Origin of the sequence: Dryocola sp. LX212 (assembly GCA_041504365.1) — a bacterium.
In the GTDB taxonomy this organism is placed as follows: Bacteria; Pseudomonadota; Gammaproteobacteria; order Enterobacterales; family Enterobacteriaceae; genus Dryocola.
Genome location: CP167917.1, coordinates 2,707,188 through 2,761,469, shown reverse-complemented (window position 1 = coordinate 2,761,469; position 54,282 = coordinate 2,707,188). Strand labels below are relative to the sequence as shown.

Annotated in this window: 70 protein-coding genes, 2 tRNA genes and 1 pseudogene (2 of these 73 running past the window's edge); 41 read left to right on the top strand and 32 right to left on the bottom strand. The window is 52.2% G+C overall.

Features of this window, described 5'->3' with window-relative positions:
• From ACA108_13305 to lpxA, 3 genes are all read left to right on the top strand, one after another.
• Nucleotides 1-281, top strand: the final stretch of a protein-coding gene (locus tag ACA108_13305; GenBank protein XEX94374.1) for an MFS transporter. Its footprint begins 1,315 nt before the window's first position; the window shows 281 of its 1,596 coding nt (coding positions 1,316-1,596); its start codon lies beyond the left edge, outside the window; it ends in the stop codon at nt 279-281.
• Nucleotides 281-1,420, top strand: coding sequence for a glycoside hydrolase family 105 protein (locus ACA108_13300; GenBank protein ID XEX94373.1), 1,140 nt, complete (start codon nt 281-283; stop codon nt 1,418-1,420). Before ACA108_13305 ends, ACA108_13300 begins: the two co-directional genes overlap by 1 nt.
• Before the next feature lie 278 nt (nt 1,421-1,698).
• Complete coding sequence (gene lpxA, locus ACA108_13295) at nt 1,699-2,490, top strand: acyl-ACP--UDP-N-acetylglucosamine O-acyltransferase (GenBank protein ID XEX94372.1); 792 nt, start codon at nt 1,699-1,701, stop codon at nt 2,488-2,490.
• A 55-nt stretch (nt 2,491-2,545) separates the two neighbouring features.
• On the opposite strand, the gene torA is transcribed toward lpxA, so the two are convergent.
• The 3 genes from torA to argS all read right to left on the bottom strand — a co-directional run bounded on the left by torA (nt 2,546) and on the right by argS (nt 8,143).
• Nucleotides 2,546-5,026, bottom strand: coding sequence for a trimethylamine-N-oxide reductase TorA (gene torA, locus ACA108_13290; protein XEX94371.1), 2,481 nt, complete (start codon nt 5,024-5,026; stop codon nt 2,546-2,548).
• Nucleotides 5,026-6,183, bottom strand: coding sequence for a NapC/NirT family cytochrome c (locus tag ACA108_13285; protein XEX94370.1), 1,158 nt, complete (start codon nt 6,181-6,183; stop codon nt 5,026-5,028). Before ACA108_13285 ends, torA begins: the two co-directional genes overlap by 1 nt.
• A 226-nt stretch (nt 6,184-6,409) precedes the next feature.
• Nucleotides 6,410-8,143, bottom strand: a complete 1,734-nt coding sequence (gene argS, locus ACA108_13280; protein ID XEX94369.1) for an arginine--tRNA ligase — start codon at nt 8,141-8,143, stop codon at nt 6,410-6,412.
• A 247-nt stretch (nt 8,144-8,390) separates the two neighbouring features.
• On the opposite strand from argS, the gene ACA108_13275 reads away from it, so the two are divergent.
• Complete coding sequence (locus tag ACA108_13275; GenBank protein XEX94368.1) at nt 8,391-8,960, top strand: VOC family protein; 570 nt, start codon at nt 8,391-8,393, stop codon at nt 8,958-8,960.
• Here the strand turns inward: ACA108_13275 and ACA108_13270 are convergent.
• The gene (locus ACA108_13270) at nt 8,955-10,094 is read right to left on the bottom strand and encodes a MalY/PatB family protein (GenBank protein ID XEX94367.1); all 1,140 of its coding nucleotides are present in this window, start codon (nt 10,092-10,094) and stop codon (nt 8,955-8,957) included. The genes ACA108_13275 and ACA108_13270 overlap by 6 nt on opposite strands.
• Nucleotides 10,095-10,184: 90 nt before the next feature.
• Here ACA108_13270 and cutC point away from each other — a divergent pair, with 90 nt between their 5' ends.
• On the top strand, nt 10,185-10,934 hold the full coding sequence (cutC, locus tag ACA108_13265; protein XEX94366.1) for a copper homeostasis protein CutC: 750 nt from the start codon (nt 10,185-10,187) through the stop codon (nt 10,932-10,934).
• Nucleotides 10,935-11,129: 195 nt separating this feature from the next.
• Here cutC and ACA108_13260 read toward each other — a convergent pair whose 3' ends face one another.
• A complete protein-coding gene (locus ACA108_13260; protein ID XEX94365.1) occupies nt 11,130-11,570 on the bottom strand; it encodes a pyocin activator PrtN family protein in 441 nt (146 codons plus the stop codon).
• A gap of 328 nt (nt 11,571-11,898) precedes the next feature.
• Between ACA108_13260 and ACA108_13255 the strand changes: the two genes are divergently transcribed.
• Both ACA108_13255 and ACA108_13250 read left to right on the top strand, forming a co-directional pair.
• Nucleotides 11,899-12,360: a hypothetical protein gene (locus ACA108_13255; GenBank protein XEX94364.1), complete on the top strand. Its 462-nt coding sequence runs from the start codon at nt 11,899-11,901 to the stop codon at nt 12,358-12,360.
• Between the two features lie 4 nt (nt 12,361-12,364).
• Nucleotides 12,365-12,505 carry a hypothetical protein gene (locus ACA108_13250; GenBank protein XEX94363.1) on the top strand — a complete coding sequence of 47 codons (141 nt, stop codon included), beginning with the start codon at nt 12,365-12,367 and terminating at the stop codon, nt 12,503-12,505.
• Nucleotides 12,506-13,048: 543 nt separating this feature from the next.
• On the opposite strand, the pseudogene ACA108_13245 reads toward ACA108_13250, so the two are convergent.
• From ACA108_13245 to ACA108_13145, 21 genes and pseudogenes are all read right to left on the bottom strand, one after another.
• A pseudogene (locus ACA108_13245) lies at nt 13,049-13,290 on the bottom strand (DinI-like family protein).
• Nucleotides 13,291-13,377: 87 nt separating this feature from the next.
• On the bottom strand, nt 13,378-13,647 hold the full coding sequence (locus ACA108_13240; GenBank protein XEX98104.1) for a tyrosine-type recombinase/integrase: 270 nt from the start codon (nt 13,645-13,647) through the stop codon (nt 13,378-13,380).
• Nucleotides 13,648-14,199: 552 nt separating this feature from the next.
• Complete coding sequence (gene cmoB, locus ACA108_13235; GenBank protein XEX94362.1) at nt 14,200-15,171, bottom strand: tRNA 5-methoxyuridine(34)/uridine 5-oxyacetic acid(34) synthase CmoB; 972 nt, start codon at nt 15,169-15,171, stop codon at nt 14,200-14,202.
• Nucleotides 15,168-15,911, bottom strand: coding sequence for a carboxy-S-adenosyl-L-methionine synthase CmoA (gene cmoA / locus ACA108_13230; GenBank protein ID XEX94361.1), 744 nt, complete (start codon nt 15,909-15,911; stop codon nt 15,168-15,170). The genes cmoB and cmoA overlap by 4 nt, the downstream gene beginning before the upstream one ends.
• 38 nt (nt 15,912-15,949) lie before the next feature.
• Nucleotides 15,950-16,345, bottom strand: coding sequence for an MAPEG family protein (locus ACA108_13225; protein XEX94360.1), 396 nt, complete (start codon nt 16,343-16,345; stop codon nt 15,950-15,952).
• A gap of 67 nt (nt 16,346-16,412) precedes the next feature.
• Nucleotides 16,413-17,186 (bottom strand): DUF72 domain-containing protein, encoded by a 774-nt coding sequence (locus tag ACA108_13220; GenBank protein ID XEX98103.1) that lies wholly within the window; start codon nt 17,184-17,186, stop codon nt 16,413-16,415.
• On the bottom strand, nt 17,165-18,478 hold the full coding sequence (locus tag ACA108_13215) for a tyrosine-type recombinase/integrase (GenBank protein XEX94359.1): 1,314 nt from the start codon (nt 18,476-18,478) through the stop codon (nt 17,165-17,167). The genes ACA108_13220 and ACA108_13215 overlap by 22 nt, the downstream gene beginning before the upstream one ends.
• Before the next feature lie 55 nt (nt 18,479-18,533).
• Entirely contained in the window at nt 18,534-18,770 is a 237-nt protein-coding gene (locus tag ACA108_13210; protein ID XEX94358.1) for an excisionase family protein, read from the bottom strand.
• Nucleotides 18,771-18,777: 7 nt separating this feature from the next.
• Nucleotides 18,778-19,014 (bottom strand): hypothetical protein, encoded by a 237-nt coding sequence (locus tag ACA108_13205; protein ID XEX94357.1) that lies wholly within the window; start codon nt 19,012-19,014, stop codon nt 18,778-18,780.
• Nucleotides 19,007-19,495, bottom strand: a complete 489-nt coding sequence (locus ACA108_13200) for a hypothetical protein (GenBank protein ID XEX94356.1) — start codon at nt 19,493-19,495, stop codon at nt 19,007-19,009. Before ACA108_13200 ends, ACA108_13205 begins: the two co-directional genes overlap by 8 nt.
• A complete protein-coding gene (locus ACA108_13195; protein XEX94355.1) occupies nt 19,482-19,844 on the bottom strand; it encodes a hypothetical protein in 363 nt (120 codons plus the stop codon). Before ACA108_13195 ends, ACA108_13200 begins: the two co-directional genes overlap by 14 nt.
• Nucleotides 19,841-20,065, bottom strand: coding sequence for a hypothetical protein (locus tag ACA108_13190; GenBank protein ID XEX94354.1), 225 nt, complete (start codon nt 20,063-20,065; stop codon nt 19,841-19,843). Before ACA108_13190 ends, ACA108_13195 begins: the two co-directional genes overlap by 4 nt.
• A 105-nt stretch (nt 20,066-20,170) precedes the next feature.
• The gene (locus ACA108_13185; GenBank protein ID XEX94353.1) at nt 20,171-20,752 is read right to left on the bottom strand and encodes a hypothetical protein; all 582 of its coding nucleotides are present in this window, start codon (nt 20,750-20,752) and stop codon (nt 20,171-20,173) included.
• On the bottom strand, nt 20,749-21,504 hold the full coding sequence (locus ACA108_13180; GenBank protein ID XEX94352.1) for an ORF6N domain-containing protein: 756 nt from the start codon (nt 21,502-21,504) through the stop codon (nt 20,749-20,751). The genes ACA108_13185 and ACA108_13180 overlap by 4 nt, the downstream gene beginning before the upstream one ends.
• Nucleotides 21,501-21,782 (bottom strand): hypothetical protein, encoded by a 282-nt coding sequence (locus tag ACA108_13175; protein XEX94351.1) that lies wholly within the window; start codon nt 21,780-21,782, stop codon nt 21,501-21,503. Before ACA108_13175 ends, ACA108_13180 begins: the two co-directional genes overlap by 4 nt.
• A 9-nt stretch (nt 21,783-21,791) precedes the next feature.
• Entirely contained in the window at nt 21,792-22,175 is a 384-nt protein-coding gene (locus ACA108_13170) for a hypothetical protein (GenBank protein ID XEX94350.1), read from the bottom strand.
• Nucleotides 22,176-22,178: 3 nt separating this feature from the next.
• Nucleotides 22,179-22,403 carry a hypothetical protein gene (locus tag ACA108_13165; GenBank protein XEX94349.1) on the bottom strand — a complete coding sequence of 75 codons (225 nt, stop codon included), beginning with the start codon at nt 22,401-22,403 and terminating at the stop codon, nt 22,179-22,181.
• A complete protein-coding gene (locus ACA108_13160; protein ID XEX94348.1) occupies nt 22,393-22,746 on the bottom strand; it encodes a hypothetical protein in 354 nt (117 codons plus the stop codon). The genes ACA108_13165 and ACA108_13160 overlap by 11 nt, the downstream gene beginning before the upstream one ends.
• Complete coding sequence (locus tag ACA108_13155) at nt 22,743-22,937, bottom strand: hypothetical protein (GenBank protein ID XEX94347.1); 195 nt, start codon at nt 22,935-22,937, stop codon at nt 22,743-22,745. The genes ACA108_13160 and ACA108_13155 overlap by 4 nt, the downstream gene beginning before the upstream one ends.
• Before the next feature lie 399 nt (nt 22,938-23,336).
• Nucleotides 23,337-23,549, bottom strand: coding sequence for a hypothetical protein (locus tag ACA108_13150; protein ID XEX94346.1), 213 nt, complete (start codon nt 23,547-23,549; stop codon nt 23,337-23,339).
• A gap of 173 nt (nt 23,550-23,722) precedes the next feature.
• Complete coding sequence (locus tag ACA108_13145; GenBank protein ID XEX94345.1) at nt 23,723-24,442, bottom strand: helix-turn-helix transcriptional regulator; 720 nt, start codon at nt 24,440-24,442, stop codon at nt 23,723-23,725.
• Nucleotides 24,443-24,561: 119 nt separating this feature from the next.
• Between ACA108_13145 and ACA108_13140 the strand changes: the two genes are divergently transcribed.
• The 5 genes from ACA108_13140 (at nt 24,562) to ACA108_13120 (ending at nt 28,465) form a co-directional block, all read left to right on the top strand.
• Nucleotides 24,562-24,807 carry a transcriptional regulator gene (locus ACA108_13140; GenBank protein XEX94344.1) on the top strand — a complete coding sequence of 82 codons (246 nt, stop codon included), beginning with the start codon at nt 24,562-24,564 and terminating at the stop codon, nt 24,805-24,807.
• A complete protein-coding gene (locus ACA108_13135) occupies nt 24,797-25,078 on the top strand; it encodes a hypothetical protein (GenBank protein XEX94343.1) in 282 nt (93 codons plus the stop codon). The genes ACA108_13140 and ACA108_13135 overlap by 11 nt, the downstream gene beginning before the upstream one ends.
• Before the next feature lie 415 nt (nt 25,079-25,493).
• Complete coding sequence (locus tag ACA108_13130) at nt 25,494-27,077, top strand: DEAD/DEAH box helicase (protein XEX98102.1); 1,584 nt, start codon at nt 25,494-25,496, stop codon at nt 27,075-27,077.
• Complete coding sequence (locus tag ACA108_13125) at nt 27,074-28,045, top strand: toprim domain-containing protein (GenBank protein ID XEX94342.1); 972 nt, start codon at nt 27,074-27,076, stop codon at nt 28,043-28,045. The genes ACA108_13130 and ACA108_13125 overlap by 4 nt, the downstream gene beginning before the upstream one ends.
• A gap of 72 nt (nt 28,046-28,117) precedes the next feature.
• Complete coding sequence (locus tag ACA108_13120) at nt 28,118-28,465, top strand: antiterminator Q family protein (protein XEX94341.1); 348 nt, start codon at nt 28,118-28,120, stop codon at nt 28,463-28,465.
• On the opposite strand, the gene ACA108_13115 is transcribed toward ACA108_13120, so the two are convergent.
• From ACA108_13115 to ACA108_13105, 3 genes are read right to left on the bottom strand one after another with little or no spacing between them, the layout of a single operon-like run.
• A complete protein-coding gene (locus ACA108_13115; protein XEX94340.1) occupies nt 28,454-29,092 on the bottom strand; it encodes a hypothetical protein in 639 nt (212 codons plus the stop codon). The genes ACA108_13120 and ACA108_13115 overlap by 12 nt on opposite strands.
• Nucleotides 29,085-29,513 (bottom strand): hypothetical protein, encoded by a 429-nt coding sequence (locus ACA108_13110; protein ID XEX94339.1) that lies wholly within the window; start codon nt 29,511-29,513, stop codon nt 29,085-29,087. Before ACA108_13110 ends, ACA108_13115 begins: the two co-directional genes overlap by 8 nt.
• Entirely contained in the window at nt 29,510-30,598 is a 1,089-nt protein-coding gene (locus tag ACA108_13105) for a hypothetical protein (GenBank protein XEX94338.1), read from the bottom strand. Before ACA108_13105 ends, ACA108_13110 begins: the two co-directional genes overlap by 4 nt.
• Nucleotides 30,599-30,802: 204 nt before the next feature.
• Between ACA108_13105 and ACA108_13100 the strand changes: the two genes are divergently transcribed.
• From ACA108_13100 to ACA108_13090, 3 genes are all read left to right on the top strand, one after another.
• Nucleotides 30,803-31,048 carry a DUF333 domain-containing protein gene (locus tag ACA108_13100; GenBank protein XEX94337.1) on the top strand — a complete coding sequence of 82 codons (246 nt, stop codon included), beginning with the start codon at nt 30,803-30,805 and terminating at the stop codon, nt 31,046-31,048.
• Between the two features lie 171 nt (nt 31,049-31,219).
• Nucleotides 31,220-31,296 (top strand) — tRNA-Ile (locus ACA108_13095).
• A 3-nt stretch (nt 31,297-31,299) separates the two neighbouring features.
• Nucleotides 31,300-31,374, top strand: a tRNA-Gly gene (locus tag ACA108_13090).
• Nucleotides 31,375-31,553: 179 nt separating this feature from the next.
• Here the strand turns inward: ACA108_13090 and ACA108_13085 are convergent.
• Both ACA108_13085 and ACA108_13080 read right to left on the bottom strand, forming a co-directional pair.
• Complete coding sequence (locus tag ACA108_13085; GenBank protein ID XEX94336.1) at nt 31,554-31,967, bottom strand: type II toxin-antitoxin system HicB family antitoxin; 414 nt, start codon at nt 31,965-31,967, stop codon at nt 31,554-31,556.
• A 56-nt stretch (nt 31,968-32,023) separates the two neighbouring features.
• Nucleotides 32,024-32,206, bottom strand: a complete 183-nt coding sequence (locus ACA108_13080; protein XEX94335.1) for a type II toxin-antitoxin system HicA family toxin — start codon at nt 32,204-32,206, stop codon at nt 32,024-32,026.
• Nucleotides 32,207-32,388: 182 nt separating this feature from the next.
• Between ACA108_13080 and ACA108_13075 the strand changes: the two genes are divergently transcribed.
• The 8 genes from ACA108_13075 (at nt 32,389) to ACA108_13040 (ending at nt 37,011) form a co-directional block, all read left to right on the top strand.
• A complete protein-coding gene (locus ACA108_13075) occupies nt 32,389-32,715 on the top strand; it encodes a hypothetical protein (protein XEX94334.1) in 327 nt (108 codons plus the stop codon).
• Nucleotides 32,699-33,124, top strand: coding sequence for a lysozyme (locus tag ACA108_13070; protein ID XEX94333.1), 426 nt, complete (start codon nt 32,699-32,701; stop codon nt 33,122-33,124). The genes ACA108_13075 and ACA108_13070 overlap by 17 nt, the downstream gene beginning before the upstream one ends.
• A 77-nt stretch (nt 33,125-33,201) precedes the next feature.
• On the top strand, nt 33,202-33,390 hold the full coding sequence (locus tag ACA108_13065) for a hypothetical protein (protein ID XEX94332.1): 189 nt from the start codon (nt 33,202-33,204) through the stop codon (nt 33,388-33,390).
• A 42-nt stretch (nt 33,391-33,432) separates the two neighbouring features.
• Nucleotides 33,433-33,921: a DUF2829 domain-containing protein gene (locus ACA108_13060; GenBank protein XEX94331.1), complete on the top strand. Its 489-nt coding sequence runs from the start codon at nt 33,433-33,435 to the stop codon at nt 33,919-33,921.
• Nucleotides 33,922-33,989: 68 nt separating this feature from the next.
• Nucleotides 33,990-35,450 (top strand): glycosyltransferase family 2 protein, encoded by a 1,461-nt coding sequence (locus tag ACA108_13055; protein XEX94330.1) that lies wholly within the window; start codon nt 33,990-33,992, stop codon nt 35,448-35,450.
• Nucleotides 35,447-36,031: a hypothetical protein gene (locus ACA108_13050; protein ID XEX94329.1), complete on the top strand. Its 585-nt coding sequence runs from the start codon at nt 35,447-35,449 to the stop codon at nt 36,029-36,031. Before ACA108_13055 ends, ACA108_13050 begins: the two co-directional genes overlap by 4 nt.
• 12 nt (nt 36,032-36,043) lie before the next feature.
• Nucleotides 36,044-36,364: an HNH endonuclease gene (locus ACA108_13045; protein XEX94328.1), complete on the top strand. Its 321-nt coding sequence runs from the start codon at nt 36,044-36,046 to the stop codon at nt 36,362-36,364.
• A 188-nt stretch (nt 36,365-36,552) separates the two neighbouring features.
• A complete protein-coding gene (locus tag ACA108_13040; protein ID XEX94327.1) occupies nt 36,553-37,011 on the top strand; it encodes a terminase small subunit in 459 nt (152 codons plus the stop codon).
• A 122-nt stretch (nt 37,012-37,133) separates the two neighbouring features.
• Here ACA108_13040 and ACA108_13035 read toward each other — a convergent pair whose 3' ends face one another.
• The gene (locus ACA108_13035) at nt 37,134-37,475 is read right to left on the bottom strand and encodes a hypothetical protein (protein XEX94326.1); all 342 of its coding nucleotides are present in this window, start codon (nt 37,473-37,475) and stop codon (nt 37,134-37,136) included.
• Between the two features lie 56 nt (nt 37,476-37,531).
• Here ACA108_13035 and ACA108_13030 point away from each other — a divergent pair, with 56 nt between their 5' ends.
• From ACA108_13030 to ACA108_12945, 18 genes are all read left to right on the top strand, one after another.
• A complete protein-coding gene (locus tag ACA108_13030; protein ID XEX94325.1) occupies nt 37,532-39,190 on the top strand; it encodes a terminase large subunit in 1,659 nt (552 codons plus the stop codon).
• Between the two features lie 57 nt (nt 39,191-39,247).
• Entirely contained in the window at nt 39,248-41,191 is a 1,944-nt protein-coding gene (locus tag ACA108_13025; GenBank protein XEX94324.1) for a phage major capsid protein, read from the top strand.
• Between the two features lie 207 nt (nt 41,192-41,398).
• Nucleotides 41,399-42,748 carry a phage portal protein gene (locus ACA108_13020; GenBank protein ID XEX94323.1) on the top strand — a complete coding sequence of 450 codons (1,350 nt, stop codon included), beginning with the start codon at nt 41,399-41,401 and terminating at the stop codon, nt 42,746-42,748.
• On the top strand, nt 42,748-43,782 hold the full coding sequence (locus ACA108_13015; protein ID XEX94322.1) for a phage gp6-like head-tail connector protein: 1,035 nt from the start codon (nt 42,748-42,750) through the stop codon (nt 43,780-43,782). The genes ACA108_13020 and ACA108_13015 overlap by 1 nt, the downstream gene beginning before the upstream one ends.
• The gene (locus tag ACA108_13010; GenBank protein ID XEX94321.1) at nt 43,779-44,105 is read left to right on the top strand and encodes a head-tail connector protein; all 327 of its coding nucleotides are present in this window, start codon (nt 43,779-43,781) and stop codon (nt 44,103-44,105) included. Before ACA108_13015 ends, ACA108_13010 begins: the two co-directional genes overlap by 4 nt.
• 15 nt (nt 44,106-44,120) lie before the next feature.
• The gene (locus ACA108_13005) at nt 44,121-44,543 is read left to right on the top strand and encodes a phage head closure protein (protein XEX94320.1); all 423 of its coding nucleotides are present in this window, start codon (nt 44,121-44,123) and stop codon (nt 44,541-44,543) included.
• Complete coding sequence (locus ACA108_13000) at nt 44,530-45,105, top strand: hypothetical protein (protein ID XEX94319.1); 576 nt, start codon at nt 44,530-44,532, stop codon at nt 45,103-45,105. Before ACA108_13005 ends, ACA108_13000 begins: the two co-directional genes overlap by 14 nt.
• Nucleotides 45,102-45,677 carry a hypothetical protein gene (locus ACA108_12995; protein XEX94318.1) on the top strand — a complete coding sequence of 192 codons (576 nt, stop codon included), beginning with the start codon at nt 45,102-45,104 and terminating at the stop codon, nt 45,675-45,677. Before ACA108_13000 ends, ACA108_12995 begins: the two co-directional genes overlap by 4 nt.
• A gap of 12 nt (nt 45,678-45,689) precedes the next feature.
• Nucleotides 45,690-47,183, top strand: coding sequence for a phage tail sheath subtilisin-like domain-containing protein (locus ACA108_12990; protein XEX94317.1), 1,494 nt, complete (start codon nt 45,690-45,692; stop codon nt 47,181-47,183).
• Nucleotides 47,183-47,539 (top strand): phage tail tube protein, encoded by a 357-nt coding sequence (locus tag ACA108_12985; GenBank protein ID XEX94316.1) that lies wholly within the window; start codon nt 47,183-47,185, stop codon nt 47,537-47,539. Before ACA108_12990 ends, ACA108_12985 begins: the two co-directional genes overlap by 1 nt.
• Entirely contained in the window at nt 47,536-47,841 is a 306-nt protein-coding gene (locus tag ACA108_12980) for a phage tail assembly protein (protein XEX94315.1), read from the top strand. Before ACA108_12985 ends, ACA108_12980 begins: the two co-directional genes overlap by 4 nt.
• A 135-nt stretch (nt 47,842-47,976) precedes the next feature.
• Complete coding sequence (locus ACA108_12975; GenBank protein ID XEX94314.1) at nt 47,977-49,716, top strand: phage tail tape measure protein; 1,740 nt, start codon at nt 47,977-47,979, stop codon at nt 49,714-49,716.
• Nucleotides 49,717-49,748: 32 nt separating this feature from the next.
• On the top strand, nt 49,749-50,252 hold the full coding sequence (locus tag ACA108_12970; protein XEX94313.1) for a hypothetical protein: 504 nt from the start codon (nt 49,749-49,751) through the stop codon (nt 50,250-50,252).
• A gap of 444 nt (nt 50,253-50,696) precedes the next feature.
• Nucleotides 50,697-51,995: a DNA circularization protein gene (locus tag ACA108_12965; GenBank protein ID XEX94312.1), complete on the top strand. Its 1,299-nt coding sequence runs from the start codon at nt 50,697-50,699 to the stop codon at nt 51,993-51,995.
• On the top strand, nt 51,992-53,077 hold the full coding sequence (locus tag ACA108_12960; protein ID XEX94311.1) for a phage baseplate assembly protein: 1,086 nt from the start codon (nt 51,992-51,994) through the stop codon (nt 53,075-53,077). The genes ACA108_12965 and ACA108_12960 overlap by 4 nt, the downstream gene beginning before the upstream one ends.
• The gene (locus tag ACA108_12955; GenBank protein ID XEX94310.1) at nt 53,077-53,643 is read left to right on the top strand and encodes a phage baseplate assembly protein V; all 567 of its coding nucleotides are present in this window, start codon (nt 53,077-53,079) and stop codon (nt 53,641-53,643) included. The genes ACA108_12960 and ACA108_12955 overlap by 1 nt, the downstream gene beginning before the upstream one ends.
• A gap of 4 nt (nt 53,644-53,647) precedes the next feature.
• Nucleotides 53,648-54,064, top strand: coding sequence for a phage GP46 family protein (locus ACA108_12950; protein XEX94309.1), 417 nt, complete (start codon nt 53,648-53,650; stop codon nt 54,062-54,064).
• On the top strand, nt 54,057-54,282 hold the start of the coding sequence (locus tag ACA108_12945; protein XEX94308.1) for a baseplate J/gp47 family protein. It continues 833 nt past the right edge of the window; the window shows 226 of its 1,059 coding nt (coding positions 1-226); it begins with the start codon at nt 54,057-54,059; its stop codon lies off the right edge, out of view. The genes ACA108_12950 and ACA108_12945 overlap by 8 nt, the downstream gene beginning before the upstream one ends.

Here is a 54,282-nt window from a genome sequence, read left to right as displayed (position 1 = left end):
CCTGCGGCTTCCTGATCTCACTGCGCTTTAAGCTCAACCTGCAAACGCATAGCGTGCTGCGTGAAGAGACCGCGAAGATGCGGGTCGCCAACCGTGCCGTGCCGGAAGAGATCACTCCACAGGCCCGCGCCACCGTCGAGATGCTGGCGGGAATGCCTTATGAGAATCTCTGGGGTAACAACAATATCGGTTACCTCAACCATAACAAACCTGCGGCACCGAGCCTGAAGAGCGCCGCTGCAATGAATTCAAATACCAACGCTACTCAGAGGTTAAGTTAATGATTATTTATCCCGTCAAACACAGCCCGCTTCTGTGCCAGCCGGCGCGCTTTATCGCCCGGGATGAGCTTTCAGGCCTGATCCATAAGGTGACGGATAATCTCATTACTATTAAGGACGAGTCCGGGCAGTTCCTGCTGCGGCTGGACGACGGGCGCGTCATCGACACCAAAGGCTGGGCGGGCTGGGAGTGGACCCACGGCGTCGGGCTGTATGGCATGTATCAGTACTACCGCCAGACCGGCGATGTAAAAATGCGCGAGATTATTGACGGCTGGTTTGCCGACCGCTTCGCGGAGGGCGCGACCACCAAAAACGTCAATACTATGGCCCCGTTCCTTACGCTGGCCTACCGCTATGAAGAGACGCGCGATCCGTCATATCTGCCGTGGCTTGAGAGCTGGGCGGAGTGGGCGATGTACGAGATGCCGCGCACCGAACACGGTGGGATGCAGCATATTACCCTGGCGGAAGAGAACCACCAGCAGATGTGGGACGACACGCTGATGATGACGGTCCTGCCGCTGGCGAAAATAGGCAAGCTGCTGAACCGCCCGGAATACGTTGAGGAGGCGACCTACCAGTTCCTGCTCCACGTGCAGAACCTGATGGATAAAGAGACCGGCCTGTGGTTCCACGGCTGGAGCTACGAAGGCAACCATAACTTTGCCAACGCCCGCTGGGCGCGCGGCAACAGCTGGCTGACCATCGTTATTCCTGACTTCCTTGAGCTGGTGGATTTGCCGGAGAACAACGCGGTGCGCCGCTATCTGGTGCAGGTGCTGGAAAACCAGGTCGCCGCGCTGGCGAAGTGCCAGGATGACAGCGGCCTGTGGCATACGCTGCTCGACGATCCTCACTCCTATCTTGAAGCGTCCGCGACGGCGGGGTTTGCCTACGGCATTCTGAAAGGCATCCGTAAGCGCTATATCAGCAGGGAGTACGGCGAAGTCGCCGAGAGGGCAATGAAAGGCATCGTGGCCAACATCTCCCCTGACGGCGAGCTGCTGCAAACGTCGTTTGGCACGGGGATGGGCAGCAACCTGGAGTTTTATCGCCAGATCCCGCTGACCTCCATGCCGTACGGCCAGGCGATGGCAATCCTTTGTCTGGGCGAGTATCTGCGCATTTATTTCTAATCGTTCACCGTTACCTGTAGGCCGGATAAGCCAGGCGCCATCCGGCTTTTCACGCTTTGCGAAGGATGACGCAGGCCCGTTATCTGTAGGCCGGATAAGCGAAGCGTCATCCGGCAGTTCTCAATTTGCGAAGAAGGTATCCACCTTCGCAAATAGTTCAAAAAATAGAAAAAATATAAAAGGCGTAATACGCGCGGCATTTCATTATGCTCTTACCATTCGATAAGCCTCTTCCCGGTTATTTCCCCTCCGTTCAGTACCTTCTTCAGGATAATTTGATGTCTATTTCACCGCTTGCCCGGGTGGCCAGCAGCAGCGTGGTCGAGTCCGGCGTGGTGCTTGGCGCGCACGTTAGCATTGGCCCTTATTGTGTTATTTCCGCAGGCGTGGTGATTGGCGAGGGCACCTCCATCGCCTCCCACTCGGTGATAACCGGCCTGACGACCATCGGGCGCGATAATATCTTTGGCTCGTACGCCTCCGTTGGCGAGGTGAATCAGGATCTTAAATATGCCGGTGAGCCCACCACGCTGGTGATTGGGGACCGCAATCATGTCGGTAAGCACGCCACTTTTCATCGCGGGACGGTGCAGGGCATCAGCTCGACTATCATCGGTAATGACAACAGGTTCTTAAACAACGTTCACGTCGGGCACGACTGCGTCGTCGGTGACCGGACGCAGATTGGCGACAACAGCGGCCTTGCCGGGCACGTCGAACTTGCCGATGAGGTGGAGATTGGTTTCATGTGCGCCATCCATCAGTTCTGCATGCTGGGGACGGCGGCGAAGGTGATCAGCCAGTCCGCCGTCGTGCAGGACGTCCCGCCCTTCGTCATCGCCAGCGGCAACAGGGCGGCCCCGAAGGGAATTAACAACACGGCACCGGCCTTTCTCGCGCTGGAGCTTTATCAGCAGATTCTGGTTATCCAGCTGTACGAAAGGTTTTATCACCAGGCGCTGAGCATCGATGAAGTGAAAGCGACGTTGAAAGCAGGAGAGAGCGACTATCCCATTATTGCGGTGTACAACGAGTTTTTTGCGCGTTCGGCGCGGGGAATTATTCGCTAGCGCGGGCAAGAAAAAGCCCGTCATCGTGACGGGCCTTTGTGCGAAGGATGCTTAATCAGGCACCGGCTGGCACCGCGTGGGCGGTGTTATTCAGCACCGGTCCCTGGTACTTCTCGATTTCCAGCTGCGCCATCTGCCCGCAGTTGCCCTGCGCCAGGTTGGACGAGCCGATATCGAAGGTCAGGCAGTTTACGTTACCGTTCTTACACAGTGACCCTGATTCACGCGGATCCGCCGGGTCGAACCACGCACCTTCGCTGATCCGCACTACGCCCGGACGAACCCGCTCGGTGACGACGGCCCCGACCAGTATCTGTCCACGGTCGTTAAATGCGCGCACCAGCTCATTGTTGCCAATGCCGCGTGCCTTCGCATCTTCCGGGTGGATCCAGATGGCTTCACGGTCGGCGACGGCATACTTCTTACGCAGCGGGGTGTTGTCCAGCTGGGAGTGCAGGCGGTTGATGGGGTGAGCGGTGTTGAGCGACAGCGGATATTTGCTCGCCTCCGGCCCTTTGTACCATTCGTGCGGCGCCAGCCAGCCTGGCAGCCCCGGACAGTCCTCGTAACCCATTTTAGCGATGGCATCAGAATAGATTTCAATCTTCCCTGACGGCGTACCCAGCGGGTTAAGCAGCGGATTGTCGCGGAAGTCGGCAAAGCGTACCCACTGCTTGTTTTTCTCCGGCACCGGGAAGCGAACGTAGTTGTTCGACGCCCAGAACATATCGAACGGCGGCAGGGCAACGCGGGCATTGCGGGCCTGCGCCTTCATGCTGTCGTACATGCCCTTTAGCCACAGCATTTCGTCTTTACCCTCGGTGAAGGCTTCCTGAACGCCCAGTTTGGCGGCGATGCCTGAGAAGATATCGAAGTCGCTGCGGGACTCGTGCTGAGGCGGCACGCACTGGTGCATCGGGAAGACGTAAAGCTGGGAGTAATCTCCGCCCATCTCCAGGTCGTTACGCTCGTAGCTGGTGGTTGCCGGCAGAACGATGTCGGCGTATTTCGCCGTTGCGGTCCAGTACGGCTCGTTGACCACGATAGTTTCCGGATGCTGCCAGGCCTTGATCAGGTTATTGGTGTCCTGATGCTGGTGGAAGGTGTTGCCGCCCGCCACGTAAACCATCTTCACGTCAGGGTAGGTGACTTTCGCGCCGTTGAAGTCGATGGTTTTGCCCGGGTTAGCCAGGCATTCGGCAATGCGCGCAACGGGGATTGGCGTCGGGCTGTTTTTCGGTGACTCGCCAGCGGAGATCCCGGCCAGAATACCGCCGCGCGCCGTCGGGCTGCCGCCGGATGAGTAGTGGTAGCTGAAGCCGAAGCCGCCGCCCGGCAGGCCAATCTGGCCCAGCATGGCCGCCACGGTGACCAGCAGCCAGTGCAGCTGTTCGCCATGGTGCTGACGCTGGATGCCCCAGCCGCCCATGATCATGGTGCGGTTCTTCGCCATGTCGCGCGCCAGCTGGCGCAGGGTTTCCGCTTCCACGCCGCAGATGGCGGCGGCCCAGTCGGCATCTTTGACCACGCCGTCCTGCTCGCCGTTGAAGTAGGCCGCGAACTTATCGAAGCCGACGGTATAGGTTTTCAGGAAGTCGGCGTTGTGCAGCTTTTCGGCCATCAGCGTATGGGCGATACCCACCAGCATGGCGCTGTCGGTATAAGGATGCGGTGCCAGCCACTCGGCGTTCATATAGTCGATGCTGTCACTCTTCACCGGGTCGATGCCGATCACCCGCACGCCTTTTTTCTTCAGCGCTTCAAAGCCCGCCAGGCCAACGTGGTCCGGCACGTTCCAGCTGTTTTTCAGCGTGACGATCGGGTTACAGCCCCACATGATCACCAGCTGGCTGTTGTCGAGCACGTTAGGCCAGGCGGTCTGCTGTTCGTAAACCTCCATGGACCCCACCACGTGCGACATAATCACCTGAGCGGCACCGGTGGAGTAATCCCCCGCGTAGCCCAGGAAACCGCCGGACAGGTTCATCATGCGCTGCAGCAGGGTGCGGCTGTTGTGCAGCATTCCCACGCTCTTCCAGCCGTAGGAACCGGCATAAATAGACTGCGGGCCATGCTCGCTTTGCAGACGGCGAATTTCATCGCTCACCAGCGTCAGGGCTTTATCCCAGCTTACGCGCACCCATTCATCGCAGCCGCGCAGTTCCGGACGGCAGTTTCGGGAACCGCCTTCCAGCCAGCTTTTACGTACCATCGGGTATTTAACGCGGTTCGGCGCGTGAACCTGATGCGGGGCCATGGTGATCAGCTCGTTAGGGAACGGGTCGTCCTGTACCGGGCGAGTCTCAACCATTTTTCCGTCGCGGACGATGGCTTCGAAAGCGCCCCAGTGGGCGCTGGTCAGAATGCCTTTTTCAGCCTGGCGGAGCACCACAAACTGCGGCAGCGCCTGGCTTACCGCCTCGGCCATCGCCGAGCGGGGGAAGAGCCCGCCCAGCAAAGATGCGCCGCCCAGGGCTGCGGCACCGGTCAGAAAACGGCGGCGGGAAAGTTGCATGCCTTCACGATTGGCTTTCATTATTTAGCCTCCTTGCTGGCCGCAGGCATATCGCTTGCGTGCTGTTGAACGTAGCGGGTCAGAACGCGCAGCTGCTCCTGGTCAAGGGAGGTGCGCGGTGCCATTCCTTTGATAACGCCAATCCACTGGTTGGCGTTGAAGCGGTCAAGGGAGGTCAGGCCGTGGCAGCCTGTGCAGTTAGTGGACATCATAGACGCCGCGTAATCCCAGATTTTCTGCTGGTTATCGATGAGCTGTCCGGCCGGCAGCCAGACCTGCAGCGCGCTCTTATGCCACACCAGCTGGGTCTCCGGATCGGTAAAGTTGCTTACCTGTTTCACCTGTTTGCGGGCGTCTTCGCCCAGCAGCACGCTGAGGATGCGTTTGCCCGCGGCAGAATAGAAGACTTCGTTGACGCCATCCTGCTGCCAGCCGTCCACTTCCGCCAGAATCATGTTGTTTTCACGTTTAACGACGCTGACTTCGGTGCCTGGCATCAGGTTACCGGCGTTATGCTGTTTGCTGTCGGCGCTCAGCCAGAAAGGCTGGGTAGAGATTGACCACAGCGTACTGGCCGTAGCAGGGACTTTCGCGGCGGCGGCGGACAGTTCGCTGGCACCGGCTGCGGAAAGCTCGCTCATATCCGGCAGAATATGGGCAACGCCTTTGTGGCAGTCGATACAGGTTTCGCCTTTTTTGATGGCAACCGGGTGTTCGTTACGGGCTTCCGGGCGCTGGGCCAGAATGTCCATTGCCTCATAGCTGTGGCAGGAACGACAGGTCGCGGAGTCGTTCTTTTTCATGGTGTCCCAGACGCTCTGGGCCATAGCCAGTTTATGGGCGTCGTACTTCTCCGGCGTATCGATTTTGCCGGTCATTTCGCCCCAGACGTCCTTCAGCGCCATGACCTTGGTGGTCAGGTAGTCGATTGGCTGGTGGGGAACGTGACAGTCGGCGCATTCGGCGCGGATCCCTTTGGTATTCTGGAAGTGAACGCTACCCTGGTATTCAGCCAGCGGCCGTTCCATGGAGTGACAGGAGACGCAGAACTCGGTGTCGCTGGTTTTGTGCATCACCGTCGCGCCGCCTGTTAACAGGGCTGCGCCCAGCACAATGCCGATAAGCAGTAGCCACAACCATGTCAGACGCCTTCTGGGCGCTCGTTTCGATTGATTCATAGAAAATCCCTTAGAAGAAAAATCAACGCGGAAATATCGCTCTTGGAGGCGATAGCAATAACGCATGAATTATAAGGGCTTTTCGTAAAGTTACCTCAAAATGAGTAAATTTTATTTACCTTCGTTGATACGGAACAAAGTTGAAAGAGGAGGGGACTGATTTATGACCTGAATATCTTGGGCGTAAACAAAGCGTCATCCAATGGGTCAGGATGACGCCTGGGGATTACATGCGCTCTACGGTCTGAATGCCCAGCGTATCCAGGCCCAGCTTAAGCGTTTTCGCGGTCAGCAGCGCCAGCTTCAGGCGGCTGTTGCGGGCCTCCTGCGTATCGGCGGTCAGGATCGGGCAATGCTCGTAGAAGCCAGAGAACAGGCCTGCCACGTCGTATAGATAAGCACACATCACGTGCGGCGTGCCGTCGCGGGCTACCACGTTCAGCGTTTCTTCGAACTGCAGCAGGCGAGCGGCCAGCTGCGCTTCGCGATCCTCAGTGATAACCACCGGCGATTTCAGCAGCTCTGCTTCATCAATGCCAGCTTTGCGGAAGACGGAGAGCACGCGGGTATAGGCGTACTGCATATACGGCGCGGTGTTACCTTCGAAGGCCAGCATGTTGTCCCAGTCAAAGATATAGTCCGTGGTACGGCTCTTTGACAGATCGGCATATTTCACGGCGCCAATGCCGACGGCGTTCGCCAGGGCTTCCAGCTCATCGGCAGGCATGTCCGGGTTTTTCGCGCCGACCAGCGTGCGGGCGCGGTCCATCGCTTCGTCCAGCAGGTCCGTCAGCTTAACGGTGCCGCCTGAACGGGTTTTAAACGGCTTGCCGTCTTTGCCCAGCATCATGCCGAACATCTCATGTTCCAGCGGGACGGAATCCGGCACGTAGCCTGCTTTGCGCACGATGGTCCATGCCTGCATCAGGTGCTGATGCTGACGGGAGTCGATGAAATAGAGTACGCGGTCCGCATGCAGGGTTTCATAACGGTACTTCGCGCAGGCGATATCGGTGGTGGTGTAGAGGTAGCCGCCGTCTTTTTTCTGGATGATCACGCCCATCGGGTCGCCATCTTTGTTTTTATATTCGTCCAGGTACACCACGGTTGCGCCTTCGCTTTCCACCGCCAGACCTTTCGCCTTCAGATCTGCCACAATGCCAGGCAGCATCGGGTTGTAGAGGCTTTCACCCATCACGTCGTCGCGGGTCAGCGTCACGTTGAGGCGGTCATAGGTTTTCTGGTTCTGCGCCATGGTGATGTCGACCAGCTTGCGCCACATCTGACGGCAGTACTCATCGCCGCTCTGCAGCTTAACGACGTAGGCGCGGGCGCGTTCGGCGAAGGCTTCATCTTCGTCGTAATGCTTTTTCGCGGCACGATAGAACTCTTCCAGGTCGGAAAGGGCCATTTCCCCCGCGTTTTCCTGCTGCTGCTTTTCGAGATACGCAATCAGCATGCCGAACTGGGTGCCCCAGTCGCCAACGTGGTTGGCTCGGATAACTTTATGGCCGAGGAATTCCAGGGTGCGGACCGCCGCATCACCGATTATGGTGGAGCGAATGTGGCCGACGTGCATCTCTTTTGCCACGTTTGGCGCGGAGTAATCGACAACGATAGTCTGCGGAGCCACGGTATTAACACCCGCACGGTCAGAGGCGGCAGCGTCATCAATATGCTTCGCCAGGAACAGCGGGTCGAGGAAGATGTTGATAAAGCCAGGACCGGCAATTTCTACTTTGCTGGCGATCCCGGTCAGATCCAGATTGGCGATAACGGACTCTGCGACTTGTCGTGGCGGCTTGCCCAGGGATTTCGCAACGGACATCACGCCATTGGCCTGATAGTCACCGAACTGGACTTTGGCTGACTGACGAACCTGAGGTTCGCAATCCGCAGGCGCGCCTGCGGCAATCAGTGCCTGACTGACTTTATCTGATAGAAGAGCCTGAATATTCACCGGGATACCTTACATTTTTCTTTGGGCCGCCAGAACAGGACGGCAGCCGTATCGTGGGGGATAAAATAAGGGGATAAGTATACCTGTATTTAACCGCCTTCGTCAGCAAAAGCCTTGCCCCGCGCGCCCTGAACTAAACTCAACGGTATAGTGAATAACCATTCAGCAGCGAAGCGGCACCTGCAGGGTTGGTGGCGGCGATTTTAAAAGGTAGATTAGCGCCCTTCAGGTTCCCGAGGACAAGACCATGGCCAACTGGCAGACAATTGCAGAACTGAATGATATTTCAGCGGATCTCCCGCGTTTTACAAAAGCGTTAACGGAACTTGCCACGCGGCTGGATCTGGATCTCTCACTCCTTGAGGCCGATCACGTTTCCCTGCGCTGCCATCAGAACGCGACGGCGGAGCGCTGGCGGAAGGGGCTGGAACAATGCGGGACGCTGCTGTCGGAAAATATCATCAACGATCGGCCCATCTGCCTGTTTCGCCTGGCCGAGCCGGTTTGCGTGGAGCACTGGAAGTTTACGATTGTTGAGCTGCCGTGGCCGGGCGAAAAGCGCTACCCGCACGAAGGCTGGGAGCACGTTGAAATTGTGCTGCCCGGCGAACCGGAAACGCTGAACAGCCGCGCGCTCGAGCTGCTTTCCGACGCCGGGCTGCGCCAGACGGGCATTTCGGTGAAAACCAGCTCGCCGAAAGGGGAGCACGAGCGTTTGCCGAACCCGACGCTTGCGGTGACGGACGGCAAGGTGACCATCAAATTCCATCCGTGGAGTATTGAAGAGATCGTCGCCAGCGAGCAGGCGGGGCTATAGCCCATTCACCGCCATCTGCATGCGCCCGATGGCATCTTCCAGCATGAACGCCGGGCAGCCGAAGTTGATCCGCACGAAATTAGCGTCGCCAAACTCGCTGCCCGGCGAGAAGCCAAGCCCGGCCTTCTGGAAGAAGAGCGCCGGGTTCTCAACCCCCAGTTTGCTGGCATCCATCCAGGCAAGATAGGTTGCCTCCGGCGAGACCATCTCCAGCCCGGCCAGCCCATTTACGGCCTGCACCAGCCTGTTGCGGTTGCGGCGCAGATACGGCAGCAGCGCTTCTAGCCATGCATCGCCTTCGCGCCAGGCCGCATTAGCCGCCGTTAACGCCAGGATATCCACGCTCGGCACAATCCCTTCGCGAATTTTGTTAAAGCGCCTGCGCAGGTCAGGGTTAGGAATGATGGCGATGGAGGCGCCGAGGCCCGCAATATTATAAGTTTTAGACGGCGAGATAAGCGTGACCGACCGCTGCGCCGCATCCTCGCTTAGCGTTGCAAACGGAACATGCTTTACGCCCGGCTCCAGCAGCAAATCACAGTGGATTTCGTCCGAGCAGACAATCATGTCGTGCTGCCGGGCAAAGGCCAGTTGCTGCTCCAGCTCCTCACGACGATACGCGGTGCCGCCGGGATTTTGCGGGTTGCACAACATCAGCAGTTTTTCTTTGCCGGTAAGCTGGGATGCAAGGGAAGAGAGATCCATTAACCAGCGATTATTCTCAAGGCGCAGCGGGGCGTTTAGCTGGGCGCGGTCGGCAAGCACGGCAGATTTTTTGAACGGTGGATAAACTGGCGTTGGGGCAATGGAGCTTTCGTCCGCGCTGGTAAAAGCCCGCACGCAGAGATTTAACCCGGCCACTACTCCCGGCAGCACAACGACCCATTCAGGCCTGATGTTCCACTGGTAGCGGCTGGCCATCCGGTCTACCACGGTAGAAATTAACTCGCGCGGGACGTCACCGTAGCCAAAGACGCCGTGTGCCACGCGCTGGTGAAGCGCGCTAATAATGCAGTCCGGCGAACGAAAATCCATGTCAGCTACCCACATTGGTAAAACGTCCTCACCAAATTTGTGCCATTTCTTGCAGTCGCTGTGACGGCGGTCGATCCCTTCGTCAAAATTGAATGCCATGATAATTTACCCCGTTATGTGCGTTGTTTCAGATTACCACTCCGGATCGCTGAAACAACAGCCAGCCTGAAGATTTTTAAGGAGCAATCAATGGCTTTGCTGGAAATTTGCTGCTATGGGATAGACTGCGCGCTGACCGCAGAACGGGCCGGTGCCGACCGCATTGAATTATGTGCGGCACCCAAAGAAGGGGGGCTGACGCCGTCGGCAGGCGTACTGCGCAAAGTTAAGCAACGGGTTTCTATTCCTGTTCATCCCATCATTCGCCCCCGTGGCGGCGATTTTTGTTATTCCGCAGGCGAATTCGCCACCATGCTGGAAGATATCGCCTTTATTCGCGAACTGGGTTTCCCCGGTCTGGTTATCGGCCTGCTGGATGAAGAAGGGCATGTCGATCTGGCTCGTATGCGGCAGGTAATGGACGCCTGCAACGGCATGGCGGTCACCTTTCATCGCGCTTTCGATATGTGCCATAACCCCATCCTTGCGCTGAACCAGCTCACCGATTTGGGCGTGGCGCGCATTCTGACTTCAGGACAGCAGCAGAACGCCGAAGCAGGACTTTCAATACTCAGGGAACTAAAACAGCAATCCCGTGCTCCAATCATTATGGCCGGTGCTGGCGTGCGCCTGAGCAACCTGCAAAAGTTTGTTGAGCAAGGGGTTGATGAGGTGCACAGCTCCGCAGGAAAGTACGTTGCTTCTGTGATGCGCTACCGTAAGGCGGGTGTCTCGATGAGTGCCGATGCCGAAGCCGATGAATTTAACCGCTACTGCGTAGATGGCGACGTGGTGGCAGCAATGAAAGCCGTACTGACCGCCGCGAAAACGGCTGTCTGATATGCCAAAGGTTTTTAACCGCGCATCATGTCGCCCAATGTGATGTTTGCTCGTACCAGGCCCCGGTGCTTTACCGGGGCTTTTTTTATGTAATTCAATAAGTTAAATACACCAGGGGTGCTGTTGGGGTGCGAAAGGCTGCAATAAAAAATCCTGAATAAAACTTAATCACACTATTAAAACTTAATCACACTATTAGTGAACGTTTGCTGTTATCCGGTTTTTCATCTTTTCAAACAGTTCCTGGCCCTTTTTCTGCTGCTGGTCGATATGATCGGCCAGGTTTTGTACATGAATCATCCGCGGCGCTTTCTGGCTTTCCGGTGCACGGAATGTAGCGATGGGAAGTTCTCCTGGCAGCGCGTTCTTTTCTGCTGGTGCCACCGTCACGCCAAAATATTTTTCAGAGACGACTGCGAGGAGAATCATAGGAATACTAAATTCCGCAAGCAATAAAAATACTGTATTCATATCCACCTCACACTGCGCCAAACGCTTTTCCTGCCACTGCCGGATCTCGCACTGTCGGGCCAGCAGGCGACGAATACGGCGAGCGCAGCGGGCATGTGCCGACAGGTAGGCTTCTGTTGGCTGTCCTGGCTGGTGGACGATCAGCCCGGCGCGCTGTACTGGCATATCCGGGTGCTGAGTTTCGCTTCCCACCAGGTGGAAAACATGAATGGTCATTAGTGCGCCAGGTTGTTCAGGGCCGCGCTACGGCTCGGCAGCGTTTATGGCTGCCTTGACGCGTCACGACGTACACCGGGCGGAGAGGGTGGCTAAATGCTGCCTCGATACCTGTTTTAGTTTGGCTGGTGATCATTTCTCACTCCTCAACCTTGTATCCGGCCATGCGGGCCAACTCTAAAAAACCATCCAGGGTGTTAACGTGTTCACTCTTCAGCTGTGAGCGATCACAAATAGCGTGCCATTTGATGGATTGAGCACCGGGAACAGTGGCAATGTGCAGTACAACCGCTCTCTCGATGTCACCACAGAAACGGTAACCCCGCAAAGCAGCGGTGAGCTCTCCTGGAGGCTGAACATCAGTGCGGCGACGAGCGTAGACATGAGCACATTCACAAACAGCCTGTACAGCACTAATCCGGCATCTGTTATTCGCCTGGTTATCACCGCCGGTGAGTCTTTCTACGTCACATTCTGTGGCAGTGGCAACTACTGGACATATGACGGGGGCTATAGCGATACGCCGCCAGTTATTGCACTGGATGGCACGGTGCCGCTTACCGTGGTTGAGGTGTCACTCATCACTAATGTTGCTGCCCCCAGCGTGCTGGTAAGGCAAGGCTATCCGGCCACAGCGTCTGGCAGTTCGGGAGGGGGCTTATCCGTTATCCGCACATCTACTTCAGGCGACTGTCGCCAGCGAACGTATCCGCAACTGTCGTTACTCTGCGCAGGATAACTCGATGGTTGATTGCGAAGTGATGGTTGGCGGGACATGGTATCCGTTTACCGCGTCGACAAACGACAATACGAAACAGGGGCCTAAGATTTATGCGAATGCAGTAGCCGGACAGTATGGCGTGGCAGAGATGTACGCAGTGTAGGAAATGGCAGGGGTGGAGTTTTGACCAGCTTCCAGACGTTAACCCAACTGAAGCCACCCCTGCCATATCTGGCGACAGAACGCAGACCATTTAAGCGGAAATTTGACAGGTTCCTTTCCTGCGTTCTGCCATTATTGGCGGCCGGGGTGATGTGAATTTATATTCCGTGTCGAGCGGTAATATAAACTCCTCACCCTGGCCATAATTCTAAAAAAAACGCCCATCGGACAGTGGGCGCTGCCATTATGGCAATTGAGGTTTTCACGCAATGTTCTCTCAAGACAAATACTAAAGCGTGCCATTCGCTGTGGTTACCACTTAACTACCTTATTTGGTAATTATCCATATCAAAATGTGCGGGTTGTAATCGTTGGTTATAATCACGGTATGAAAAGGGACTATGAAAAAGGACAATGAAAATAACAAGCTACATGGGCAGGATATGCAGCTTGTTAACGACCGCTCTTTCAGGTGCGTTAAGAAGCTGTCGGAAAGTAAGATAAAATTAAAAAGACAGTAACCGCATAGACTATGTGGGCAATCTCAATGCTCGCTAACCAGCCACATATCAGCCTCTTCAAACATTACTTCAATTAGCCGGTTTAGCTTTTCCTTCTCTATTTTGGTGCAGTCGCTGTTCACCACATTGGCTTGCATTGGCTTAACGCGCACCTCAGCGGACGGAAACACACCCTGCACATGCTTCGTCAGCTTGGCGAGGATGATCTCTTTAGCACCCGGCAAACTTTTCACATTGCGTTTCCATAAACAAGTTCAACGTATATAGCTCACTCCTCTTTATGCTGTGTTTATATACAGACTTTTTCGATCGAAGTTTAAGCAAGCTAAAATTTAAGAAAACATATTTTGTTTTACAGCCGGTCGAATTTCTCATGGAGTATGTTTGGGCACATTACTCTGTAAACCTTCCATAGCGTGACTCTGTAAACCTTCCATAGCGAGCTCAGTGACTGATGCCCTGTAACCTGGGCTATATCTTCAATACTGAACCCAGCCTCAAACAGCCTGCTCGCACCTTCATGCCGTAAGTCGTGATATCGAAGATCGCTAATACCTGGTTCATCGCGAGCATTACGATAAGTTTGGGTAATACTCCGCTCGCGGAAAGGAAAGTAGGTCATCAGTTTTGGGTTGCCTTTGTACAATGTCCAGGCTTCACCTAAAAGCGGAACCACCATTTGATTGCCCACTTTTTTTTAGGGTCGTTCCTATCGCGTACAAGCGCGCTGCGCTGGGTTTCATCAATATCGTCTCACCTTATTCTGCTGAGCTCGCCGATGCGGGTGCAGGTCAGAACTGACAGTAAGAAAATGCCGACAAATGGTGCTTTGCTATAGGCTGTCTTTGCTTTGTCCCCCACGACTTAGCAAGGGTTTGCTTTGAGAAAGTTTTATTCTCACGATAAATGTACCTGCCTCCGTTTTTTACACCTACAGTACAGCGATAACGAGCTGTACCTTCGGACCTGAGCCGTTTTTTCAACCGTGAAAAATGCCATGAAAAGGCCTCCATATGGGGTGCGGGGGGGCTGAAGGCAAAAAATACACTCAAATGACCTACAATGCACAATAATCACTGGTTATGTATCCAGTTTGGTCACATATCTACTTGAAAATTAAATTTATTGCAATTTAAAGGTAATGTAAAACCCCGGTGTTTTACCGGGGCTTGAGTTAAGGCTTGCGGGCCACCAGTACGGCGCGCAGCGGGGCAGGGTAGCCTTCGATCGTTTTGGTGGGATCGTTCGGGTCGAGGAAGTCGGCCAGGGATTCAGTCGTCAGCCAGCTGGTGCGGCGCTGTTCTTCGCTTGTGGTATAGCAGTGGTCAACAATTTTCACATCGACAAAGCCGCATTTTTCCAGCCAGTTTTTCAGCGCCAGCGCAGACGGAATAAAGTAGACGTTACGCATCTGCGCGTAGCGTTCCCCAGGCACCAGCACCGTGTTCTCGTCACCTTCCACCACCAGCGTTTCCAGTACCAGCTCGCCTTCTTTCGCCAGCTGATTTTTTAGCTGATAAAGATGGTCCAGCGGCGAGCGGCGATGGTAGAGCACGCCCATTGAAAATACCGTGTCGAAGATATTCAGCTCAGGAAGCTGTTCGATGCCCAGCGGCAGCACGTGAGCGCGCTGGTCGTTGCCCAGCAGCTTACGCACCGCTTCAAACTGGCAGACAAACAGCTGCATCGGGTCGATACCCACGGCCAGGTGCGCACCCGCGCCAATCATGCGCCACAGGTGATAGCCGCTGCCGCAGCCCACGTCAAGAATAGTACGGCCAGCAAGTGGGGAGATGTGCGGCAGAACGCGATCCCATTTAAGGTCGGAGCGCCATTCGGTGTCGATGTCCACACCGTAAAGCGAGTAGGGGCCTTTGCGCCACGGCATCAGGTTGCGCAGCAGTTTCTCAATGCCCAGACGCTGGCCTTCGCTCAGCGGCGTCTGCGATTCGGCGGTGACGCTGTGCAGCAAATCCAGACGGTACGGAGTCAGCTCCGGAAGATACTCTACCGTGTTGTACCAGTGCTTAAACTGACCGTGAAGATTCTCACGTTGCCAGGTGGCGATCTGCGCGGGCAGGGTTTCCAGCCACGGGGCCAGCGGGCTTTTTGCAATAAGCTGATAAAAATTACCAAAGTCGATCATGCCGGGGTTCCAGATTTCAGTGCCACTAAAGAGCCAAAGTTAAAGCACTGGAACCACAGTTCCGCGTGGTCAAAACCGGCTTGCTTGAGACGTTTTTTATGAGTTTCTACGGAGTCGGTGAGCATGACGTTTTCCAGCATGCTGCGCTTCTGGCTGATCTCCAGCTCGCTGTAGCCGTTGGCGCGTTTGAAGTCGTGGTGCATGTTAAACAACAGCTCGCCGACTTTGTCATCCTCAAAGCTGAATTTTTCCGACAGCACCAGCGCGCCGCCAGGGTTCAGGCCCTGATAGATTTTTTCCAGCAGCAGCTGGCGGTCATCTGGTTCGAGGAATTGCAGGGTGAAGTTCAGCACGACCATGGAGGCGTTTTCGATAGGGATATCGCGGATATCACCTTCGATAACATCCACCGGCGTCTGCGCCTTGAAGGCGTTCAGATGGCGACGACAGCGTTCGACCATCGCCGGGGAGTTATCTACGGCGATAATTTTGCAGCCGTCGTGCTGAATATTACGACGCACCGACAATGTTGCCGCACCCAGCGAGCAGCCCAGGTCATAAACCTGGCTTGCGGGCGTGACGAAGCGCTCGGCCAACATGCCAATCATCGAGATGATGTTGGAGTAACCCGGCACCGAGCGCTGGATCATATCGGGGAACACTTCCGCCACGCGTTCATCAAAGGTCCAGTCGCCCAGCTGGGCGATAGGTGCGGAAAACAGCATATCGCGGTCAGACATCACTTATATCCGGGAAATTCGAAAGGGCGTATTTTGCGTTAATGCAGCGAGAAAACCAACTCCCACGGCATATACCACAGATTAGCCAGCACCATCAGCAACAGCGAACACCAGGTGGCGCTCATGCCGGAACGACGCCAGCGCACCAGACGGTGATGGAATCCGTAGTAGTGCATCAGGCGACCAACGATAAGCAGGATGCCGCACACGTGCACCATCCAGGTCTCCGCGCCGTTCATCTCCATCAGCAATAAGAGGATCAGCGCGACGGGAATATATTCCACCGCGTTGCCGTGCACGCGAATGGCGCTCTGGAGTTCGCTAAAACCCCCATCGCCGTAGGAGACGCGGTACTGCAAACGCATGCGAACAACATCAAAAGAAAACTTAATCAGTAGCAAAGCACCCAGCACGGCGTAGAGCGCGCTTACCATACCTATATCCTTTAGAACTACAGCGAGGACCCTATGATAGCAGCGCTGAAAATGGCTGTCGCTATTCCTAAAACAACGACTCCTGACCGGGAATGGCAGGTTCGTTGCCGATGTCGGGAAAGGCCTGCTGCAGGTCAGGCCACAGGGTGTGGACAAGCTCCGGCAATTCACCAATGTCGGGCGTATGCAGGAAAAGGAACGGCGTGGATTTTTCCGCCCATTTGGGCAAGGTGTTCAGCCAGACCTTAAAGAAGTGCAGATTTTGCTGCATGTCGTCGCTGCCAATGAAACGCACCAGCGGGTTGGCTGCGGTGACGAGTGCATGAACAGGCACCTTCGGCTTTTTGCGCTGCGCTTCGCGAATCGCTTCGTTGTGGGGCTTTGCACCGTGCACCGGGCGGCTGTCCAGAATCGCGCGGTTGACGCCTCGCTCGTGCAGGCCTCGGTTCAGTGCTTGCTCATCGATGCTTTTATCAAAAAATGATGGATGGCGCACTTCCACGCCATAGGTGAAATCCTTCGGTAATGTATCGAGGAAGTTCCACAGCGCCGGGAGGTCTTTTGGGCCAAAGGTTGCGGGAAGCTGTAACCAATATTGACCGATACGATCTGCTAATGGGGAAAGCCGGTCAAAAAATTCGGCGGTGAGATCGCCGCACTGGCGTAACGCCGCGTGGTGGGAAATCGTCGCCGGGAATTTAAAGCAAAAGCGGAACTCGTCGCTGGTCTGTTCGCGCCAGCGCAGAACGATTTCCGCTTTCGGCAGGGCATAAAGCGTGGTGTTACCTTCCACACAGTTGACATGTCGGGTAATCGTATTTAACTTACTGATTTTAATGATGCTCTCATGCTGCCGTGTAGGCTATGGGGCATCTGTGGGGCAAAATCGCTCAGCTTCTGATTTAGCATCGCGATCTGCTCTGTGCTGCTGTCAGCCATCCATGCCCCGTATACATTGAAAACCATCTGGGCGCTTGAATGTCCCATCTGGCTGGCAATGAAGCTTGGGTTTGCACCTGCAGACAAAGACCAGCATGCATAAGTATGCCGTGACTGGTACGCCTTCCTGCTCCTTATCCCTGAGCGCTTCAGCGCCGCGTCCCATGAGTCGCCTATCGAATCAACCTTATAGATAAACCCGACATGCTTACACCGTCTTACATACTGTGGGTTAAAGACAAATGTACAGTCATGGATCTCCGTTCGTCCATACTCGCGGAGGTGGACATCGATGCTATGCTGCTTACCTAGCCTCGTCATTTCTGCCTGATTTTTCAGGACGCTGATTGCGGGCTGGATAAGGTGTATCACCCTGTTAGTGCTCGCCTCTGTTTTTGGTAGAGTGAAATCGCCCAGCTTTGTATAATTGCGCCTGATGGTAATTGTTCCCGCTTTAAGATCGATATCTTCCCAAGCCAGGGAGGCCAGCTCTCCGTGACGTATCCCTGTGTACACTGCTAATGACCACAGGTTTTTCGTCTGCTGATGCCTGCATGCATCTATCAGGCGGATAAATTCGTCACGAGTTAGCGGATCTGGTTCTGCCCTGGCTTTTTTTAGCGGCTTAATTCCATCAAAGGGATTTGCCTTTAAGTAGCCATGCTCAGTGGCAAACTGGAACATCCCGGAGATTGTTGTCATGTAATAATTCACAGTAGCAACACTTCGCCCCTTGGCTGGGGATTTCAAATGCGATCGTGTTTGATGACCGGTCAGCAAATCTTTCCTGATATACAGCAATTCCTCTTTGGTCACTGCGGTAACCAGTCTATCCCCCCCGATCCTTGGCACTACATTCCTTACGATCGACTCGTAACGATTGAGCGCGTTCGAACATATTTCCATCTTTTTCAGATCCAGCCACTTAACTTCAAGCTCTTTCACTGTAATTTCTTTTTTACCTTCCCCAAAAGTCTTGAGGTTAGGTGAGTCAGGAAACTGTACTACGTAATCAAAGGTTCCTGTTCGGATGGCAAAACATACTGATGTCCGCAGTTCACCGGCGATCTTCCTGTTCTTAACGGTGTCTGGAACACCAAGGTTTTCCCTGACACGCTTACCTTTATAGCTAAACCAGATGCGCAATTTGCCACCGTGGTTTTCAACGCCTGTCGGATATGTGACTTTATCCATCGATTCCTCCAGACGCCCAAGAGCAATGTGAGATTACCTTTTTCATGGCATCAAATCACCCTGGTTGTTTATTTTTGAGTGAGGCAACCCATGCGTCTACCGCCCTGCGGTTGTACATACACTCGCTGGATGGCTTCGGGTTTCCATCCGGTGAGACGTGAATATATTCTCGTCCAACCAGCCAGCACTCTTTCCTGGCACGGAGGATGGTTCCTGGCTTTAACCCGGTAACCGCGATAAGAACGCTTTCGCAAACCCACTCGTTAGGGGCCAATTGAATTACATTGCTCATACCCACCTCACACCGCGCCAAACGCTTTTTGCTCCACCCGATAACCCCGTTTCCGGGGCTTCCTCTTCGGTTCGATCTTCGCGGCCACCACCTTCTGGGCTGGTGGCATCGGTACACTGACGCCGTTCCTCATATTCCGCCGGGCATTCATCTGCCAGACCAGCCGCTTTGTGTGGTCGCAACCGTCATCAATCTGGACGCTGGCTTTCACCAGCTCGTCGTTCAGGTCGGCATACTCAGACATTGCTACCTCCCGGTGCTGGCGCAGCAGCAAGCGCCGCCTCCCATGCATCAGCGGCCACACCGCCGCAGCAATTAGCGTGATACGCTATAGCCTCAGCCATTGGATCAGTAAGCTCCTTAGGAACGAGTTTGTAAGTAGCTGCGGGAGTATCCCGCATGTTGTTTTGCTGCTTTACATAACCCTCTGCAATCAGCTCTTTCGCTGCGCTGGCGGCGGTTGCTTCATCCGCCGTAATGGCCTCGATTACAAAATCATTCAGCTCACCTTTCAGGATATCGGTATAATTTTTAGGCCACACCTCCCATGGCAGATCCGCACCTTCGAAGCCGCAAATGATATCCAGCGCCAGGTTTACAGCTTCCTCGGCATTACGTTCAGGCTTGCGATAGCCAGCAGTCCAGACGGCATCTGTAACGTCACTCGGATCGGTGCCGGCAGATTTGATAACCTGCGCCAACTCAAAAATATTAGTTTCCGACATTGCAGGCCCTCATTTTCATATCAGCGCGCTCTACACATTCACCGAACACAGAAGCCGGAATGACCTGGCGCAGTTCGTCTATGACATAATCGTTACGCTGCTGGTGGATATGCACATTGCGATCCTTCTCTCGCTGGCGAAGAACGGCCAGGCGGGCAGTGATCACCCGGCGTAGACCTTGCCATTGTGAAAGTGAGTGGCTTGCCCGGTTGTGCCAGTCTTTGTCTGCCTTGCCGAATTTCTGAAGCTGAAGCTTGATACCGGTAGTTACTTCCTCTGCTGTCGCCAGCGCTTCAAGATAATCAGCGATAGTCTCCAGGCTGTTTACATCAATAATTTCTGCTTTCATCGCTGACTCTCCCTTACCGCTACCCGATAGGCCCGTATTGCTTCGCGGGATCTGCCGGAAATGAGTGTTTTTATGAAAAACTTGCCTCTGCATTCACGCACTACGCCGGGAACAGAAAACAAAATGGCGTCTGCGATCCGGCAATGTTTGCGAAATTCGAAGATTGTGCTGGTTAGCGTTACGTAACCCACCGCGCCTTTGTCGGTATGTTCGATCTTCATGCCATCATCCTCGCTATTAGTTTGGTCACGCCGAGAAAACAGAAGAAACCAGCCGTTAGCCCCAACCCTGCTAGGCCAGAGAAAAAGAGGGTAAACAGCACAAGTTCAGATACCTTTTTCATTCAGCACCTCTTCGCAGAGTTCGAAAGCGTTATCGTGCAGCGGCATAATTATTAAAAACGGATTTCCGTAAAGGTGATCGGTCACCGCATCGAGTAATAACTGGCAGAGCTGGCCCTTCCCATAGGTCTTAAACTTCACTGGTACGAAACCGCTTTTAAACATTTTCGCCGGTAGTGCCAGAAGGCGAGCTGCAAACGCTGGTAGTTCGTCGCATGCCTCTGCGGTAGATGGCAGCAGATTGTCAAAGTCCGGGTAGCGGCATTCGATTTTTTCCAGCTCGCAAGATCCAACCGGCTCCGAATTTTCATCCATATGGATCGCTATCCAGCCATCGTCGTAAAGGTGGATCAGAGTACCTTCTGCGCTGGCAGGTATTTCACCCTTCAACATAAACACAGCATCAATGTCGGTATCTGCGCCGTGCTCCATGCGAACGGCGGCCCGGCCATCAGTGGCAAAAATATGGGTCGGGGTGATGTATACCCCCTGTAGGTAAGTGCGCTCTTCTTTTTCGTCAGCCACGCAGCACAGAGCGGCGCGGAGAATATCCGTTGGGAAAATCATGCTTGCGCCTCCCATCCGATGGCCTGGAATAGCCCCATCTTCGGGTGATACCAGCGGGTTCCGCGCGGTTCCGCTTCGCACATCATCTCGTGGAATGCTTGCATGAATGGCTCAAGTTCCACTATTGCCCGGCGCGACAGTAAGCCGTCAGGAGTCATGAATTCATGCGTATCAGTAGGGATTTGGTAGGCGTTTACCAGGTTGCGGCATTTCGCATCTGTCATACCGCTTTTAGAGACCACCTGGCGGTAACCGACATATCCGGCACGCATGGTGCCGCGCTTAATGTTTTCCACTGCTTCGGTGACAGTCTCGATCTTCTCTTCGACATGGTTCAGCCGTTTCTGCTGGCGGACTGCATCGGCGGCCATAGCGGCGATCATCTCGATTTCAGTCAGTGGCTGCGGTCGCTGGTGTCGGAAATAGTTGTTAACCAGCTCGCGCTGAACCTGCCAGGCAAGATCGTCATTAAAAGGCTTAGTCAGCATCAGGTAACCTGTTTCGAATAGAATGATTCCTTTAGCGGTGCGAGGGGCAAAAACATTAGAAATTGACTCCGTACGTATTACGTCCGCAGTCAGTTCAAGAAAATCTGCGCCTTCAATGAAGTGGAGGCGGTTACGATTGAATGCTGCTCGTGCAGTACCTTCCGGGCGCTGATGGGCTTCATCAATCATCGCCAGCGTCACAACGCGCTGACCGCGATATTCGACTGCCGGAAGTTGTTTATTGTTGATGGTTACTGTATTCATGCTTTATCTCCAAAGGAGCGGCGAAGCGCTTTCTTAAGTTTTTTACCGTTATTAACCGAGCAATACAGTTCAGCCAATTCCTGTGCCATCAGCTGCCCGCCTGTCTGTTCATGAACGAAATACTGTTTCGGATTGTTTTTGATAAACTCCTGTACCATTGGCAGAGCGAGAAACTCTTCCGGGCTGTAAATTTTCGACTGCCGCCGCAGGTGCTTCGCGTTCGGCACCTTGTGAGCGGACTCAACAGAAAAAATGTTTGCGTTGTCCTGGTTAGTCACGCTTCCCCCTTAAAACGGTTTCGTCTTCATAAATTCGCGGTACTGCTCGGTAAGCGCGTCGTGCTTTTCCTGCCACTGCTGGATCTCGCGTTTACGGGCCAGCAGGCGACGAATGCGGCGAATACAACGGCGGTGCGCCGACGTGTAAACCAACGTTTCGCGCCCCTGCTGATAAACCGTTACTCCGTCGCGCTCGACTGGTGTATCCGGGTGATGGGTCTTTGCCCCAACAAGGTGGAAAGCGTGGGTTGTCATGTAGTGCGCCAGGTTGTTCAGGGCCGCGCTACGGCTGAGGCAGCGTTTACGGTTGCCGTGACGTGTCACGATGTACACAGGGCGAAGAGGGCGGCTAAATGCTGCGTCGATGCCTGTTTTAGTTTTGCTGGTGGTCATTTCTCACTCCTCAACTTTGTATCCGGCCATGCGGGCCAGCTCTAAAAATCCATCTAGGGTGTTAACGTGTTCGCTCTTCAGCAGTGGGCGATCACAAATGGCGCGTCCTTTCTCAATGTGAACAACGACACGACCTGTAAAATCTGGCATTACGTGCAGTTCGACGGGCAATACCGGGGCAGGTATATTCACGCCCATATAGTTAATTGTTCGTTGCTCAGTTACCATTGCTTCCCCCTTTATGCTCAAAAGCCTGTTCTGCTAAATTCGCTATCACCGCGTTCATAAATTCCATGCCCAGCGGTGAGAGCTTATTTAATTTGTTAGCCATGCATGCGCTGTAGTGCTCAGATATATATCGCTCGGCTTCCTCTCGTTTATTTGAGTCATACACCATCGCTTCGAATATTTTTATTAGCGCTTTTGTTAATATTTCTTCGGTTAGCTCAATGGTCGTTACTTCATCGTTCGGTAACTTCACCAGGGCGAAATGGCTACCGGTTTTACGTTCCATCGAATTCAGCTTGGCAATAACGATACGGCGACGGCGTGTTTCAATTAAACCTGTCATTTATTTTCTTCCCTCTCGAGGTCGTCAAGGAATACAGAAATCTTTCCGCTGATGTCATAAGCCAGGCCGATTAATTCATCATCCTTTTCACACCCATCAGTTCCCCTTTCAAAGATGTTCTGTAGGAGAGCATTCAATTGACGCCCACGATTAGAGGCGGTTAGTACATCGACAAGCTTTGCATTCTTCATAACTACGCCCCATATGCTTTTCGTAGGTATAACTGAGCAATCACTTCCTGACCGTTCGCCATGTAAAGAAGCGCTGTTTTATAGGCTGATTTATCTTTGATGAAACTCATAGCTAAACCTCCAGTGAACTTAGAATGTGGATATCCCCAGCAATTAAGCCGTAATTAAATTTGATTGTTTATTCTTTTGTTTCTTATCGTGTGTTATTTGATTGCGTTTCTTCTATTTCTATATTTATGGTTTCTAGAGTGTTTACGACTAAGGTGATCAGCGCATGCTCTCTTTCATTTTCTTCGCTCGTCAATCTTTCGAGTGCAATCCATAATGATTCGGAGCAACAATGTATATTTGCGTTCCAGTTAGAAATGACATGCTCATTAATGTTGAGTTTATCCATGGTTATTTATTCTCCGGCCAGTCAGCACCAAACATCTCGTTTAGTTCATCCACCGCATGGGCAAGAGTCCTTTTGCATAAAAGAATTACAGCTGCGACATTTTCGTTCACCTCTGAATGTTGAACTAGAGAGAGACATTTAATCACCTCATCGACCTGGTGACATGTTTGCCTGAGGGTGTGGCTTTCCAATACCTGCTTCGTTACTTGGTTCATCTCATTGGCTCCATTGTTTGCCGGTGAGATGATTAAACATCATGTGAACTTAATTTTCAATATAATGTGTATTATTTTTATTATTTATCTCACAAAATGATGATTTTACTGTTTATTTAGTTTATAAAAAACCCGGCATAAGCCGGGTTAAAACAAATTCATGTTTACTTTTCTCACCAGAGGACACTGGTCCAGAACATACGACCAACAATTTCTACTTCTGACAATGGATGGTCTTCGGGTGGATGCTCCTCACTGTTGTAACTTCTTAAGCTCACACGGTCTGGGCCAATACGATAAAGCATTTTCAATCTCTTCCAACCATCTTGATTGACAGCGTAAACCTTCCCATCAACTATTCTTTTATCATCGCAGTTGATTGCGACTGTAGCCCCGTCAGGTATCAAAGGTTCCATACTGTTGCCCCGTGCTGGGAAGCACAATACCCCTGAACCATCAGACCTAGCTCCAACCCTGCGAAGAGTAGATTTTGAAAAGCGAATTTTAAAACCGTTGTAATCCTCCTCTGCCATACTTCCATCTCCGCATGCAAACTCTATATCTTTTAAAAACGGCACCTCCACCTCGTCATCATTGATTGGTGTAGAGCTGTCCCAAACATCGACAGTACCCCACTCGGATTCTGGGGCAATACTGGACTCCTTGGAAGGTAGCGATAAGTGTGATCTTGGGGTACCAGTGCCAGTTAGAATCCAACTCAGTGAATATCCCAACTTTTCACTAATGGCCTGTGCTGCAAAACGGCTAATTGCATTTCTCTTCATCCAATTGTTGACGCTTTGTGGTGATGAGTCAGTTAACTCTGCTAATTCTTTTTGCCGTAAATTCTCAGAATTCATAATGAATTCAAGGCGTTCTCTCATTGTGTCCATAAGCCCTCCAAGTTTTCCCTCATCATACACAAAATGTTTATTTATTCAATATACATAATGTTGATTTTATTTTGCTCATGAATTAACATGCGGTGAATTAAGTTCATTTGGTGTGAATTATGTTGAAAGACAAACTACATATCGCCACCCCGCTGGAAAAAGCAGTTTTCGCAGTTGGTGGTAAGCAAAAGGTTTTAGCGGAGCTCTTAGGCCTCTCGGCGCAAGCTATTACTCAGACTAAAAAACGGGGGGGGAAACTCCCTCTGCGATGGATGAGGGAGGTCATAGAGGTTACTGGTCTTAGCAAAGAAGATCTTTATCCAGATACTTTCCCCAACTCGCGAGGCGGGGCCAATGCCTCCTGACTACCGCAGCACAGTGATGCCTGAAGCATTCAGCCTAGCAGATGCGGAGTGGATTCAGGAGCAGTTGTTGAGGTTGTCTCCGTCGGTGCGGCAAAAAGCAATAACCAGATATGCAGATGTTTACCTGCTCACGATGGAAGAAGAGCTGGTGAGTTACCGGAAGGAGAACAAGGCAAGACACGAAGCAAACACCAGGCTTCGACTCTTCGCAGATACACATGCAAGAGCATTGCAGGGGTACACAGAGAAACCCCCTTCAATTGGTCAGTAATGACCCCCTTGATAGCGGAAGGACTTAAAGGTGTCTGGACGGCTAAATATCTCTTTTGATGGGGGAGAGGGAAGAGGGGGGTAAGGGGGGAGTTGGGTGTGGGGGCAGGAATAGCGCTTTTCCAGGAAGGTAGCACTTAGTTTAAGTAGATCACTGTATTGGTTGTGGTCTTTCAAAATGCGGCACAGCCGTTTAGACGGCTAGCAGTATCAAAGCAAATTAGGGCATTTCTCTGGAAAAGTTTTATTGCAGGGAGATGAAAGATTGAAAGGCGGCTGGTTGCCTTGCGGGAGGTCAACCAGCCATGTGAGGAGGAGTCTTTGAAAACCACATCACGTATTTATTATCGCATTACCCGGGAGGCTGCTCAATGCTAAGCATCACGCCTAACTTTGCTCAGGAGCGCGCACTGAACATGCTGCGCCGTGACTGGAAAGCCTATAACTCGTTTATGGTCTATGCACCAACGGGCAGCGGTAAAACTGGCCTGGCCGCATTTATCGCTGATGGTTTTGTTAGTCGCGGGATGCGAGTGCTGTTTGTGGCACCGTATACGATCCTGTTAAATCAGACGGCACAGCGCTTCACCGAATACGGCCTACCGGAAGAACAGATCAGCTTCATCTGGCGTGACCATCCGAACCAGGACCCAAAACTTCAGATTCAGATCGCCAGCGCCGACACGCTGATCCGCCGTAACTTCCCGGACAATATCGACCTGTTAATCATTGATGAAGCGCACCTGCGCCGCAAAAGCATCCTGGAATCAATCAAATACCTTACGACTAATACGGGCGTGAAAGTTATTGGCCTGTCGGGAACGCCGTTCTCTCCGTTCCTGGGCAGTTACTACGAACGCCTGATTAAACCTACGACTATTGCTGAACTGATCCAGCGCGGCGACCTGAGCGGCTATGAGTTTTACGCGCCTACAAAACCAGATCTGTCCGGCGTTAAAACAAAAAACACCGTTGAATTTGGGCGCGACTACAACGAAACCCAGCTGGCCGAAATCATGTGTGGTTCGGATCTGGTGGGTGACATCGTTGGTAACTGGCTGGAGAACGGCAGGGACCTGCCAACAGTCGCATTTTGCGTGAATGTGAACCATGCCAACTTCGTGACCATTCAGTTTAACCAGGCAGGCGTTAATGCTGAGGTAATGACAGCTGATACCCCACACGATGAGCGGCAGCTGATTATTCACCGCTTCGAAAGTGGAGCAACAAAAATCATTGTGAGCGTTGGCGTGCTGGTGGCTGGCTTCGATAGTGATGTGCGCTGCGTTATCTATGCCCGACCGACTAAAAGCGAAATCCGCTGGTTACAGGCGCTAGGGCGAGGCTTGCGAAAAGCACCTGGCAAAGAAACATGTCTCATCTTCGATCATAGCGGCACGGTGCACCGTCTCGGCTTCCCTGACGCGATTGAGTACGACGAGCTACGCAGCACTAGCGACGGCATGAAAGACGCTGCAGCACGCGATGCAGAAGAGCGAGAGGAGAAGCTTCCTAAAGAGTGCTCTGAGTGCCACTACATGAAACCGGCGGGCGTCTACGTCTGCCCTAAATGTGGTTTCAAGCCGCTGGTAGGCGAGGACGTGGAAACGGATACGCAGCGGAAAATCAAAAAGCTCGGTAAGGGTGAGGTTTCTTATACCAAAACTCAGAAACAAGCCTGGTGGAGCCAGATTAAATTTTACCAAAACATGCGGCTGTTAACGAGCAAGCCGATCAGTGATGGATGGTGTGCCAACACCTTCAAGGAAAAGTTTGGAGCCTGGCCAAACGGCTTGAGCCCGTTCCCGATGGAGATCACCCCGGAAGTCAGCAATTTCATAAAGCATAAGCAGATCGCATTTGCCAAAGCTAAGCAGAAGAGTGAACCAGCAGAGCAGAAAGGCGTTCATTCAGGCATTACGCCTTCCACTACCAGCCAAATTATTAACGCTCAGAAGCAATTAAAAGTTATGCGAGAAAGCCAGGGGGAAAGAGCATGAAAACCGTTGAAGCAGCGAAGGGGCACTGGCCTGTAATATTCGAGCACTATGGCCTGCCACCAGTAACCGGGAAAAATCACTTCAAAGGAGAATGCCCAGTTTGTGGGTCACGCGGTAAATATCGCAGTGACGACCACGAAGGCACCGGCTCCTGGATTTGTAAGTGCGGAAGCGGTGATGGTATGACGCTGCTGGTCAAAACACAGGGTAAGCCTTATGGCGTGCTGTGCCGTGAAATAGATGAGCTATTAGGCAATGACTATCAGCACCGCGTTGTGCCGATGAACACTACCGCGTCCAGCCTGCGGCAGCGTGTTATCAGTAAATTCTCTAAGCTGGTGGGCCTGCGCGGAACATCAGCCGCCCGGTATCTTTTCAACCGTGGGATCACCAAATTGCCAACCGAAGCCGTGCGTTTTTGTGACAAGGAGCGTTATCAGGGCCATGTGTTCCAGTCGCTATATTCGCTCGCGACGGACAACAAAGGCGAGCTCTGCTATCTGCACCGCACGTTACTCGATGGCGATAAAAAAGCGTCCCTGGGCAAAATTGAAGGTAATAAACTCCTCCGCTCACTGCAGGAGCAAACCTATCTCGATCATGCACAGTCCGTAGCTGTACGCATGTTCCCGATCGCCTCCACGATGGGTATTGCTGAAGGTATCGAAACGGCCTTATCTGCCCACCAGATTTACCACGTTAACACCTGGGCGACGTTGAACAGCGGCTTCATGAAGAAATTCCGGGCACCTGCGGGTGTTAAGCATCTCGTAATTTTTGCGGATATGGATAAAAACTCTGCAACGGGGCATGCAGCTGCATTTGAATGTGCCCACGCAAATTTGCTGGCAAAAAACGACATTGAGAAGGTAACGATCCGCTGGCCTGATAATGGAGATTTTAACGACCTCATCATTAACGGTGACCAGGTACGTGAGATGAATTTCATGAAAAAGGCGGCAGCATGAAACTTGAAGCATCTTTGAAACACTTCAGCCCGCAGGGACTGGCTATTACTTATAGGTTGGGAGATAACTGCAATGCGTGACATGTACGAAGTATTAGACCGCTGGGGCGCATGGGCAGCTTCTGATAATAGTGGTGTTGACTGGCAACCCATTGCTGCTGGCTTTAAGGGCTTAATCCCGCATGGTAAGAAATCTCGCCCACAATGCACGGACGACGAAGGGATCATGATTGACGGCTGCGTGGCGCGTTTGAGGAAATACAGGCCCGAGGAGCATGAACTCGTCATCGCTCACTTTGTTATCGGCATCTCATTACGTTCTATTGCGAAGAAGCGGAAGTGCTCAGACGGGACGATCAGGAAGGAATTACAAACTGCGCTAGGATTTATTGATGGATGTCTTGCAATGCTACCGCTTTGATTTTTTACCTGTGTAATGATACAAGGACACCCCCATATGTCTGACATAGTATGGCAGCTCTGTTGCGGGGTGTTTAGATACTGACTTAAAACGAAGCGGAATAGTCTCTGGCTCTAGTTCTACACCTTGAACATTTGCAGAGAAATAATTTTGCCAAGCGTTAAATTTAATCGATGATTTATCCGCTTTAATATAAATCAACATTCCGCCGTGGTCATCTCGACACGTACCTGTACCATATCGCTCAGTAAGCTGTATCCATCCATCATGAATATATTTTGGACCATCCCAGAGCTTAGCTTCACCTATCCATTCGAATTTGCCACGTTGATGTTTAACTAAAATATCAACGTGGCCACCATGTTGAGTATCATGCTCAGCATCGTATAGGCGACCTTTTAAAAAGGTTATGATACAAGAAGTTAGCTCGTCCTCACCCCATTTCACATCTTGATAGAAATGCTTATTGTTTTCTAAATCCTGAATGGCATCATCTATATCAATATATAACTGATTAACAAAGATTTCTTTTGTGGCTGCAAGTTTTCGTTGGACCATTCCACGTAAATCTGAATCGAATCTCATTAATGATTCAATATCAGCTAGGCTGAGATCTTGATCAATCATGGAGAGATTCCAAAAAATCGGACGGAGTGAAATAGGGGAAAAGATATTGGTTAAAATTATCGACCAATTTACCAGTTTCGGGGTGGTAAAATTTTCCAGTATCTAAGGCATGTGAAATCAAGTCATCATCTACAACCAGCGGTTCTTCCAAAGTATCATCAATATACTGAATGTGCATGTTTAAAAGATGAGCTCTATAACTTGAAAAATAATCTGTGGCCTTAATTAAAAGCACATAATCTTCAGGGGTGGTTATATCTAGCCCAGTGCCATTAATTAATGTTTTATATGTGAAATGCTTTATTTTTCGAGCATTTTTACTAGTTAAAAATATAAGAAGCGTGCGACAAACATAACGAGCCGGATCTTTAAAGTCCTGTTCGATCTGCCTAAAAATGTCACACATTTCTATTTTTTTCATTTTATTCCTGCTTGCTTTGCCTTTTTAGCTTCACAAGATTTAACCGATTCCAGAATTCTATTAACAATAAAAACCATAGATTCAATATTGTTGCAGTTGCTGGCGATAGCTTCGTACAACCGCTGTTTTGGGTTGTCAAGCATTGTACGCTTGCCGGGTAATGTTAGCTCGACAGACAAAATTTGTGAAGCGCTTTGCTTAAGATCCCAAATCTTACCCAACTTAAACTTTGTCAGAATCGGGCTGGCGGCTTCACCCCCATGGTGATAACTATCACGGCGCAAACATTGCTGGCTGGGCTTTAGCTTTAATGAGCTTGTGTTGCCATCAGCTGTAATGAACGAAACGTGAGAAACTCGGCCATCAATCTTTTCGTATAAATCCTGAATAGATCCAAAAAGTTCGATGGGTTTGTTCAAACTTATACCAGCATGCTCCTTTACAAATTTTTGCACTAAATGCTGCTGGTATTGGGATTCTGAGCGAGGTAGAACAGACAAATCCACTGATTGTATAAGTAGCTTTTCGGATGGAAGGAGCATTATACTGTTAAAACATTGTGTTACTTGCCGGGTCTTACATTTTATCTCTCCACCACTGGCGCGCAGCTCCATCCCAGCATCGCTAAGATGAGTTTGATCAAGTTCAATAACCTCAGTGTAATAAGCTTTAGAAACCAGAATTGCAGTTTCAATTTGATTTTCATTAATGATATCGAGCTTTAATTCAGCAAAATGTAAGTCTGCATCCGCAGCCAAAAGTTCTTCGTTTGAAAGAGGCGCCGGATATGCTTTAAGAAAGCTGCTCTCGTCCTTTTTTAACAAGGAAAAAGCTGACTGAATTTTTGCAACATCGCTGTCCTCAAGTCGGTACATAGTCAGTAATCTTGTACCGCTGAAGACTAGTCCTTTCCAGAAATCATCAATCACTTGTTTCAATGCTGAATCTTGCCGTACAGCGTGGTTCATACGTTCAATAAATGGATCTAAACCATTTGCTGTAATGCCCAAAGACGAGCCGAGTAACTTTCTTGTATTTCTCCAGCCAAACCTTGAATTGATGTTTCTGACCGTTTGCTCAAGCATTAACTCTTCCTTAAAGATATTCATTTTGGCCAAAGCCTTATACTAACTAAGTTTACAAAATCGCTAACGCGTACGCAAAAAGTATCGTAACCTGTTAAGAGTGGTCACTACGACACAGCACTTATACTCAAAAATAAACATTTCTGTTTTGCGTTAACCTCTTCTCCCCGTTAGGCTCTACCCCTCCAAATCGAGGAGGCACTTATGAAGAAATTGGTTATGGCATCAATCGCGCTTACGGTTGTTGGATGCTCTGCAAATGCTGAGCAAAGCAAACCGATCGGAAGGGCAAACCCAGCTTCTGAATACTGCGTTAAACAGGGCGGTAAGCTTGAAATCGTTAAAAATCCAGAAGGAGAGGTTGGTTACTGTTCTCTTCCGTCAGGTGAGCGGATTGAGGAGTGGGCGCTTTTTCGTCGTGATAATTCGCATGAAACCATTTCGAAATAATTAAAATATTTAATTACCATCGAGTTTTTTGCTGCCTCATGAAATAAGCGCATTGCCAATCAAATAAACCCGGGGTGGCTTGCTGGGTGATGTGCTTATTTGATGTGCGGTTACATTCAGCAAAAATCATATTATTTACATGGTTTATCATTACACATACTTTTCAGCCACGGCCCTTTAGCTCAGTTGGTTAGAGCGCGCGACTCATAATCGTTCGGACGCTGGTTCAATTCCAGCAAGGGCCGCCAGTTGCGGTAATCGTATAATGGCTATTACCTCAGCCTTCCAAGCTGATGATGCGGGTTCGATTCCCGCTGACCGCTCCAGTTAACGCTTTTCAGCCTGCGAAGAAGGGGTTGCCCGGAGTGGCTGGAAAGCACATTCGCATGAGCGCTGATTAATAGTTGATACGCACTATCGACCCTTAACGGCCACAGCCTCCAGCGCTCAGTCGAATGTGATGCTTAACCCGCCCAAAAGGCGGGTTTTGTGTTTCTGGCGGTTATCACCTGACTCTGTGCAATTCGTTGCGCGTTGCAGCTGCGATAAAAGCACTTCTGCTACCGTATTGCGGGTGGCCTTTCACTGCATCGTCGATTTGGTGTATTAATCGATGCGGCATCGTGATGTTAATTCGCTCGGCACGGCCATCAAACTTATCCATATTGATATGGATTAAAACCCACTGGCCGCCGACATACTCGGTAACGTTGTCAACTATATGTTCCTGCATTGAGCGGGGCTTCGGTATTTCCATGCCATGCTCAGCCAACGCCTCAAAATGCGCATCTATGGCGCCATGAGCATCAGCAATGGTTTCTTCGATAGTATCACCGGCAAAAATGCAGCCATCGACATCAGGGAACCAGCCGCTGGCGGAACCGTCTTCACCAATTTCTATAAATGCTGGGTAATGCATTTTTAACTCCCCGTGGTATTGGTTATAAAGGTACGCCCCGGAGGGCGCTTCCTTGTTTACTTAAGTCCTGCTTTCTTGAGTATTTGCCGGAGCGTTCCCGGTTTAATCTCTTTGCTGGGGTGGGGCACTGTTACAAGGTTTGGATTGTCTGGATTTTTGAAAGTGTGGTGACTACCTTTTACTCTTTCCAGCGTCCAGCCATTTTCCTCTAACAGCTTTATCAGCTCCGAACTCTTCAAGCGTCCTCCGTCTCGCCAACTGATATACACACTATACACACGATTATTGGTTGATGCAAGTTTTTGTGTGTGTGATACACACTTTTATGAGCTCACTTCGGTGGGACTTTTTCATATCTGCAATTTGAGCCTGCCATCATCGGCGGGCTTTTTTACGTTATCCATTTAAAGCAGGCCACAAAATGCCTCATCCAGTCGAAATCCCGGAAGACACCGGGTTAGGCTACCTCATCATTCTGTTATTCACATTGCTCGGTACGCTGGCGCGGGTGTTTCAAAACTGGATGAGCGGCAAGCCGATAAGCATTCTGTTCACCATTGGTCAGATAATTATTTCCATCTTCGCAAGTAGCATCATGCTGATGCTGGCCATACGTCTTGGCTGGCAGATATATGGTGTTTCAATTGCTTGCGGTTTATCGGCGTGGATGGGAATAAAAATATTGACGATATTCGAAAAAATGTTCACGGACCGCATAGAAAGGAAGAGTGATGAAAACAAGCGATAACGGCAGGCAATTTATTAGTGTTCATGAGGGCTGCAAGCTCAAGGCATACAAGGACGGTGGCGGAGTCTGGACTATCGGTTACGGACACACGAAAGGCGTGCAGAAGGGACAAGCAATCACTCAGGCGCAAGCTGATGAGTTCCTTGAGCAGGACCTGGCCCCGGTTGAGAGCTGCATTAACGAAAGCGTCAACGTTGATCTGAATCAGAACCAGTTCGATGCGCTGGCTGATTTTGTGTTCAACGTGGGCGAGAGCGCCTTTACCAGCTCGACGCTGCTGAAAAAGCTTAACGCTGGTGATTATCGCGGCGCAGCCGACCAGTTCACCCGCTGGGTGTATGACAACGATGTTTTTGTTCAGGGGTTGTATAACCGTCGCGTCGATGAAAAAACGCTGTTTCTGTCATGATTTTGGGCAGTGGCAGCCAACCTATAACTTTAACGGCCTCGCAAACGCGGGGCTTTTTTATATCTAAGGAGCAAGTAATGGCTACGCCAATTATCAAATATTTCGCATACGAGCATTTACCAGAACACCTTCAGGCGGTCAGCAAGCCACTTGGTGATCTAGCCCGGCAAATGGACGAGGCATTGCCTGACGGACCGGAAAAATCTGTTGGATTACGTAAGTTGCTTGAAGCGAAGGATGCTCTTGTCCGCGCAGCGATTAAGTAACCACTCCAGAGTATATTTCATCAATTTCAATAAGGCCCAACAATGCAAAAACACATTGGCGTAAAACTCATTAACGCAGTTTCGATGACTCGACAGGAATACAACACCCTGCGTGGCTGGCAGCTTCCACCCGATGAGAATGGCTCAGATGATGGCTATCTGGTTGAGTATCTGGACGGCGGAAAACCTAATACTGATGCCTATGCAGGTTACGTCAGCTGGAGCCCGAAAGAAGTTTTCGATAAGGCATACCGCCCTATTGCTGGTCTGAATTTCGGGTTGGCGATTGAAGCGCTTAAATCCGGTAAGCGTGTTGCTCGCGCTGGCTGGAACGGGAAGGGCATGTGGCTAGATCTCGTGCTCTCTCCTCGCAGTGGTGGTGCCAGAGCAGATCAGCTGCATTATACCATTGGAGGGCTGGATAACGGACTGTTGCCGTGGATTGGAATGAAGACAGCAGACGATTGCTTTGTTCCTTGGTTGGCGAGCCAGACTGATGTACTGGCGGAAGACTGGCAGATCATCGAGTAACCACTTCAGAGCGTCATTGCGATGGCGCTCGACAGTGTTTATTTAGGGGTTACATATTTGGAGATTATATGCAGGTCACTATCGACGGTGTCCCGTTTGCGCCTGTGTGCGTTACAGCAGGAAGAAGAATCGGCATAGCTATATCAACCCATAACAGGGCGAAAGTATTAAAAAGTACGCTCGATCAGCATCTGAAACACTTGCCCGCCGGTGCGCTGGTGGTTGTTATCGATGATGGTTCAAAGCCTGCTGCTGTGGTGCCTGATGGTGTGCAGTTGGTTCGTCATGATCAGTCGCTGGGTATTGTGGCCGCCAAAAACGCCAGCTTGCTGGCACTGATGGATGCAGGTTGTGAGCATCTGTTCTTGTGGGACGACGATGCTTGGCCTGTTGCCGATGGCTGGCACATGCCTTACGCTGAGTCGCCTGAGCCGCATCTTGCTTATCAGTTTCTCGACCTTTCTGGCCCGAAAAAGCTTAAAGACATGACCGTACTGCACCGGGATGAGCAGCATATCGCTTACACCGGGCAGCGTGGTGTCATGTTGTATTACCACCGCAGCGCGATTGAGAGAGTCGGCGGCTTCGACCCGGTGTATGGGCGCGGCATGTACGAGCACGGCGATTTGGCGCTGCGCATTCACAATGCAGGACTGACGACGTGGGCGTTTGCTGATGTGATTGGTTCTAACCGGCTAATTCATTCGCTGGACGAACATGAAGATGTCGAGCGCTCTGTTCCCCGCCTTGATCGTGAACAGCAGGTGAAGCGCAACGCCGGTATTTTTAATCACCGGCGTGATACCGGATACACCGGTTATGCTGATTTTCGCCCGCGCAGAAACCTTGTGCTGACAACGTTGCTGACCAGCCAGAAAGATCCGCAGCGCGGACAGCGCATGAAACCAGACCCAATGCAGTTGCAGGCGTGGGCAAAATCTATTCGCGGTGCTGACGCGGTCGTTCTGGCGGATGAACTGGCAACAGCTCCACCGGGCGCGCAACTGGTTAATGTTCCTGATGTGGCGATGAACGTCTATTTTCGCCGCTGGCTGCATATCTATCACTATCTGCGCGAACACCCGGAATACACGCATGTCTGGTGCACTGACGGCACTGATGTGGAAATGCTGCGGGAACCATGGCAGGTGATGCAGGCCGGTAAGGTGTACACCGGCTCAGAGCCTACGCTATATGCTGATAGCTGGGCCGCAAAAAACCACCCCGAAAAGCTCTACCAGGAATTTATCCGCGGGCACGCGAACGACGTCATGCTGAATGCGGGCCTGCTGGGTGGTAACCGAGACGATGTGTTGGCATTCGCGCATGGCATAGTGCGCCTGTTTTACCGCATCGAGAGCTACCGCTTCTGGAGGCTTGAGCAGGCCGCCAGTGCTGTTGGGGATATGATGGCCTTCGGGATTGTGGCTAAGTCGTTTGGCGATCGCATTGTTACCGGACCGCTTGTGCACACCATTTTTAAGTCCAACGGAACGGGCAAAGAGCTGGCCCTCTGGAGGCACAAATGAGAGTCGTCATCGTCGGGCATCACGCCAGACGGCAGCAAGCAGAAGGTCTGGCACGCTTACTCGACGCGCATCTACTGATGGATGAAGGCGAGCATGGTGCGAACGCTGGGCACAACCAGGCTATTGAATGGGCTGCCAGGCAGGTTGATCGGGTGATCGTTGTTGAAGATGATGCTCAGCCTGTTGCGGGGTTTAGAGAACTGGCGCAGGCATGGCTTGAGCGTTTTCCAGACCACCTTCTGTCTTTCTATCTTGGAACCGGGCGCCCGCCTCAGTATCAGCTGCACATTGCCACGCACCTGATTGCAGCTGACAGAACTGGTGCAGACCATATTATGCTGCCTCGTCTGATTCATGGCGTCTGTTACAGCGTGCCACCGTCTGGACTATCGAGGGTACTTTCGGGCTGGGAAAAGCATAAGCCCGCAGACTATGCCGTTGGCGATGCGTGGGGTGGCAAGGTTGTGTACCCGTGCCTGTCGTTGGTCGATCATCTTGACGGAGAATCACTTGAGCGCCCGCGAGCGATAAGGCGAGAACGGCGTAGAGCATGGCGACTGCATCCGGGATGCATAAATTAAAAGAGAAATGCAATGGCAAAGCTTCCCATGCTGGGCTCAAGGATTCAGGCTATCGATACACGCAGGATAAAGCCACTGGTGAGCGAAACGCTAAGGCTCAGTGGCGCAACACGCGTCACGATGAAGCGCAAGGTTTATGTTCGCGACGGTGGGATGTGCCAGCTCTGTGGGCGTGTTGTAGATTTGTGTGAGAGTGAGCTTGACCACAAGGTAGCCCTTCAGTTTGGAGGCAACAACGAACCTGAGAACCTGTGGACTCTCTGTATCCCCTGTCACGAAGACAAGACGAAACGAGAGAATTTCACTGGTGCTCCTGTTAATAGCTCACTGTGAATGATAACCATTCCTATCCATGCCCTCAAATAAATGAGAAATATTATCATTTGCATCTTGGCAGGGGGGGAGGGGCGCGCGCGGGAGCCCTTTTGCCGCTACACGGCGCACCCCCTCACGCGCAGAAAAAATCATGTTTTTCGAAAGTGGTTAACCTTCTGGTTAACCTGTTTAAGCGGGAGTTAACAATGCTGACAGGGCAAAAAAAGAAATATGCTGATGCCCTGAAAGAGGGAATGAAACAGCGTGAAGCCGCCATTCATGCGGGTTACAGCGAGAAGACGGCGAAAGTTAAGGGCAGTCAATTAGCAAAAGATCCGGATGTTGTTGCGTACCTGTCACGGATCGCCACAGATAAAAAAGTTAACTCTTCGGTTAACCAGGGGGCTGAGCGAAATTTGCCTGCAAGCGAGGGGGGCAGTGATGAGCTACCCGATCCCCTGAAGGTTATGGCCCGTATCATGCAGGACAATATTACTTCTGATCCGAAACTTGCTCTCGAAGCTGCTGCGAAGCTGGCACCATACGTCAGCCAAAAGAAAGGAGTGCCCGGAAAGAAAGAAGCGCGCAACGCTGCGGCAAAAAGCGCAATGAAAAAATTTGGTTCTATGGCACCGCCAAAACTGGTTGTGAACAATAAGGGATAGTGAATCAGAAATGAAAAAAAAAGCAGAAACTAAAAAAGCCACCACATCTGCCAATGTGATGGCCGGTACGAAACTTAACGATAAATGGTGTAAACAGGTTGCAAACGAATTTCTCCGTCGAATCAATGCAACAGCTTCCTGATGCTCGCGGCGATATCTTCGGGTGTTTCGGGCTGCGCTGAGTCCATGCCATTTGCAATTTGGTTTAACGTCATCGCAATTACATCACGATTGCGAATGGCATCATCCAGTAGACTGGCTGTTTTTCGATAAGAGTCCGCAAATTTCTTTTTATCAAGTTCTCCGATTTCGGCCACCTTTAATGACAGATGCACGATTGCAGCAGAATGCCCTGCAAGCAGAGCTACGATCATTTCAAGCTGTTCTTTAGTCAAAGTATTTGCTCCAATTTTATTGTAGTGAGCTGGAATGCTAACAAACCCCATACGATTGAAGTTGAGCAATCATGCCAGTTTTCTGATTGCTGCCCACGAACGGCACGACAGGTAACGGAGAGGATATGGTTCAGTGGACAACAGCCTGTCCTGATTGGGAGCACAGGCTTAGACACCATATGCCTGTTATTCCGCCCCCAATCTACCCAGAACAGGCTGAACAGGCATTATCTATATTTCGTGAATTACGGGTGTCAGATCTGCCCGGAAAACCCACTTTTGGCGAGTGCTCCGATCCCTGGGTATTCGATTACGTGGCTGCAATTTTTGGTGCATACGATGCGGATACCGGAAACCAGCTTATCCGTGAATATGGGCTGCTTATCGCCAAAAAGAATACCAAATCAACCATAGCTGCCGGGATCATGCTGACTGCATTGATTTTATGCTGGCGTGAAGATGAAGAGCATTTGATTCTGGCTCCCACCAAAGAAGTTGCTGATAACAGCTTCAAACCTGCCGCCGGAATGATCCGTGCAGATGACGAGCTGTCTGATATTTTTAATATTCAGGACCACATTCGCACAATTACGCACAGGGAAACACGCAATACGCTTAAGGTCGTGGCCGCAGAAACGGATACGGTATCCGGGAAGAAGGCTGGTCGGGTGCTGGTCGACGAACTTTGGCTTTTTGGTAAGCAGAAAAACGCCGAAGCGATGTTCATGGAGGCGCTGGGCGGCCAGGTATCCCGCAATGAAGGGTGGGTTATCTATCTGACCACGCAAAGTGACGGCCCGCCTGCGGGCGTGTTTAAGGAGCGACTCCAGTACTGGCGAGACGTGCGCGACGGCAAAATCCACGATCCGAAAACGTTAGGGGTTCTGTACGAATTTCCTGACGATATGGTGAAGGATAAAGCGTACCTCCAGCCTGAAAATTTCTACATTACCAACCCCAATATTGGCCGCTCCGTCAGTGAGGACTGGATAGCCGACAACCTTCTTAAAAACCAGTCGAAAACAGACGGCACGCTGCAGCAGTTTCTGGCAAAGCACCTCAATATTGAAATCGGGCTCAGCCTTCGCAGTGACCGCTGGGCTGGCGTTGATTTCTGGACTCCGCAGAAAGCTAAGCTTTCACTGACCCGAATTATTGAGCGCAGTGAAGTCATCGACGTGGGAGTGGACGGCGGTGGGCTTGATGATCTTCTCGGTATGACGGTCGTTGGCCGGGACCGTGTGACTAAAGAGTGGCTGAGCTGGAGCCATGCCTGGGCGCATGTTATTGCACTTGAGAGGCGTAAAAGCGAGGCGGCCAGACTGCATGATTTTGAGCGGGCAGGCGAGCTGACTATTGTTCAGCAGGCCGGGGATGATGTTATGGAGATGGCTGAATTCGTCAGCCAGATCCACAAAGCGGAGCTGCTGGACAAAATTGGTGTGGATCCGTCAGGTATCGGCTCCATTCTCGATGCGCTGATGAGTGTCGGCATTCCGGAAGAGGTCATCGTCGGTATCAGTCAGGGATGGCGGCTGGGAGGCGCTATCAAAACCACAGAGCGAAAGCTGGCGGAAGGCGTGCTGAAGCATGCCGATCAGGCGCTGATGGACTGGTGCGTGGGCAATGCCCGCGTTGAACCACGCGGCAATGCCATTCTGATCACCAAACAGTCCAGCGGTGCAGGCAAGATTGACCCGTTGATGGCCTTATTCAATGCAGTTTCGCTGATGGCGTTAAATCCGGCCGCCGTGAAGAAGGACTACAAAATATTCTTTATGTAACCCCACACCATCTATCAGACCCGCTTCGGCGGGTTTTTTTATGTCCGGAGGACAGCAATGAAGAACCGTGCATACAGTCTCGTGCAGGTGAAATCCGTTAACGAAGAGTTGAGGGAAATTACAGGGATCGCAAGTACCCCGGAGTCAGACCGCCATGGCGACATCATGGAGTTAAGCGGTGTGAAATTTACGCTGCCTATGAGTTTCCTCTGGCAACACAGGCATATGAGCCCGGTCGGGAGTGTGACCGATGCAAAGGTGACCAAAGATGGCATCGAGGTCCGTGCGCAGCTGGTCAAGCCGACCCCTGATATGCCACAGGATTTAATTGACCGGCTTGATGAGGCGTGGTCCTCAATTAAAACCGGGCTGGTACGCGGCCTCTCCATCGGTTTTCGCCCGACAGAATGGGCGTATATGGACGATGGCGGGATCCGCTTTATCGAATGGGAGTGGTATGAACTGTCCGCGGTCACCGTTCCGGCGAACGCCGATTGCACCATTCAGACCGTGAAATCTCTCGACCATCGCACGCTGGCCGCGTCAGGCAAACAGCGTGAAGAAGTTGAAAAACAGAAGTCAGCTGGCGTTACAGCTCCGAAATCGAATGTTAAAAAAGGAAATACAATGAATATCGCTGAACAAATTAAAGGGTTCGAAACAAAGCGCGCCACGCTGTCCGCCTCCCTCGAAGCCATCATGACAAAAGCCGCTGACGGTGGTCGCACGCTCGATGCAGAAGAAGACGAAGAGTACGAAGGTTTATCTTCTGAAATCAAAGCGGTTGATTCGCACCTTAAGCGCCTCCGCGATATGGAAGCGCTTGCGGCGGGTGCCGCGGTCCCTGTTACCGCCAAGGCTGCCGGTGGCACAGTAAGCGTTGTCGATAACGCGCGCTCCCCGGGAATCATTCGCGTGGAGCAGAAGCTGGAGAAGGGCATTGCCTTTGCGCGTTTTGCCAAGTCTCTGGCAGCGGCGAAGGGCAACCATATGCAGGCACTGGAGATTGCCAAAGCCAAATACCCGGACGATCCGAAACTGCATCATGTCCTGAAAGCGGCAGTAACAGCGGGTACCACAACCAATCTTGAATGGGCGGGTAATCTGGTCGAATACCAGGAGTTCACCGCTGATTTTATCGACTACCTGCGCCCCCAGACTATTATCGGCCGCTTCGGTAAGGACGGTATTCCTGCCCTGAAAAATGTGCCATTCAATGTGCGTATTCCGGCACAGACCTCCGGCGGTGCTGCCAGCTGGGTGGGTGAGGGGAAGGCCAAGCCATTGACGCAATTTGACTTTGGCTCCATCACTTTTGGGTACGCCAAAATTGCAGCGATTTCCGTACTGACCGATGAGCTGATTCGCTTTTCTACCCCATCGGCCGACACGCTGGTGCGAAATTCGCTCGCTGAGGCGGTGATTGAGCGCATGGATACGGATTTTGTCGATCCGGACAAGGCAGCAGAAGCCGGGGTGTCTCCGGCATCGATCACTAATGGCGTGGTGGCTATCCCGTCAACCGGCGATCCTGAGCGGGACGTTGAAGCGGCATTCGCTCAGTTCATTGCCGCCAACCTGTCACCGGCCAAAGGCGTCTGGCTGATGTCCAGCACCACCTCGCTGTCGCTGTCCATGATGCGCAACCCGCTCGGCCAGAAGGTTTATCCGGAGCTGACGCTGCTTGGCGGTACCTTCTTTGGTCTGCCGGTCATCGTTTCTCAGTATGTTGGCGATCAGCTGGTGCTGGTTAACGCCGGTGATGTTTATCTGGCTGACGATGGTCAGGTGATGATTGACGCCAGCCGCGAAGCCTCACTGGAAATGGCCTCTGCGCCAACTCAGGATGCCACGGCAGGCAGTGGCGCTCAGCTGGTGTCCATGTGGCAGACCAACAGCGTGGCCATTCGTGCGGAGCGCTGGATTAACTGGCAGCGCCGTCGCAACGAGGCGGTGGCAGTGGTCAGTGGCGTCAACTACAGCGGCACACCATCCAGCTGATAACCGGAGGCGGGAAGCCATTCCCGCTTTATCTATGAAGAAAATTCGCTATCTGAAACACACCCATGACGCTTACGCGGGCGAGGTTCGGTTCGTACCGGGCGGAACGGCGGACGTGCTCGTACTGTCCGGCGTCGCTGAGTACATGATGCACAGGGAAAAAGGCGCGGCAGCGTCAGTTTCGACACAACAGCAGGGGTCTTTGCAATGTGGAACCCGTTCCGGAGAAAAGAAAAATCGCTCCAGTCGCCGTCAGGGCACGGCAGCAGAGGGGGATGGTTCCCGATAATCGGCGAAGCATTTCCGGGGGCCTGGCAGCGTAACCTGGAAATCCGTCAGGAAACGGTGCTGGCCTACAACGCGGTCTTCTCATGCATGTCGCTTATCTCCGGAGATATTTCGAAGATGCCGGCCAGCCTGATGAAGCGGACTAAATCCGGCATATGGCAGCCAGAAGCGGAGGGCGAACTGCCCCGACTGCTGCGCAAGCCAAACAGCTTTCAGAACAGGATGCAGTTCTTTGAATGCTGGGTTAATTCGAAGCTCGCTGCGGGTAATACCTATGTGATCAAAATTCGTAATACGGGCGGGCGAGTGGTGGAGCTGCGCATTCTCGATCCACTTCGCGTTACGCCGCTGGTTTCACCAGATGGCCAGGTATTTTATCGCGTCAGCCCCGACAATCTTTCCGGCCTCACTGATGAGGTTATTGTTCCGGCCCGCGAAGTTATCCACGACAGGTTTAACTGCCTTTTCCACCCTCTTGTTGGCCTGTCACCTATCTTTGCCTGCGGTTTGCCTGCCACGCAGGGCAACAGCATTCTTGAAAACTCTACGGTTTTCTTCCAGAACGGCGGCAAGCCCAGCGGTATCATTTCATTGCCGGGCAGCGTCAGTGAAGAGAAGGCGCGGGAAATCAAGGCTAACTGGGATGCGGGGTACACCGGCGCCAACGCAGGTAAAACGGCCGTACTGTCTGACGGGGCGGACTACAAGCCGAACAGCATGACGGCAGCGGATGCGCAGACCATTGAGCAGCTGAAACTGGCCGGTGAAATTGTCTGTGCCGTGTTTCATGTGCCGACATACAAGGTGGGTATTGATGCGGCTCCTAAGTACGACAATATCGAAGCGCTCGAGCAGCAGTATTACTCGCAGTGCCTGCAAACCCTGATCGAGGCTATTGAGCTATCGCTGAACGACGCCTTTGACCTGGGTATCCATGAGAGCGTGGAATTTGAAACCGATGCTCTGCTTCGTATGGATACCGAACGGCGTTACACCACTTACAGCACTGCCGTCGGTTGCGGCATCCTTGCCCCTAATGAGGCACGGCTGAAAGAAAACCTGCCACCTGTTCCGGGGGGCGACTTCCCGTATATGCAGCAGCAGAACTACAGCCTTGAGGCGCTGGCCCGACGGGACGCGACGGCAGATCCGTTCGGGAAGCCAGCTGTTCCGGAGGTCACGCCACCGCCGGATTTGTCGGGTAATAAACGACTCTCACCGGCTGAATATGAGGCCATCAGGGCCATGGTCAAAGGAAGCATAGTCTGATGAATGATCGTGAACTGGAGATAATCAGAGCTGTCAGCGAGGAGTTTGGTCAGACACTGAAATCCCTTCGCGCTGATTTTGATAACCAGCTGAGCCTGCATCAAAAACAGCTGGCGCAGCAGGCAGAACAGCATGCCCGCGAGATTGATGCGCTGAAACAACTGATACCGGAGGCTGAAACGCTTATTGGTGCCGTTCAGAAGCGGATTGATATTCCCCCGGCACCGGCGTTGCCGGATATACCCGATCTAATCCGCAATGAGCTGAAATCAATACCGATACCAAAGGACGGTAAAAGCGCCAGCGCTGAAGACATACGCCCACTACTGCAGAAAATGGTTGATACGGCCGTTGCCTCACTCCCAGCGCCACAGAACGGTAAGGACTACGATCCTGATGTGCTGCAGCGTGCCGTTGAGCAGGCCGTTTCTGATGCTGTCGCTGCGCTGCCGGTACCAAAGGATGGCAAAAGCGTGACGGTCGATGACGTGCGGCCACTTCTGCAACAAATGGTCACCGCTGCCGTTCCGGATGTTGAATCACTTGTAAAAGCGACCCTTTCCTCCTTGCCCGCACCAGAGCCCGGTAAACCAGGTGAAAGTGGCCGTGATGCGCTGCAGCTGGAAATTCTACCAGCTATTGATCCAGAAAAATCCTGCCCCCGCGGGACCTATGCCACGCACAACGGCGGATTGTGGCGTGCCTATGAAAAGACACATGGGATGCGGGGCTGGGAATGTCTCGTTGATGGCGTGGGTGATATCAGTATCCAGCTTGCAGAAGACCAGCGCACTCTTTCCGTAGCGGTGGTACGCAGCAGCGGAGCCACTCAGACCAAAACCTTTGCCGTACCGGTGCAAATCTATCGAGGGGTATTCAAAAGCGGGGAAACCTATCAGCCTGGCGATACGGTCACATGGGCAGGATCGGTTTGGCACTGTAACAGCCCCGCGACGGATAAGCCCGGGGAGCCCGGCAGCAGCGGCTGGACACTCGCTGTGAAGCGCGGACGGGATGCAAGGGGGCAATCATGATCGAGTTGGTCACGCTTGAGCAGGTGAAAGAGCATCTGCGTGTCGATGGTGATGCGGATGATGCTGCCTACACATTACTTATTCAGGCGGGTAGTGCGGCATTGCTCAGCTGGATCCAGGGAAGCCGCAGCAGGGTAGTGGCAGAAAACAACACGCTCATTGAGGGGGAGGCGCTCAGCCGTTTGCAGACTGCGCTTCTGGTGCTTATAGGCTGGCTCGATCGTAATCGCGGCGGGGAAGATGAAGAGAAGCTGCAGCAGGGCTATCTGCCATTTTCGGTCACGATGCTGATTTATGATTTACGTCGCCCGACGGTCACCTGACGGCCAGGAGAGATAATGGATATTCCACAGAGAGAAATAGTTACCCGGTACCGCGTTCCCACCCCCGGAGAACTGAACCGACGCGTTACGTTCCGGACGAGGCAGGATGTTCCTGGAACTCATGGCGGAACCGACCCCATTTATGATGAACACTTCACCGTCTGGGCAAAAGTGCGACCGATTTCCGGTATTGCGTACCGTAACTCGGTACAGACCGGGGAAGTGGTGACGCATGCTATCACTATCCGTCTGCGCCCGGTCAACACCGATATGGAGGCGGTTCTGGATGGTCGGGTCTACCGGGTGATGCGGGCGCTGGATATGAACGATGAGCGTCGTTTCTCCTATATCGAGGTGAAAGAACTGGGTCTCGATGGCATTCAGGATGCAGTGCCTGATCCCTCATTTGGCGGAGGTTTTGGTTATGGCTGTGAATAAGAGCGGGTCTGGCGACTATATTCACGTCGATTTTCCTGGCGCACAGACGATTAATTTCAAGCGACCTGTTGTACGCCGGGCTTTCGCCAAAATTGGTCGCGCCATTCAGGAGGCGGCCCGGGATCGTGTTTCCCAGCGGCATGGCTCCCGGCCGGGCGAAGACCCTGGCTATTACTCTGGCCGCATGGCGCGATCTATTGGCTGGTTTGTACCGCGCGCAACGAGCAGGCGACCGGGCTTCATGGTCAAAATATCCCCCAATCAGAAGAAAGGCCGTGAAATGACGGCTATCGAAACACGCTCAGGTCCCCACAGCAGTGGATTTTATCCCGCTTACCTTCAGTTTGGTGTCCGGCGTGGCGCTCAGGCGCAGACTAAGGCTGGCCGGGGAGGCAAGCAGGTCAGGGTGAAAAAAGCTGGTGCATCGGGTGGCAGCGGGTGGCGAATTGTTCCCCGCGCTAACTTCATGACTGAATCCCTGAACGATAAGCGAGCATGGACTGAAAAAACGCTTTTCGCTGCACTGAAGCGCGCCGTTAAACCGGAGCCAGTGAAATTATGAAGCTGACGCAAATTATTGCTGCTGTGCGGGAGCGCGTTCCTGATTTCGGCGGGCGCGTTGATGGCTCTGCAAAATTCATGGTTGCAAAGGAAGCCGGAAAAATGGCTTTACCGTCGGCATACATCATTCCACTACATGATGAAACGGGCGTTCAGAAAAGTCAGACGGACTACTGGCAGAACTGCACCGACGGATTCAGCGTTGTTGTCGCGCTGGATAATCGCAGAGATGAAAAGGGGCTGAACGCAATTGATGATGCAACCGATATTGTCCGGACAAAGTTGTTTCGGGCGCTGCTGGGCTGGCAGCCAGAGAGAAAATATACCCGCGGTATCGAATACCGAGGTGGCCTTCTGCTGGACATGGACCGGGCCATCCTCTGGTACAAGTATGATTTCCAGGCAACGTTTGAACTCGATGCCGAGGACACCTGGCAGGACGGTGAGATAGATAACCTTCCCTGGCTTGAAACCGTTCATATCGATATTGACCTTATCGATCCCGGTAACGGGCCGGACGGCAATACTGATTTTCAGGTCGACATTCATTTACCTCATGACCCCACCTCATAACGGAGAACTCCGATGACCATTAGTTTTAATTCCATTCCGGAAGACGTGGCAGTGCCACTTTTCTGGGCTGAAATGGACAACAGTCAGGCCAATACGGCTAGCGGCAGCCAGCCTTCCATCATCTTCGGTCATCCTGTCGCCGACAGTTCACTGCCTGTCGCTGAACTCGTGCTGGTATCCAGCGTCAGCGAAATCAGGCAGCGCTACGGTGCCGGTAGTCAGATAGCACGCATGGTGGCTGCATACAGGGCCATCGACAGTACGGGGCCGCTATGGGCTATATCGGTACCGGAGCCTGAAGGCACCTATGCCAGCGGCGAGATCATGCTGACCGGGCAGGTGATTAACGCTGGTGTTATTTCCCTCTATATAGGAAAGACCCGTATTCAGACCGTAATATCGGCAGGCGATGATCTCGCCACCGTCGCAGCCAACCTTGCGGATAACATCAATACAAAGGCTGACTTGCCTGTCGATGCGCTGGTTGATGATACGACCGTCACGCTCACAGCGAAGAATGTCGGCCTGTGTGGGAATGGTATTCCTCTGTCTGTCAATTACTACGGCTCTGCTGGAGGCGAACATCTTCCAGACGGCGTGATGGTTACACTGACGCCGATGGCTGGCGGAGAAGGGGCACCCGACTTAACCGAGGCCGTGTCAATTCTGGGGGATGAGGAGGCGGATTTCATTGCTTTCCCGTACAGCGACAGCGCCAGTCTGGATGCCATCAAGCTCGCCATGAACGATACCTCCGGTCGCTGGGCTCCCGGGCGGCAGACCTACGGTCACGTTTACAGCGCCATGGCTGACACGCTGGAAAATCTTCAGGCGTTTGGCGCGATGCGCAACGATCAGCATGTCACGCTATCCGGATTCGAAATCGATACCCAGACCTGCACCGATGAGCTTGCCGCCATGACTGCAGCCAGAAATGCGGTCTTCATTCGTGCCGATCCGGCCCGGCCTACTCAAACCGGCGAACTCAACGGGGCGCTACCTGCGCCAGCTGGAAAACGTTTCAACAAAACCCAGCAAAACGTGCTGCTCGGTTCCGGTATTGCGACCTGTTATGCGCAGAGCGGCGGGCTGTACATCCAGCGTGCAATCACCACCTATCAGATGGACAGTTTTGGTAATGCCGATAACAGCTACCTGGACAGTGAAACCCTGCACACCAGTGCCTATGTACTGCGAACGCTCGAAACCTGCGTGACGAGCAAGTACCCCCGCGTAAAGCTGGCGAATGACGGGACGAGATTTGGTCCCGGACAGGCCATCGTGACGCCTGCAGTGATCAAAGCCGAAATGTGTGCGCAGTATCAGATTATGGAAGAGGCGGGGATCGTCGAGAATTTTGACCTGTTCAAACAATACCTTGTTGTTGAGCGGGATAAGAATGACAGCAACCGTGTGAATGTGCTCTTCCCGGCTGATTACATTAACCAGCTGCGCGTGTTCGCACTGGTTAACCAGTTCCGTTTACAGTATCAGGAGGCTGCGTAATGGCACGTATTGCTGGAACAACCTATTTCAAGCTGGACAGCGAGCAGCTTTCTCTGACGGGTGGTATTGAGGTGCCGCTTAATACGGTCGTCAGGGATGATGTGGTGGGGCTGGATGGCTCCGTTGATTATAAAGAAACCTTTCGCGCGCCGTATATCAAGGGCACCTTCAAGGTGCCTGCATCCTTCCCGATTAGCAAGATCACCCAGAGCATGAATATGACCGCCACAGCTGAGCTGGCTAACGGCCTGGTTTACGTTCTGCGTGAAGCCTGGCTGAGCGGAGAATCCAGTTTTAACGCTGAGGAAGGCACCGCCGACCTCGAATTCCATGGTGTATCAGGATTTTACCAATGATTATTATTCCGCTTTCTAAGCCTGTGCAGGTACATGGTTCTTCAGTTTCCGAGGTGGAGCTAAAGGATCCCACACTTGAGCAAATTCAGCGCTTCGGACTGCCAGCCTCAATGGACGGGGGGGGGAACTTCACCGTCAATGCCCAGGTTGCTGTTAAGTACATCCCCGAGCTTGCCGGAATACCGCCTTCATCATTAAACCACCTCACCCCCTTCGATATTAATAATTTGTGCTGGGCTATCTGGCGTTTTTTCATGATCCCTCCGACGCCGGAGCAGACCAATCCGGAAGCGACGGAATAATCGAGCAGCTGGAGCGCCGGGTTTATGACCTGGCGTATTTCTGGCGGGTAGATCCGTCAGTCCTCAAGGTAAAGCCTCTGGGGGAGTTGTTTGAAATGGAACGGAACGCCGTTCGTATCGCGGAGGCACAAAATCGTGGCAGATAGTTTTCAACTAAAAGCAATCATCACCGGTGTTGACCGGCTATCGCCGGTTCTGGACGGCATTTCCAGAAATGTTAAAAAATCTACGAAAGGTTTTAAAGAAAAAGCCCTGGTAGCCGGGGCATTTGGCACTGCCTGGTTGCTGGCGTTTGCGGATACCGTGAAATCTGCCATGGATTTTGAAAGCTCAATGGCGGACGTGAGGAAGGTCGTTAATTTTGACCGGCCGGAGCAGTTCCAGCAGATGAGCGATGATATCCTGAACATGTCCACTCAGCTGCCAATGGCTGCAACCGAGATTGCGAAAATCTTCGAGGCGGGTGGTCAGGCGGGTCTGGCCGCTAAAGATCTGCATCAGTTTGCGACTGATGCCGTTAAGATGGGCGTGGCCTTTGATGAGTCAGCAGAGAGCGCTGGTCAGCAAATGGCACAGTGGCGCGTTTCGCTCGGAATGACGCAGGAGCAGGTGGAGGCGCTGGCCGATCAGATAAACTATCTGGGAAATACTGGCCCCACGACGGCGGCAAAAATAACCGATACAGTTACTCGTATAGGCGTGCTGGGTAAGACAGTGGGATTTACGACCGCTCAGGTTGCTGCTCTTGCATCAACAATTGAAGCATCTGGTACAGAGTCAGAGGTAGCTGCGACAGCCATTAAAAAAGTTTTCACCACGTTAAGTGGTGCGATGTCTAAATCACAAATGCATGAACTTAAGTTACTGCATATTAACCCATCAAAACTTGCAAAGGATTTGCAAAAAGATGGCAAGAAGGCTCTGTTAAAAGTCTTTGATTCTATAAGCAAGGTTTCACCTGATAAACAGGTCAAGGTACTTAATACACTATTCGGTCAGGAGTCGATCCAGGCTATTACACCTTTGCTATCAAATTTAGACTTGCTGAAAGAAAATTTTGATAAAGTTGGTGATGCCGCTCGGTATGCTGGTTCTATGCAGAAAGAATATGCAAGCCGCGCGGATACAACTGCGAATAAAGTACAATTACTTCAAAACCAGCTACAGCAAATAAAAATCGAGACAGGTGATGCATTGTTGCCCGCCATCAGCGATGGGCTGGAGCAGGCAATGCCCCTGCTTAAAGAGGTTTCTAATTTTGTAAAAGCCAATCCCGAGATAGTAAAAATTGCCGCAGCCGCTGGCGCTGGCTTACTGGCTATCGGAGGAATGGCTACCGTTGGCCTTCTGGTAGCGGCAGTGGGTCCCGTTGGTTTATTGCTCGCATCTTTGGTTGGGGCTGGAGTATTCATTGCTGAGAACTGGAGCACCATAAAAGATGCATGGGAGCATGGTAAGCCTATGGCGCCAAAGCCGCTTACCGATAAACAGCAAACGGTTGCTGAGGCTTTCAATTTCAATAAGAGACCAGGAAATACAGGCTTTGGATATCTTGATGTACAAGGAGATATGGCAAAACATCAGGCCACTAATGATTTCCTTCGTGATTTCCTTGTTATCACGGGTAAGCAGGCGCCATCGCCATTCCCTCGAAGCACTAGCGGCCCTGGCTATAACTACAGCGCTCCGACAGGGCAGGAGATACTCACAGGGAGTCAGTCTCTTATACAGGGAGAAATGGTTGTGAGGTTTGAAAACACTCCACCAGGAACAAGAGTCTCAGAAGGAAAAACAAACGCACCCAATGTAAGGATTACGCCTGATGTCGGATATAGCCCTTATAGTCAATTTTCTGCAAGTTCTCTTATGCGATAATAGGTATCCAAAAATTATTGAATTGAAACATCATGAAGAAATATTTAATTACTGCTGTCGCGTCTTTCATTCTTATTCCATCAATTGTCAACGCTCAATGGTTAACTAAAACGGATGATGATCTTTTCAGCGGCGGTAAAAAAGCTATGTTGATCGGTAGCTTAAATAATTCATCTTCGGGCATCATCTTTGATTGCACATCAACTACTTTATCAGCAGCATATGTTGAGATGAATAAAACTACTGACATGTCGGGAGAAAGTGTTCCGGTAGATCTTATTTTCAAAGTAGACAGTAACGCAGCCGTAAAAATGGATGCAAAAATGATGCGAAGAAATGATACCACTGTCCAGGCATTTTCAGAGAACGCTGAACTGGCAAAGTCTGTATTAAAATCGTTGCGCGACGGCAAGAAAAAAGTAATGGTAGGAATTCAAACCACTGATGGTGGTAATCAGTCATCGCTGTCAGGTAATGTCTCTAACTCGACAAATGCAGTGAATAAATTTATCTCTGCCTGCGAAATAAAGTTGTAATAATCTAATTAAGCGTAATTTTATATGCTGAGAAAAATACATCATTCCGAACTCCCGATACAGCGGCCATGCGAAGGCCTGGCCGCTCCACTTAAGGAGTTCATCTATGAGAAATCGTGCATTGCGTCGGCATCACGAGAAACGGTTAAAGAAGAAACGCAGTAGGTATTTCAATATTGGTACTGGCTCACCACAGGCCATCGGCATTTGTTATCGCACGCCCTGTATGTGTTCATGTTGGATGTGTGGTTGCGATCGTAAGATTTTCGGCCGTCCGATGCAGGAAGTAAGAGCTTTGTTGCGATATTCAGATTAATAATACTGTCTTTACCGTTACATTTAACGATGCTTCCCACCCGAGCGTGAGATAGCTTAAGCAAAACAAAGCCCCGCCAGTTTATTCTGCTGCGGGGTTTTTTGTTGCCATAATATTACGGGAGAGCTATGGATACGTGGTTATATCGTTTACAGCCCGCAACATTCCGCGGCGTCTACTTCAAGGTAAGTGCCGATGAGGCGACCTACGGGCGCCGCAGTACGACGCATGAATACCCACTGCGCAATGTTCCATTTACCGATGATATGGGGCGCAAGGCACGGCGATACAGTATTTCCGCCTACCTGGTCGGCGGTGACTATATGGTTCAGCGCGACCGGCTGTTAACCGCGCTTGAGCTGGGTGGCCCCGGCACGCTTATCCACCCATTTTATGGCTCGCTCACTGTTCATGTCGATGGCGATATCAGGGTCAGTCATTCCCGCGACAACGGCGGCATGTGCGAGATATCGCTCCAGTTCGTTGAATCCGGCCAGCTCAACTATCCGACGTCTGGCGGTGCAACCGCTCAGAATGTTGTTACCGCGGCGGATAAGACCGACGCATCGCTGGGTGAAAAATTCCTGCAGGATTTTGGGCTGGATGGGTTTGCCGACTGGGTGACCGATGACGTGATAGGAAATGTCAGCGGAATGCTGGACGAAGTTATCAGCGTGTTTAATGTTGTCGATACCGCGGTTGCTGATGCCGCGCGCCTGCTACAGGGTGATTTATCGGTGCTGTTCCCGCCCCCCACGCAGGGCGCCGAGTTTATCAGACGTACGCAGGAGATGTGGGCTGCCGGCAGGAGCATTTACTTCAATACCGAAAGCGCCATTAGCGCAGTCGATAACCTGAAATATATTGCATCCGATTCCGCGCTGTCACCCCGTGGAAACTGGCCCGTGCTCAGCGCATCGGAGCAGCAGTCTGTTTCCTGTACAAATGCCACCGCCCAGCTGATGCGCGGCACTGCAATCTCGCAATCAGCCAGACAGTTTTCTGCGCTGCCGTCACCCGTCAGTTATAACGACGCCGTTAAATCTTCCGGAACAACGCATCCCGCCATTGGCGACTCACCGGACCGCACGCGGCAACGCCAGGTTCTGCCGGTCAGTTACGATCAGCTTACCCGCCAGCGGGTGACATACAACCGCCTGTTTGACCAGGAAGCCAGCAGGGTTCAGGGAGACTTACCTTTCATGATGCTGGAAGACCTGCGCCAGGCCGTGTCTCTTGATATACAGAGGCGACTACAGCAGACCGCGAAAGCGGTTGTTCGTAAGCCTGATGAGGTATCGCCCGCGGTTATTCTGGCTGCGGACTGGTATGACGATGCTGCGCGCGGTGCTGAAATTGTTGCGATGAATGACATTATTCATCCGGGCTTTGTGCCGCCACGACCACTGAGGGTAGCGTCCCGATGAACGACCACGATGTAACGCTGCGGGTGAACGGCAAGGATTTCTCCGGCTGGACCCGCGTCAACATTTCCGCTGGCATTGACCGTATTGCCAGGCATTTTGACGTTGAGATCACCCGTCAGTGGCCACAGTCCTCCGATCTGCACCATCTGGATTTGCCCGTCATTGAAGGCGATCTGGTTGAGGTGTTGATTGGAGATGACAAAGTGTTGACCGGCTATGTGGACGCAACTCCGCTGGGTTACGACGCTCAGCGCGTGCATGCCAGCATCAGCGGTCGAAGCAAAACGGAAGACCTGATCGACTGCAGCGCTCCGTCGCAGCCTGGTCAGTTCACGAACCGGACGCTGGCGCAGATTGTTTCGACGCTGGCAAAACCATTCGACGTTCAGGTTGTCAGCGCTACGCCGGAAAGCGAGGCATTAACCAGCTTCCAGGTAGATTACGGTGAGTCTATCAGCGAGGCGCTTAACCGGCTTCTGGGGCTTGAGCAGATACTGGCGTTTGATAATGCCGATGGCGCACTGGTCCTTGATACCGTCGGCAATGAAAAGGCCCACACCGCCCTGGTGCTGGGCGAAAATATTATCAGCGCTGACGGCCAGCGGGATTTCAGTAACCGTTTTTCTGAATACACCGTTTCGGGGCAGCGTGCTGGCACGGATCATGATTATGGTGAAGCCACCAACGCCAGAATAACAGCCACCGTAAAGGATCCTGCGGTGATGCGGTATCGCCCGCTAATGATTAAGCAGTGTGGCAACGCCACGCTGGCGACATGTAAAGCACGCGCGGAATATGAGCGGGCGAACAGGGAGGGACGCACGCTTGAGACAACGTACACCGTGGCGGGATGGCGGCAGGGCGATGGCTCACTCTGGCGGCCAAATCTGCGCGTGGTTGTCTGGGATCCGGTGATGGGCTTTGACAACACGGAGCTGGTGATAGCAGAGGCCAGCTGGACGCTGGACGACAGGGGCTTTATGACCCGGTTACGCGTTGGCCCGGCAATCACGTACATGCCTGAGCCAAAAGTCGGACGACGACACCGGCACAGACGGCGAAGAGATGATGAGGACTTCTGATGAAGGCAGCCTTCAGGCGCATTGAGCGCGCCATAGAAAATTTACTGGCCCGCGCGGTTGTCAGCGGGCTGAATACGGCAAATAAATGTCAGATGCTCCAGGTTGAACTGATGCCCGGCGAGCCGAAAGAAAACGTCGAACATCTGGAGCCTTATGGTTTTACCAGTGCGCCGCATAAAGGTGCTGAAGGTTTTGCTCTGTTCCCTGATGGCGACCGTTCACATGGGGTGGTCCTGATGGTGGCTGACAGGCGTTACCGCATCAAAGGACTACAGGCTGGCGAAGTGGCAATTTACACCGATGAAGGCGACAGCATTACGTTAAAGCGGGGCAATAGCATTGAGATCCAGACCAAAAATCTGATAGCGAATATGGAGACCTGCGCGCTCAATGCAACCGAAAAAATCACGCTTAATTCCCCGCTGGTGGAGGCCACAAAAGATATGAAAGCCGGTGGTGATATGATCGATAAAACATCTTCAATGCAGGCATTACGCGAAACCTACAACGGCCACGATCATGAATACGACGACGGCACAACCAAATCACCTAACCAGCAGATGTGACCCTATGATTTTTTATCTCAACGGCGAGCTGACCGACCCGACGGCGGTTATAAACCCACTGCCGCGTGCGGTGATCATCTCTCTTTTTTCCTGGCGACGAGCCAATACCGATGATAACGCACCGGAGCCGATGGGGTGGTGGGGCGACACGTATCCGACAGTGACCGGCGACAGAATTGGCTCGCGGCTCTGGCTGCTGGGCCGTGAAAAAATCACGAACGACACGCTAAACCGCGCCAGAGACTACGCGACCGAAGCGCTGCAGTGGATGACAGACGATGGTGTGGCAGCCCGCGTTGACGTTGAGTCCGTTCGCAGCGGCCTTACCGAGGCTGGCCTGAATATCATGATTTATCAGCGCGATGGCAGCACCTGGGATATGAAGTTCAATAATTACTGGAGATTACTCAACTATGGCTGACAGTGACTTTTATCGCCCGCCGCTTCCCGATCTTATCACCCAGCTTCGCAACGATATTCTTTCCCGGTTCCAGTCTGATGACATCCTCCGCCGCGCAGACGCTGAGGTCTATTCGCGCGCGGTGGCAGCCGCCGTCAATACGCTTTACGGTTACATTGACTATCTCGCCCGCAATATTCTTCCTGATGAAGCGAACGAACTGTGGCTGTACCGGCATG

Excerpts from the sequence above, each read along its gene's own strand:
- ACA108_13300 (XEX94373.1), top strand. The coding sequence starts at position 281 with ATGATTATTTATCCCGTCAAACACAGCCCGCTTCTGTGCCAGCCGGCG.
- lpxA (XEX94372.1), top strand. The coding sequence starts at position 1,699 with ATGTCTATTTCACCGCTTGCCCGGGTGGCCAGCAGCAGCGTGGTCGAG.
- torA (XEX94371.1), bottom strand. The coding sequence starts at position 5,026 with ATGAAAGCCAATCGTGAAGGCATGCAACTTTCCCGCCGCCGTTTTCTG.
- ACA108_13285 (XEX94370.1), bottom strand. The coding sequence starts at position 6,183 with ATGAATCAATCGAAACGAGCGCCCAGAAGGCGTCTGACATGGTTGTGG.
- ACA108_13275 (XEX94368.1), top strand. The coding sequence starts at position 8,391 with ATGGCCAACTGGCAGACAATTGCAGAACTGAATGATATTTCAGCGGAT.
- ACA108_13270 (XEX94367.1), bottom strand. The coding sequence starts at position 10,094 with ATGGCATTCAATTTTGACGAAGGGATCGACCGCCGTCACAGCGACTGC.
- cutC (XEX94366.1), top strand. The coding sequence starts at position 10,185 with ATGGCTTTGCTGGAAATTTGCTGCTATGGGATAGACTGCGCGCTGACC.
- ACA108_13260 (XEX94365.1), bottom strand. The coding sequence starts at position 11,570 with ATGCCAGTACAGCGCGCCGGGCTGATCGTCCACCAGCCAGGACAGCCA.
- ACA108_13250 (XEX94363.1), top strand. The coding sequence starts at position 12,365 with ATGGTTGATTGCGAAGTGATGGTTGGCGGGACATGGTATCCGTTTACC.
- ACA108_13240 (XEX98104.1), bottom strand. The coding sequence starts at position 13,647 with ATGACCTACTTTCCTTTCCGCGAGCGGAGTATTACCCAAACTTATCGT.
- cmoB (XEX94362.1), bottom strand. The coding sequence starts at position 15,171 with ATGATCGACTTTGGTAATTTTTATCAGCTTATTGCAAAAAGCCCGCTG.
- cmoA (XEX94361.1), bottom strand. The coding sequence starts at position 15,911 with ATGTCTGACCGCGATATGCTGTTTTCCGCACCTATCGCCCAGCTGGGC.
- ACA108_13225 (XEX94360.1), bottom strand. The coding sequence starts at position 16,345 with ATGGTAAGCGCGCTCTACGCCGTGCTGGGTGCTTTGCTACTGATTAAG.
- ACA108_13215 (XEX94359.1), bottom strand. The coding sequence starts at position 18,478 with ATGGATAAAGTCACATATCCGACAGGCGTTGAAAACCACGGTGGCAAA.
- ACA108_13210 (XEX94358.1), bottom strand. The coding sequence starts at position 18,770 with ATGAGCAATGTAATTCAATTGGCCCCTAACGAGTGGGTTTGCGAAAGC.
- ACA108_13205 (XEX94357.1), bottom strand. The coding sequence starts at position 19,014 with ATGTCTGAGTATGCCGACCTGAACGACGAGCTGGTGAAAGCCAGCGTC.
- ACA108_13200 (XEX94356.1), bottom strand. The coding sequence starts at position 19,495 with ATGTCGGAAACTAATATTTTTGAGTTGGCGCAGGTTATCAAATCTGCC.
- ACA108_13195 (XEX94355.1), bottom strand. The coding sequence starts at position 19,844 with ATGAAAGCAGAAATTATTGATGTAAACAGCCTGGAGACTATCGCTGAT.
- ACA108_13190 (XEX94354.1), bottom strand. The coding sequence starts at position 20,065 with ATGAAGATCGAACATACCGACAAAGGCGCGGTGGGTTACGTAACGCTA.
- ACA108_13185 (XEX94353.1), bottom strand. The coding sequence starts at position 20,752 with ATGATTTTCCCAACGGATATTCTCCGCGCCGCTCTGTGCTGCGTGGCT.
- ACA108_13180 (XEX94352.1), bottom strand. The coding sequence starts at position 21,504 with ATGAATACAGTAACCATCAACAATAAACAACTTCCGGCAGTCGAATAT.
- ACA108_13170 (XEX94350.1), bottom strand. The coding sequence starts at position 22,175 with ATGACCACCAGCAAAACTAAAACAGGCATCGACGCAGCATTTAGCCGC.
- ACA108_13165 (XEX94349.1), bottom strand. The coding sequence starts at position 22,403 with ATGGTAACTGAGCAACGAACAATTAACTATATGGGCGTGAATATACCT.
- ACA108_13160 (XEX94348.1), bottom strand. The coding sequence starts at position 22,746 with ATGACAGGTTTAATTGAAACACGCCGTCGCCGTATCGTTATTGCCAAG.
- ACA108_13155 (XEX94347.1), bottom strand. The coding sequence starts at position 22,937 with ATGAAGAATGCAAAGCTTGTCGATGTACTAACCGCCTCTAATCGTGGG.
- ACA108_13150 (XEX94346.1), bottom strand. The coding sequence starts at position 23,549 with ATGAACCAAGTAACGAAGCAGGTATTGGAAAGCCACACCCTCAGGCAA.
- ACA108_13145 (XEX94345.1), bottom strand. The coding sequence starts at position 24,442 with ATGGACACAATGAGAGAACGCCTTGAATTCATTATGAATTCTGAGAAT.
- ACA108_13140 (XEX94344.1), top strand. The coding sequence starts at position 24,562 with ATGTTGAAAGACAAACTACATATCGCCACCCCGCTGGAAAAAGCAGTT.
- ACA108_13135 (XEX94343.1), top strand. The coding sequence starts at position 24,797 with ATGCCTCCTGACTACCGCAGCACAGTGATGCCTGAAGCATTCAGCCTA.
- ACA108_13130 (XEX98102.1), top strand. The coding sequence starts at position 25,494 with ATGCTGCGCCGTGACTGGAAAGCCTATAACTCGTTTATGGTCTATGCA.
- ACA108_13125 (XEX94342.1), top strand. The coding sequence starts at position 27,074 with ATGAAAACCGTTGAAGCAGCGAAGGGGCACTGGCCTGTAATATTCGAG.
- ACA108_13120 (XEX94341.1), top strand. The coding sequence starts at position 28,118 with ATGCGTGACATGTACGAAGTATTAGACCGCTGGGGCGCATGGGCAGCT.
- ACA108_13115 (XEX94340.1), bottom strand. The coding sequence starts at position 29,092 with ATGATTGATCAAGATCTCAGCCTAGCTGATATTGAATCATTAATGAGA.
- ACA108_13110 (XEX94339.1), bottom strand. The coding sequence starts at position 29,513 with ATGAAAAAAATAGAAATGTGTGACATTTTTAGGCAGATCGAACAGGAC.
- ACA108_13105 (XEX94338.1), bottom strand. The coding sequence starts at position 30,598 with ATGCTTGAGCAAACGGTCAGAAACATCAATTCAAGGTTTGGCTGGAGA.
- ACA108_13100 (XEX94337.1), top strand. The coding sequence starts at position 30,803 with ATGAAGAAATTGGTTATGGCATCAATCGCGCTTACGGTTGTTGGATGC.
- ACA108_13085 (XEX94336.1), bottom strand. The coding sequence starts at position 31,967 with ATGCATTACCCAGCATTTATAGAAATTGGTGAAGACGGTTCCGCCAGC.
- ACA108_13075 (XEX94334.1), top strand. The coding sequence starts at position 32,389 with ATGCCTCATCCAGTCGAAATCCCGGAAGACACCGGGTTAGGCTACCTC.
- ACA108_13070 (XEX94333.1), top strand. The coding sequence starts at position 32,699 with ATGAAAACAAGCGATAACGGCAGGCAATTTATTAGTGTTCATGAGGGC.
- ACA108_13065 (XEX94332.1), top strand. The coding sequence starts at position 33,202 with ATGGCTACGCCAATTATCAAATATTTCGCATACGAGCATTTACCAGAA.
- ACA108_13060 (XEX94331.1), top strand. The coding sequence starts at position 33,433 with ATGCAAAAACACATTGGCGTAAAACTCATTAACGCAGTTTCGATGACT.
- ACA108_13055 (XEX94330.1), top strand. The coding sequence starts at position 33,990 with ATGCAGGTCACTATCGACGGTGTCCCGTTTGCGCCTGTGTGCGTTACA.
- ACA108_13050 (XEX94329.1), top strand. The coding sequence starts at position 35,447 with ATGAGAGTCGTCATCGTCGGGCATCACGCCAGACGGCAGCAAGCAGAA.
- ACA108_13045 (XEX94328.1), top strand. The coding sequence starts at position 36,044 with ATGGCAAAGCTTCCCATGCTGGGCTCAAGGATTCAGGCTATCGATACA.
- ACA108_13040 (XEX94327.1), top strand. The coding sequence starts at position 36,553 with ATGCTGACAGGGCAAAAAAAGAAATATGCTGATGCCCTGAAAGAGGGA.
- ACA108_13030 (XEX94325.1), top strand. The coding sequence starts at position 37,532 with ATGGTTCAGTGGACAACAGCCTGTCCTGATTGGGAGCACAGGCTTAGA.
- ACA108_13025 (XEX94324.1), top strand. The coding sequence starts at position 39,248 with ATGAAGAACCGTGCATACAGTCTCGTGCAGGTGAAATCCGTTAACGAA.
- ACA108_13020 (XEX94323.1), top strand. The coding sequence starts at position 41,399 with ATGTGGAACCCGTTCCGGAGAAAAGAAAAATCGCTCCAGTCGCCGTCA.
- ACA108_13015 (XEX94322.1), top strand. The coding sequence starts at position 42,748 with ATGAATGATCGTGAACTGGAGATAATCAGAGCTGTCAGCGAGGAGTTT.
- ACA108_13010 (XEX94321.1), top strand. The coding sequence starts at position 43,779 with ATGATCGAGTTGGTCACGCTTGAGCAGGTGAAAGAGCATCTGCGTGTC.
- ACA108_13005 (XEX94320.1), top strand. The coding sequence starts at position 44,121 with ATGGATATTCCACAGAGAGAAATAGTTACCCGGTACCGCGTTCCCACC.
- ACA108_13000 (XEX94319.1), top strand. The coding sequence starts at position 44,530 with ATGGCTGTGAATAAGAGCGGGTCTGGCGACTATATTCACGTCGATTTT.
- ACA108_12995 (XEX94318.1), top strand. The coding sequence starts at position 45,102 with ATGAAGCTGACGCAAATTATTGCTGCTGTGCGGGAGCGCGTTCCTGAT.
- ACA108_12990 (XEX94317.1), top strand. The coding sequence starts at position 45,690 with ATGACCATTAGTTTTAATTCCATTCCGGAAGACGTGGCAGTGCCACTT.
- ACA108_12985 (XEX94316.1), top strand. The coding sequence starts at position 47,183 with ATGGCACGTATTGCTGGAACAACCTATTTCAAGCTGGACAGCGAGCAG.
- ACA108_12980 (XEX94315.1), top strand. The coding sequence starts at position 47,536 with ATGATTATTATTCCGCTTTCTAAGCCTGTGCAGGTACATGGTTCTTCA.
- ACA108_12970 (XEX94313.1), top strand. The coding sequence starts at position 49,749 with ATGAAGAAATATTTAATTACTGCTGTCGCGTCTTTCATTCTTATTCCA.
- ACA108_12965 (XEX94312.1), top strand. The coding sequence starts at position 50,697 with ATGGATACGTGGTTATATCGTTTACAGCCCGCAACATTCCGCGGCGTC.
- ACA108_12960 (XEX94311.1), top strand. The coding sequence starts at position 51,992 with ATGAACGACCACGATGTAACGCTGCGGGTGAACGGCAAGGATTTCTCC.
- ACA108_12955 (XEX94310.1), top strand. The coding sequence starts at position 53,077 with ATGAAGGCAGCCTTCAGGCGCATTGAGCGCGCCATAGAAAATTTACTG.
- ACA108_12950 (XEX94309.1), top strand. The coding sequence starts at position 53,648 with ATGATTTTTTATCTCAACGGCGAGCTGACCGACCCGACGGCGGTTATA.